Raw genomic sequence first — 57,671 nt, 5'->3', positions numbered from 1 at the left:
TAATTGAGAGCACAGCGAGCTTTTAGGGAGAATTCGCATAGTTTGAGATAAAGTGCACAACCTGAATTCATATAAATATGAAATTCAGGTTATTTAGTTGTACCTTTTTAAAGCTGTTTAATCGATAGTGAGCTCTTCACATTGCGCGAAGAGTTTTCTGTAAATAAGAAATTAAATTTTCAATCTAAAATGAAAAATATAAATGAATTTTAATATAATGTAATAATGATTTAGTATGCATTATTACATATGATCTTATATTTCTCAGTAAATAATTTTCCATTTAATAAAATAAAAATCCAATATTACCAAGATTAAAATAAATATTTTTATAATCTCATAATTTTGACAAACTTTATAAAAGCGATACACTTAAGGTGAAATTTATAAAGTATGCAAGTTATAAAACTATTAAAGGAGAGATTTTTATGTTTAAGAAATTATTAGCAGTTGGAGCATTAGTAGCAGGTATTACATTAACGGGAGGAATAGGGGTTGCATCGGCAAGCGTATATATTCCGTGGAACAATTGTTATAGTTCGGGTGTATCTCATAACAATGGCCTATATACTCAATATATTGCTAAAGATCATGGTACTTTTGCTAATGTATATGATTGGGGTGGAATTAGATGGTATCTTAAAGGTTATAAATATTTAGATTATTGTGGGAAATATATCGCTTTATATGAAGGTAATAATTTATAAAAATTTACCTAAAAACTTCAATAATCTGGGCCAAATATTATAAACATTTGGCTCATTATATTATATTCGATATTTCTTCCAGAGAGGAATTTAGTTTAATAAATCCTTGCGAAAACTATATACCAAAGTTACCCCAGTTACGAAGAAATTAAATACAATAGTATTAATCACATAGCTTAATGTTTTTCACATAGGTATTAGGCGACCTCCAGGATATTTTTTCACATATTAAATAATTCTCACTTTTTAATTTATAATCCACATAAAAAGATAGGGGGAAACTTAAAAAGAATGAAACAAAGGCTATCACCCCAAAACATTTAATAAAACTATCGTGATGTTTTGGCCAGCGATTTTTTATATTAAGGAAAATAACAGAAACTATAAAATATGAAAGGAAAGGAAAAGCAAAAAATAGCATAAAAACAGGGCCTGAGAATATTATTTTATCTTCCATTTTAACTAAGGAAATTAAATTTTCTCCGCTAGAAAAAAAAGTAAATAACGTTAGAATAATAAAAGAAAAAGCTCCTATAATATGCAAAATCTTTTTTTTATTTACCATAATTCCCCCAGTTATGAAGAAATTGATTGAAATTAGCTTCTGGCGTTCTTGGTTTTCTTTCTATTTCTTTTTTGATTAAATTAATTATAGTTTCACTAATTTTGAAATTTTTATCTATAGAATCAAGTATAGATGTCGTTGCAATACCTACTAAAAGCACAATACCAGCCACAACAATTACGCTAGCACCAGTAGCAAATGTAGTTGCTGCAAAAGTCCCAATAACCCAAGAAGCAAAAGCTGCCACTGCCGCCTTAGCCAGATCTACTGAAAGATTGCCTAAGAAATCAGCCAGTGTGTATTCATCCTTAAAGATGTATTCAACAGCCCGATAAGCTGAGGAGAATAAGATATTGAATTTAATTCCTTTAACTATGCCACTATTTATTCCCTGTTGCCCTATCCCCATAGAGATCATCTTCATGTTAGAAGCACTGTATCTTGAAGCGTTGATGATTTTTCTAAGCCCCGCATGACCTGAGATTTTAATATATCTTTGCCCATTTTTACCAATATACTCTGTGGCTTTAATCCCTAATTTTTTAAATTCTCCAACTACATTTATAAAGTCAAAAGCATCACGTATATTACCTGCATAGGGTGATATAGGATCGGTAATCGAAAACACTTCCTTTATAAATGGGCTTTTTGGTTTTGGCGAATCAATCTCCTCTAAAACATCTTTCGCTTCCTCTAAGGATAGCAACGCGATATACGTTGTATTCTCGTTTAACTGTTTCTCAAGACCAATAGCATCAAAGAACTGATGCTGAGGTTTCAAATGATTAATCCCAGCGTTACCTCTTAGAAAATCCCCCATATAGCCTTCCCAAGAGGGGCTGTGTCTTTTATATGTCATCGTGAAATTTCCTTTAATGTTCTTAAAATCAAAAGTCGCCACATCGGTATTTAACGGACGGAGTTTCCGATTTGAGTATAACATCGTTGTGTAAAAAAAAGCCATATCGGTTACATAATAGCAAAAAGTTAGATAAGCGCAACGCATCAGCCATTATATTCCTACTAAAATAATCCCTGATAAAATGGCGCCATAGACTTAAGCTTTTTAAATATTCAGGTTTCCATAATGCTTAAAACTGAGTAATAGAACAAAGCCCCACACCCAAATCTGATTTAACCTGAAAAAACGGGAATGAATATAAGTGTGAAAATGATAAAAACAAAGATACTTTAAATTCTGTTATCCCAACCATCCTCAATAAACGAAACTATTAACTAAAACGGGTAAACAAAAGCTTCTATGCTTTAGGAAAAAAACTCAGTATTAAAACTATTCACCTTTTTATTTGTCCTTTTTCCAAGGAGAAATGTCTGTTTTTTTAAATTTAATCATCATAGTTTTATCTTCATAAATCAGTGAGTAAATAGTCTGATGATATAAAGATAGCCTTTTATGTTCTTTCAGATAATCCTTCCTTTTTTGGGATTTAAATCTTGCTAAATTAATAGTTTTACTATTTTTTCAGAGTTTTCTTTGTAAAATAACAGCGAGAAAATACTTTAATATTAACTGGAATACATTCATGGTCTTCAAGTATTACTAATTCATAAAACGACCATCGTTAGACATATCAAAGATTACCTAAAATATGAAAAATAAGCCTGATAAATAATGTCAGTAATAGTTTTTAAACCTATCAAACCATACAGCTTATTAACTATTTAACTGAATAATACTTACTCTTATAAAAAAATTTCAGGATAAAGTATCTGAGACAAACGGCAATTTTATTCATCTCAATTCCGTGGGAGTATTGAGTCTTTCTGATTTATGTAATAAGATGTTCATAGCAGCAATAGATCAATTTATTAAATATAATTTTATCAGAGTGTTAGTGTTCACTAGCGTTTAGGATTACTAACTGTTTACAAATTCTAAAACCTACATGTCCAAGTTACTTGGATATACGTTTTAAATATATTTTAAGGGTATTGAAATAGTGCCAGATATTTCGAATTCCTGCTGCTCTTTTTAGTTTTGGTAATTTACTTAATCAATAATTTTGGAAAGTGAATGACGTAGGCAGTTTAGCTAATCCATTTTAAATAGGGTTAATATGATATGCTACCTTATACGATTTACTCTCCAAATAGTGGGATCACACTGTGTTCCTGGCTTAGTAATAACTGGAACGAATGTAAAAAAAAGCTTAATAATCATGGTGCCTTACTTTTTCGTGGATTCAACATTGAAGATGTTATTGCATTCAGAGAGGCAGTATTAAGTGCAACTCCTGAAATATTGGATTATGAAGAACCATCAACACCACGTACTAAAGTCAATGATCGGGTGTTCACTTCTACAGAGTACCCTGCTGATCAGCGAATACCTTTGCATAATGAAATGTCTTACCGACGTACTTGGCCAAAATATTTATGGTTGTGGTCACAAAAAGCTGCTGATTCTGGTGGTCAGACAACATTGGCAGATTATCGAAAAGTGCTCCAACGCCTCTCGAATAAAACCCGTGAAGAATTTAAAAGTAAAGGTGTTTTATATGAACGACGTTATAACACTGGGTTTGACTTAACTTGGCAGCAAGTATTTCAAACTGAGGAACGGAGAATAGTTGAAGAAAAACTCAGATCTGAAAGTGTTGACTTTGAGTGGCTAGATGAAGAGCAGTTAATCACACGACAGGTTGTACAAGGTGTTATGACTCATCCTTACACTGGGGAAGAAAGCTGGTTTAATCAAGCGAATCTGTTCCATCCCTCCAGTTTGCCTGAAGAAGTTCAGCTTGCTTTGGAAGCTGCACTCGGTGTGGGGATATTTCCACGAATGGCGAAATATGGCGACGGTACTCTGATCAACGAATCCACATTAATTGAGATTCGAGCCGCTATTGATGCGGAGACAGTGTACCCAGATTGGAAGAACGGTGATGTGGCGGTTGTTGACAACCTTGCAGTTGCCCACGGTAGGGAACCGTTTAGTGGAGCACGTAAAGTTTATGTGATCATGGCTTCACCAATGCATTGCAATTTTTCCCTGCTAAATGAGGACATGAGATGCAAACATGGAACACTTTGACAGAATCAAGAACTTGTGCAGATCTTTTTGCTAATTCAGTAGCCACTTCAGATTCATTATATGCTGTACGCCATGACAACATTGCGCTTACTTATAAAGAATTGGCAGGGAAGGCTGGTGCCATTGCTCAATTACTCATTTCACAAGGAGTGGTAAATGGTGATGTTGTGGCTATTTTTATGGAAAGATCTGCTACAAGTCTTGTAGCTGCATTGGCTATCTGGGCAGTTGGCGCTGCATATATTCAGTTAGAGGTCAGCGAACCCGATAGTAGAATTAATGAATTAATAGAGCGTTCAGGCGGGGTTAAAGTATTAACTGATGATTTGAACTGCCGACGTATTGAACACCACTCTTACATTAATCTTGATAGACAAATATTAGAGCTACAGGAATACATTCCGGTATCAGGTCGCAAAGCCGGTGATTTGGCTTATTTGGTATCAACTTCCGGCTCAACAGGAATTCCCAAACTTGTCGCAATTGAACACAGCAGTATCATGAATTACGTCTCGGCATTTGTTGAGCGCGTATCACCAATACCCTCCAGTTTGGCGAGTACAACAACTTTTGCTTCGGATCTTGGTAATACGTCTATTTTCGTCGCTCTGCTAACAGGTCGTACCCTTGAGCTTATCAATCGAGAAATGATGCTGGACTCAATCGCGCTTGCTAAGCATATCAGTAAATTTTCAATTGAAATGTTGAAATGCACGCCTTCGCAATTAGAGATGTTATCCAGAGAAGGTAACCTTTCGGAATTATTACCTGAAAAAGTACTTATTATTGGTGGGGAAGAACTAACTTCGGCACTTGCTAAAACTTTATTTGCAGCAAACCCCAATCTGAGAATATTTAATCACTATGGCCCTTCGGAAACGACTATTGGTGTATTAATGCATCAGCTAAATGGAACACGCCTAGGCAATGACTCAATTCCAATCGGTAAGCCCTTAAATGGTGTTGAAATAGCTGTATTGGACGACGCCAGGCGACCAGTTTCCCCCGGGGAAGTGGGGCAATTATATATAGGAGGGCGTGCGCTGGCCAGAGGCTATCATGGGGATCAAGATCTGACAGAAACTCACTTTGTTGATATCTTTGGACGTAGGTTTTATGCCAGTGGTGATTTGGTTAAACAAAACGAGCAAGGCAACTATTTATTTATCGGGCGCGTGGATCGCCAGCTCAAAATCCGTGGATATCGAATCCAGCCTAAAGAGATTGAGAATGCCTTGCTTGCTGAACCTGGGATTAAGCAGGTTGTTGTTACCAGTGTAAAATCTGAGTTTCACCAGATTGATGAACTGGTTGCTTATGTTGTGGGTACTGCGAGAGAGAATGAACTACTTTCAAACTTAGCTACCCGATTACCGGCCAGTCATATTCCATCCAGAATCTACAACATTGATGAAATCCTTGTTAATGCTAATGGAAAGCTTGATATAGCGCGTTTGCAGGCTTCTGTTAATACTGTTGAATCGATTTCTTCTGATGTTACCGTTCCTTGTAATGACATAGAAAAGCTTATCTTAGATATTTGGCGTGAAGTGCTTAAGCGTGATGATATTGATATGCAGGCTAAATTCCTGGAGTCGGGAGGTGACTCATTCAAGTCGTTAGTGGTTTTTGGGCGATTACGTCGTCATTTTCCAAATCTCACTGTTGCCCAACTATTTAAATATCCATCCATTGAGTCCTTAGCCAAAGTGCTCGGTGGCGAGAGTACAGCTCCCAATAAAACTAAGGTGGTACAGTTGTGACGACACTATATTCAGATGATGCGGTCGCCATAATTGGCGTCTCTTTTCGGTTACCACAATGCTCAAATTGGCGTGAATTGATTGATATTTTGGCTGACGGTCGGGACTGCATTCGCCCAATACCTGAAAGTCGGGTGGCTAATACGGGGCAAATTCTTACAGGCAATGAGAAAGAGGGGGGATGGCTTGATGAAATTACCGGGTTCGATCACCGTTATTTTGGTATTGCACTAAGTGAAGCCGAATATATCGATCCCAGACAACGTATAGGGCTTCAACTGGCTACAGAAGCGATTGTCAATGCGGGATACACTCTGAAAGAGTTATCTGATGCGCGTACAGCAGTACTTGTTGCTGCGCACGGCGGGCCGCATCCAGATCTTTTTCAGTCGTTATCGGTACAGGGAAAAGCCAATCCGTTCGCTTTCATCGGCAGCTTGCATGCTTTTTCGGCGGGTCGCATTGCGTATCTGCTTGATCTGCGTGGCCCAGTTTATGCCATAGATACGGGATGTTCATCATTTTTGGTCGCACTTCACGAAGCACGGAACAAGATTCTGACAGGGGAGGCTGATTTTGCTCTGGTAGGAGGCTGTGAACTTGTTTTAGGTACCTTGCCTCAGAGTAGTAAGAGCTCAAGTGGGTTAGGGGTTGAGTCAATGACAGATCGATGCCGTCCTTTCGATGCAATGGCTGATGGTGCTGGATTTGGGGAAGGAGGCGGTTTTGTTCTGCTTAAACGGTTGAGTCGTGCACATCAAGATCATGATGTTATCCATGCTGTCATACGAGGGAGTGCGATTAATCATGACGGTGGCCGTAGCAATGGTATCACTGCACCTAGCAGCATCGCACAAACCGAGGTGATTACGGCAGCATGGCATCAAGCAGGGGTCACAGCTACTGATATTGGTTACATAGAAGCTCATGGTACGGGCACTAAAATTGGTGATCCGATAGAAGTACAAGGTTTAGTCGATACATTTGCCGCTTATGACGTGCAACAGGAGTCTTGTGTCATCTCTTCTGTAAAAAGTAATTTTGGACATTTAAGTGGTATGGCTGGGTTGGCGGGGCTTGTTCGTATTATAGCTCAATTCCGCACTGGTCAGATTTTCCCTACGGCTCACTTCCAACAGTTGAATCCATTGTGTAGATCTACAGAAGAGCTGCCGATACGTGTCTCTTCTTCTTGTGAGCCGTGGCCACGTCAAGGTCAGCGTCCTTACTGCGCGGGAATCAGTGGGTTTGGGCTAAGTGGTACTAATGTGCATTTAGTCGTTGAAGAGGCCCCCTCAACTTTAAGGCACAAAAAATACGAGATAAATGAGAGATTGGTGCTGATATCGGCACAGACGACACAAGATCTCAGCACTTACCTAAGTGCTATAACTAATGCGTTATCTTCAACCGAAGCATCAATTGACGAGATTGCCGATATATTAATGTTGGGACGGGAGCATTTCCCATATCGTTGGAGCTGTGTGGCTTCATCTGTTTCGCATTTAGTGCAGCAACTCACGAACCACGGTTCAATCTCGCTATCTTCATCTTCACCATCATCTTCGTTATCTGTTGGTCTTATTTTTGATGAATGCTTTCCAATAGATATTCAACTATTGATGAAACGAGGAGAAACATTTCCAGCTTTTCATCGTGTAATAAAACAAGCAGAGAACTTATGTTCAGGGAAAACTTGGACGCTTCGGCAGCGCTGGATTATTTGGTTGTTGGGACATCACGCGGTATTGACAGCGTTTGGGGTGACAATTGACTTATTACTGGCCTACGGTGTGGGGAAATTGGCCGCACAGGTCGTCGATGGTGGTCTTGAATTTGTTGATGCATTGCGTCTTGCTGATGAACCGGTCACTGATTCAACATTTGATCACCAGCGTTTGCAAACCTTGTTGCAAGAACAGGCTGAACTATGCTTGGTGAGATTCAGTCGTTGTGGTGAGCTTGCAACAGCCATTAACACGTTGGGTTATCAGTCATACGATAGTGAAAGATCTCTGTTGACATTGCTTGGAGATTGGTTTGTCAATGGCGCCAATCTAGATTGGCAGCAAGGGTGTGAACGCAAGATAAATCGTCGTCTTGAACTGCCATTTGCTCCTTTTGTTGCCACCTATTGCTGGCCAGAGACTATTGAGAACCCTGCTATGGTTTCTGATGTTGTACCGCGCACTTCGATATCAAATTCAGGAGAAAATGTTGAAGAGATATTGTTGACTCAGGTCAGAGAAGTGCTGAAAGAGCCGAAATTAACACTTGATGATGATTTTTTTGCGGCTGGAGGTAATTCACTTAATGGTGAGCAACTTGTGGTTCGGCTGAACGAGGTATTAGGTACGGATCTGAAATTGATAGATTTGTTGGATTGCCTGGATCTGAATGAGTTTTATCAATTGGTGAAAGACAGTGTTCAATTATCCTCCGTATCTACAACACCGGAGATAGAAACAAGGAATAATAAACATGTACTTTCTGGTCAGCAATTAGCAATTTGGGCGGCAACGGAAATTGCTGGTGAGTCTGGCGCTTATAATGTTCCCGCTGCTCTGCTTATCAATGCGGAGGCGGATGTTGCCTGGCTGGAAAAAACGCTAACTGAACTTGTCTTACAACAGTTGATGCTGCGTTGTAGTCTGGAATACAACGAACAAGGCGTTAACCCGGTAATCCATCCTCCGATGCAGGTCAAACTGGTTCATAGTGAAGTCGATTTAACAAAATACACTATTGCAACGGGCATACCCGTTCTGACTCAGCGTCTACAGCAGATGGTTGAAACGCCGCTCTCACCTTATGGTATTCCTCCCACACGATTCGAACTGTTGCAAGTGAATTTTAGCGATGGAGTACGTCAAACACTATTGCTGAATTTTCATCACCTGTTTTTTGATGGCTGGTCATGGCGATTGGTATTGGCAGCTCTTAGTGGTGGCAAGATATCTCCGCCTGTGAACGACTATTTAAATTACGCGATGGAGCAATATACCTTACTTGAAAGTGAACAGGGTCGAAAACTGGAGGCTTTCTGGTATGGATATTTGGCAAACATCCCAATTCTGCTGCTGCCTTGTGATGGTGAGGGCGGGACAGCATCTAACCTCCAGGGTGCTAATTTACCTGTGATGATATCGAAGGATGTTACCGAGAGGTTGAGGCAGATGGCGATGAATTCTCGCGTAACGGTACAAATGATAATGTTGACAACTTGGGTGGCATTACAATGGCAGATAAGTGCGCAGCATGATATTTGTGTTGCTATGCCGGTGGCTAACCGGCAACTGAAAGATGAAAACACCATTGGTTGTTATGTTAATACCGTGATTGTGCGTGCACGGCTTGATCCACACCAGCCATTTCACGTAGTGCTGAATGCGGTTAGGCAGGCATCACTCAGCGCGATTTCACATAGTGCATTTCCTTCTGATCGAATCCAGAAACTGATGGCAAATACCTCCTATCATCTCACCATGTTTGATTTTCAGAATGATGTTGATCCTATTAGGGTATTAGGGGGAAATGGAGCCGTTGTCGAATTGCTGGATGTCGATCCTAATGGCGCAAAATATCCGCTCAATCTTACCTGTATTGAATATGGTGATGAGCTTCAAGCGCGATTGGAATATTCCGCTGCCCTTTTCTCACAAGACACGGTTTCTCGCTGGTTGAATATTTATATAGAGGCACTGACACGGCTGATGACATTAGGCGAAGAAACCACTCTTTTCGCCTTGTTTGATGGTCAAGACGATGTTCTTAGCGATATTCCAGATTTTCAGTTCTAGATGTGGATAAAAAAATGACAACTATGAAGCTGATTGATCGTGAATACTGGCTGATGCGGGTTGGTGATTTAACTAAGGCCGCTGCCACAACCGCAGATATTTTTCCTCACCATGAGGGATCTCTGGTAAGTGCGCAATGTCCGCTTTTCCCCACCGTTACTGACCGGCTAAAACAAGTAGCGGGCAACTCTGAATTGCTGACATGGGCAATTTTGGCGGCAGTGACTAGTATCGTGTTGCGCCGTATTGGGGGCGTATCCTCTGTTGTGTTGCATATTAACACCGAACAAGGCAAGCGTTTGCCTGTCTTATTGACGGTACCTCCTGCCGTGACTTTTCGTGAATGGTTAAGCCATGTTCGCATGGCCGCTGTTGAGGCTATTAATCATGGATCGATAGACAAGGCGCTGTTGATGCCGTTTTTGGAGCATTTCATGCCTATTGTCGTTAATTGCGCTCAGACGGAAACTGGGATAGCTATCGAGCTTATTGATGGTGTAGTGAGTGTGAGTGGAATTGTTGCTGCGACTCAGACGCTTCATCACTTAGCGGCAGGTATCGCGACACTGTTAAACAAGGGGCTTTTCGATCTCGACATCTGTCTAAATAATATGGCTATCGTCGATGACGCGATGCAAACAAAATTGCTAGCCAGATTCAATTCCCAACCTGATTATAGCTCAGGAAAATCATTTTATCGGCTAGTGTTGGAGCAAGCGGAAAGTAACCCCCATGCGATAGCTCTCCGTGATAAAACAGAATCGCTTACCTATCGGGAACTATTTCAGTTGGCGTTATCGGTAGCATTGAAGTTAAAAAATGCTGGCATTAGTGCCGATGATATTGTGGCGCTTTCAGCACCACGCAGCGCTCGATTTATTGCTGTTGCTACCGGTATTTTCTTCTCGGGTGGTGCTTACTTACCTATTGATCCAACTTTACCGAAAGCCCGGCAACAGCACATGCTAAAACATGCGAAGGCATTGATTGCAGATCATGTTGTGGATATGCCGCAGATAGTTTGGTTCTCATTCAGTGAACTTAGTTTTCAAAGCCCGGTTTTAGTGGATGGTGATGAGATAAAGTTACTTAATCAGCAGGTAACTGAGCCATCACCAAGCGAATTAGCTTATGTAATCTTTACTTCAGGCTCGACAGGTCTTCCTAAAGGTGTAGGAATTGAACATCGTTCTTTCCTTAATTTACTGGTATTTCAGGTCCAAAACTGTGAATTGAAACTAGGGGTGACATTGCCGCAAACAGCACCCATTTCGTTTGATATCTCAGTTTGGCAAATGTTTACTGGATTGACCGTAGGTGCGACGGTTTCCATTGTCTCTGATGATGTTGTAAAAGATCCTCAAGAGTTAATTCAATACATTATTGAGCAGAAATTTGAATATATTGAACTAGTTCCTTCGCTCATTGCAGTTATCCTGGATATCCTTGAACAATCGATTTCATTGAAGATGCGGGTTCAGCGGCAGTTACGTGGGATGATCTCAACTGGAGAAGTGTTAAGTACGGATCTAGCACGTCGCTGGCATCAGTGTATGCCAATGGTGACACTGCTAAATGCTTATGGTCCCGCTGAGTGTACCGATGATGTGACTCAAGGAAAGGTCGAAGAGCAATCTGATGGGCTATATTGTCCAGTGGGTACGCCTTTGCCAAACGTGACAATTTATGTATTAGATAAAGATTTTCAACTTGTTCCTCCAATGGTCGGTGGTGAAATTTTCGTTGGTGGGCCGAATGTCGGGCGAGGATACATCGGCAGTAATCGCTTCACGGCGGCGGCTTTTTTGCCGGACCCATTTCTGCCTGTCCCGGGTGCCCGTATGTATCGGACGGGTGATCGTGGTCGTTGGCGAGAGGATGGCATATTGGAGTGCCTTGGCCGGGCCGACAACCAGGTGAAGATTCGTGGTCGCCGCGTCGAACTTGGAGAAATTGAAGCGGTGCTGGCAAACCATCCGGATGTAGCGATGTGTGCGGTTGAACTTGTTGATATGAGTGGCTTTGAGCAATTAAGTGCTTTCGTGACGCAGACGAGTGATACCGTTGTGGATGCCAGATCATTGAGTAAATTTTTGGCTGAGCAATTGCCGGATTATATGGTGCCGAGCAAGTTTTATTTTCTTGATGCACTGTTATGTAATGCTAATGGTAAAGTCGATCGTAAGCAATTAAAGGCACTGGCAAAACAACAACCTGAATCTGCTTCTTATGTTGCACCACGCAGCAAGTTGGAACAACAGCTTTGTGATTTATGGTGTAAATACCTCAAGCTAGCCAAAGTGGGCATCACGGATGATTTTTTCGCTTTGGGTGGGGATTCCATTATTGGTATCCGTCTGATACATGAGGCGGGCTCTTTGGGGATCAATTTGCGTCCTCGTCATGTGCTTGAACATCCAACTATCGCTTCACTTGCAAAACTGGCGAGTACCAAAGGTGAAATGGCAGCAAATTCAACTCCGCGTATAGAAAAAGCACCATTGACATCAATCCAACAATGGTTTTTCGAGCAGCGATTTTCTGAACAGCACCATTGGAATCAGTCACATGTGATCAGTACAACGGAGCCGTTAAATGCAGAAGCATTATCCTTGGCGATACAGTCATTAGTTGAGCACCATGAACAATTGCGAGTTTGTTTTCCCAAAGAGAAGGGAAAGCATTATCAAGCCTTGCGCTCGCCTTATGACAACTTACTTTGGTTCGCTGAATCAGATTGTTCGGAAGAAACCATCGCCAATGAGGCTCATGCATCATTATCAGTCGAGGAAGGACCGTTACTACGAATTGTAATGTTGGATGATTTTCGAGTTTTGCTGACATTACATCACTTAATTGTGGATCAAGTTTCCTGGCAAATCTTGCTGGAAGATCTTGAAACTGCGTATCAGGCTATTATTCAAAAAGAAATGCCGAGGTTTCCGAGGAAAAGCACGCAATATCTCTATTGGTCTCAGCAACAAGCAGCAATATCTCCCCAAATACTTCCTCCGATCCAGTTAACTGCACCAATTGATGTGGTACAGGTGAATAGTCATGTAAGTAACCTTTATGGCAAACGTTCGGTTGCTGAGGTCAAGTTATCTGAGTCAGAAACACAATATATTCAGGAAATTTCGGCATTAGTGCCTAACGGAGGAATACCTGCGGTTCTTTTGACGGGACTTGCAAATACCATTGCTGTTGAACAGGGTAACGGTCAACTCTTGATTGAGTTGGAAGGTTATGGCAGGCAAGAGGAAAACAAGTCTATTGACGTAATGCGAACTGTGGGGTGGTTTACAACAATAGGCCCCTTTGTGCTACCGGTCAATGCTATGGTTACGGTAGTCGAAGTTGCGACTGCAATGGTTGAAGCTAGTCCCTATATCAAGACCCATTTACAACAAACTTATGTTATGGAGCAGAATCCAAATATTGGATTCAACTACTTAGGGCGCTTCAATACGAAGCAGCAGAATGATGGCTTTTTCAGTGTAGAAGAAGATATTGGAATGCGGCGGGCAGCAACGGGGCACCGTCCACTGGAATGGGAAATCAATGCGGCCATCGTTGATGGGAAACTGATTATTACCCTTGAGTACATCCCCTCCCGTCATAATGAAGCTGCAATTAATGTGTTGTTAGCCAAGTGGAAGAGTGCACTAACCAAAGTCAGATATGCACCGAATGAATTAAGTGATCTGGCCCCTTTGACACCAGCTCAGCATGCCTTTTTTGAGCGTGATAATCCAAATGAAAATCATTGTAATCATGGTGTGTTGTTTACACTGAGTCGCACTTTGTCATTGGAGACTGTTGAACAGGCAGCAGCAGCGCTATTGGCCCGATTCCCTATTTTGGGAGCCAGCTTTATGGTTACTACATTGGGGAGGTGGCAAGGAATTAACCCGCAAGCCCGTATCGCAATTGAACAATTTGAATTGCAGCAGATAGCCCTAAATAGCTTATCGCAGAAAATTACTGAGTTAGCGAATATAGGTCATAAGTCGTTAGATCTGCTGAATGGGCCAATCTGCCGCATACAACTTTATCGAACTGCTCATAATTTGCCGGACAAGTTGTTGATTATAGTTCACCACTTGGTAGTCGATCCTTATTCCTGGGATTTACTTACAGAGGATTTAGCGGCGTTGCTTGGCGGAGCTGAAGCCCATGAATTAGATATTCCGACAACTTCGTATCTCGCTTGGGCCAGGCGTTTACACCGATTGGTGCAGGATGATCCAGCGTTGTTTGGTGTTCATTATTGGCTTTCACAACCTTATGAACAGGCACAGCAGTTAGTAAGTACGGATGCTATTGGCATTGAGGCGAATAGGGTTGAGCAAACAACAGTATTTGATGAAGTACAGACTCAGCAGTTTTTAAAACCATCTGAGCACAGTCAACTTCCCGTACTTGCCCGATTACTGACTCTGCTTGCGCGGTCTTTAGAAAGCCATTTTCTTTCCAGTGCCAACAATATCCTTGTTGAGTTGGGAGGACATGGTCGAGAAGACCTATTCGACGAAGTTGATTTAGGACGCACTATCGGCTGGTTTACATGTGGTTTTCCGTTCCTGTTGCCCTTTTCGATGGGACGCAGTTTTGATGAACATGCAACTGATGTGGCGCGGTTGTTACGTGAGGTACCTGTTCGAGGGTTTGGCTTTGAAGCACTTCGCTATCTTTCTGTTAATCCTAAAATCACCGAAAAATTAAAGGCAATTCCTCGACCACAATTAAGACTGGATTTTGAAGGAGAGCTTTTATTTCTGAATACACCTGATGAGGAGAAAGTTAATCCGATCTTTATTGATATCACCACAGAGGGAACGGGTTACTGGAAGCCTCAGGTAACACCGATGGATTATTTGCTTTGCTTTAACATCAGTGTGAATGATGGGCAGATGGAAATTCGTGCTCAATTTGCAGGTGATGTCATGCCAAAAGAGCAAATAAAAACGGTCCTATCTGAATTTAATGAACGGATAACTCATAAAAATTAATATGAAAATACAAACGAATATGCAAGGTATGAATTCTCCTAACCCATTAACAGGTTTTAAGTTGCTTTGGCAGAGCGCCCGGACAATGAAAAAAGCCATTATTGGCACCTTTCTGGCATTAGTTGTCACACTGGTTTGTGATTTAGCGGGGCCATTTGTGATCCGTCATTACATTGATAAAGCGACCGCAGGTACTTTTGTTTATGAACTTGTCCTCTTGGCTTTAGGATACGCAATCATCTCTTTTGCCGGTGTTATCGCTGGTCTGGTTACCAGTTATTGCAGTACCAGTGCAGGTTGGGGTATTGCCGATGCGCTTAGGCGTCAGCTATTTCATCATGTTGTGCACAATCGGTCTATCCTGCAAATTGAAAGTGAAGCTCAGGGTAAGCTCCTTGAAAAGATTGAGGGGAATGCGGACATTATTGGAAAAACTATTGCGGAATCCGGATTCCGAATTATAGGCAATATCGCATTAGCATTAGGCACTTTGGTGATTTTGTTTTCTATTATCCCAGAAGTAGGTATCGCAATTACCGTGTTAGTTCTCGTTGTGGCTTATGTTCTGGTGAAACTTACTAACCTTGCAGTAGTGCGATGGAAAAAAGCCCGTGAAGAGAAAGCCCACATATTTGGTTTTATCGGCGATGCTCTTGCTGCGAAAGATGATTTGCATTCATTGGGAAGACGCCGTTGGCCTGCTTTGCAACTACAGAAGATGCTTTCTGGCTTATTAAAAATGGAACGTAAAGCCTATGTCAGCGGACGCATATTTTGGCCGATTACCCAGCTATTTTTTGCCTTGAGTTTTGGCCTGGGTTTTGGATTTGGGCTGCAATTACTCGGTCATAACAGTATCAGTATTGGTACGTTAACCATGATTTATCTTTATGTTGACCGACTCAGAGAGCCAATGGAAGAGATGTCTTCGGAGGTAGATCAGGTACAACAATTGATGGCGACCTTATCACTGGTAGTCAAGATGTTGCGAGATGAGGAGAAAGTCAATCACAACAGTGTAGAGAATCAGCTACCTGAAGGCCCCCTGTCAGTTCAATTTGATCAGGTTGACTTTCGCTATGAAAGTCAGGGTAAGCAAGTCTTACATAACGTGAGCTTCAGTGTGGACGCTGGAAGCAAAGTAGGCATTGTTGGGCGCACGGGGGCAGGTAAAAGCACATTACTCAATCTCATGTGTGGGTTGGCTCAGCCTGATAGCGGACGGGTTACTCTTGCTGGTGTTGAGGTCACTTCCATTCATCCTGATGAATTTGCCAATCGTGTGGCAGTGTTAAGCCAAAAAGCGTATCTCTTTTCAGCAACACTACGCGAAAATTTAACTCTGTTCGATAACAGCATTTCAGATGATGCAATTTGGTGCGCGCTCGAAGAGTTAGAGATCCATAAATGGGCGAAGACATTACCAGAGGGGCTGGATACTTTGGTGGGTATCGGGGGACGTTCATTGTCGGAAGGAGAAGTCCAAATGATTGCCGGGGTAAGAACCATGCTTCAAGACGCACAATTAATCATTATCGATGAAGGCACCTCGCTATTAGATCCTCGCACTGAGCAGAGTTGGATGAGATTACTGGAAAAAATTAGCGCTAATCGTACTGTGATCATCGTTGCCCATCGCCTGCATACATTATCCACTGCTGACCAAATCATTATCATGAATGAAGGCCGTGTCGAGGAAGTCCTTCATGGCGCAGGGATCAAAACGTTAACAAAACATAGGGAACTTATATCATGACGGGGTTAACCCACTTTTTCCCATCAAAAATGTTGCCTTCTTTACTGAGTTTAGTGCGCAGATTTTCCTTTCTTTACTTCATCAGCATGGTTATATGGACGCTGATCCACGGCTTACCTTTGGTCGTTGGTTTTGCCATCAGCCGGCTTCTTGATAGTGCTGTTGTCGATCCCGCAGGTTCAGCGGTTTGGTGGCTATTGGTATTGGCGGTAGGCTCGATGGTATTACGCTCAGTGATACTGATTTTTGGCTTACAGATTGATTTTACCCTTATTTTTAAGGTCAGCGCATATCTTAAACAACGCATTCTGGAGGGAATAAATTGCAGTCACTCTGGCGCGGATCTGCATCTTTCTCAAGGGGATATGCTCAACCGTATTCGTAATGACAGTGATGAAGTAGCCTCTTTTCTCGGCTGGACTGCGGATTTCTTCTACCGGGCGGTACTATTGTTGATAGCACTTGTCGTGTTGCTGAGTACTGACATTGTGACGACATTGGCGCTTTTACCGATGGTTGGTGGTTTGTGGCTGGGTATAGCGCTCAAACATAAGGTCGGAGCATTACAGGAAGAGAAACGTCAATATCAAGGCCAAATTGCGGGTCGTATCACCGACATATTGGCAGGAATCCGTGACCTTCGCCTTGGTGGAAAGTTGGATCTGCATATTGAGCGACTTTCGGCAAGTTTTGAACGTCGTCGGGCGGTGCAGGCAAGGCATCAAATGTTCACTGATCTGCTGTCGGGGCTATTTCGTAACATCGTGATGCTAGGTACCTCTATTGTCTTGATTATTGTCAGTACCCGAATTGTCAGTGGTGATTTCACTATTGGTAAATTGGCTCTGTTTTTGACTTATATCGGTTGGGTCAGTGAGCAGATCTTCTTTTTTGGTCGCGCATTGGCTAACTATAAAAATGCCGATGTCTGCTACGAGCGAATTCAGCCACTGTTACAGACAGAGCAGCCTGTCAGAGAAGCCCCTATTGCTGATGACATACTGAAATCACTGACGGTGAGGGGCCTTTGTTGCAATAGCGATACGCAACCTATTTCGTTTACAGCTACACCCAATCAACTCATTGTCGTTAATGGAGAAGTGGGCTCCGGTAAAAGTCGTATGCTTCGCGGTCTGCTAGCGCTGGAACGACACTTATCAGGAAGTGTGCTTTGGAATAACAAAGAAGTTTGTGGAGACGTTGATTGGTGGCAAAGCCCTAAAGTTACTTATGCCCGTCAGGGTGCTGGCTTTATTGGCGGTACTGTTCGAGATAACTTGGCACTGGGTAACGACGCTATCAGTGATGAAACTATGGAGTGGGCGTTAACGGCAGTATATCTGAAACCGGGTTCATCTGATCTTCCTGAAGGGCTTGATACTGTGCTGGGTTCCGGTAGTGTCAAACAGTTATCAGGAGGCCAGCGCCAACGTTTGGCATTGGCCCGTATGCTATGTCATTCAGCCGAAGTTTATGTCGTCGATGATTGCGATTCATCTCTGGATACTGATACAGCCCGGGCCATATGGTCAGCACTACCTAAAAAGTGGCCGGGGATCTGGATTGTAGCCTCGCAAAATATTGACCTGCTTGCTCAGGCGGATCAAGTGGTGACTATCAAACGGCGGAGCGAAACATCATGAATTACAGGGTGGTATGTAACAAAGAGGATAAGCACTCCATTTGGCCAGAAGGTCGGACATTACCGGTAGGGTGGCAAAATGTGGGTTTTTCGGGATCAGAACAAGAATGCCTGGATTGGATAGCTACATATTGGAGTGATCCCAAATTGAAAGTTTCCGGAGAGACGTTGGAATGAAACGTGTTCAACTGACGCCAGGATTATGGAATTACTGCGATCAAGAGCAAACGACAATGACTGTTGTGATTGCGCCTTTTGGCGGCGGCAGTGCTTATTCTATGACCGACTGGGTTCAGCAACTGCTGGCAGATAGTTATCGGGTACTGGTGCTTCAGTATCCGGGACGAGGTTCTCGAAGTATTGAACCACTCCCTTTATGTATAAGAGATTTAGCGGCTACAGCGGCAAAAGATGTATTGCTGCATACACAGGGTCCTCTTCTTCTTATTGGTCATAGTATGGGAGCATTGTTATGTCATGAATTGGCATTACTTTTAGAACAAGCTAACCGAACCGTTGAATATTTGGTCTTATCAGCAGCACGTCCACCACATTTGAATGGCATGGTGCCAGAAGAGATACTCTGTATGAGCCGGGAAGCCTGGATTGAAGAGCTAAAAACCAATATAGAAAATGAAGATAAGAAACTGCTTCATGAGAATGTGATTGATTTCATGTTGCCTGTATTGCGTGCTGATTATTTGTTGGTGGCTGAGCACAAACAAGCCAGTGGCAAGGTACATTGCCCTATTTTAGCCATCGGCGGTGATCGTGATCCGTGGGTGAGCCCATATCATTTACAAGAGTGGCAATCGCTGACACATGATTCTTTCCAATTAGTCATGTTCCCTGGAGATCACTTCTATTATCGAGATCAGCTTTACGACATTTATTTGTGTATCCATCAAGCTTGCTTAAAATAAGGAAGTCTGCACTAATGAGTGATGAAAATACCCAAACACAAATGAAGTATTCATCCAGTTTTGAAGGTTTGATGGATGAATATTTGGTTGTAATAAATGATGAAGAGCAATATGCCTGTGTTCATTCTGAATGGCCTGTTGCTACCGGATGGCGAGCGATCGGTTTTAGTGGGACGCAAGAAGCATGTAAAAAATGGATTGAAGAAGTTTGGACCGATATGCGCCCGGCTTCTCTGCGTAATGTCCCACAATCCTTTGATAATCAACCCCTGATAGTGATTTATGATGAAGGCGCAGCCCTTCCCAAAGATATTGTCACTGAATTGAATGGGGTTGCACCACTTGTACTTGTTATCAATTCAAACGAACACACAAGAGAGCGCATATCCTACTTCTCACGATTTTGTCACGTAGTTGATGGTTCTGATATTGAAAGGGCGGTATCAGAACTCGCTTTCCTTAATCCTGCTGGGATTGTGACATTTAGTGAGCGTGCCTTACGTCTTACAGCTACGCTGGCAAAACACTTGAATTTGCCTTTTCACGATCTCGAAACGGTATATCGACTTACTGACAAAAATAAGCAGCGAGTGGCTTTACAAGAGGCTGGAATTGAGTCGATAAGATTCTACCTCATTAACACTGTGTCAGATTGGGAGCAAGCTGTTGAACAGGTTTGTCTTCCCGCAGTGTTAAAACCATCCTATGGTGGTGGCAGCATCGATACTTATCTTATTGAAGATCCGCAAACAGGAAAGAGACTGGTAGAAAAACTGCTTTCAAATAAACAGATTGGATTTGATGGTGGTCGTTCACTGGTATTAGAGGAATTCCTCCAGGGGCGGCCATCGTTGCCTTTTGGCGATTATGTCTCGGTTGAAAGCTTGGTGGTTAACGGAGAGATTAAGCATATAAATGTGACCGGCAAGATGCCACTTAGTTCCCCTTTTCGTGAATATGGTCATATCTGGCCATCAGTCTTAAGTGATATTGAACAAAACCAAATCTATGCATTAACGTCAAGTGCCATCAAAGTGTTAGGAGTTAATCGGGGGATCACCCATACCGAACTGAAGTTGACTGAGCAGGGACCCAGGATCATTGAAGTAAATGGTCGAGTGGGTGGGGGTATCAACGAGATGGCCAAAATCAGCCTCAATATTAGCCTGCTTGAAATGGCTGCACGATTAGCGCTGGGAAAAATGATTGATTTCCCTGTGTTCAATCCTGAGCGCGTCTATTTCAATATCTGCCATATTGCGCCAACACGTCCATGTGAAATTCTCCGAATTAATGGGGAAGATGAACTTCTCTCTCTTGATGGTGTATCGTCATATCGCCCATATGTGTGGGCAGGAACTACTTTGCCGGGTGGTTCACAAACCAATGAAATTAACATGGTGTTAGGCAAAGTGGATAACCATAAGGCATTTCTGGATATTTATCAGCGTATGGGGCAGTGCTTGCGTTTTCATGTTCGATTTATGGACAGTGAAGAAGTTCAAATTCTTAATGCGCATGAATTGGGGGCGATATGAGTCTTATTTCAAATGTAGCTAAAGTGCCGGATAACATAAATCTCACTGATCCCCTGACTCATTTACGTCCTGATATAGATAACATTTGGCGGCAATTACGTAATGAGTCACCTGTCGCTTGGCATCCATCGGTCAATGGTCAATCAGGATTTTGGGTTGTCAGCACCCATGAGTTAACTATGCGGGTTTACCGTGATAGTCAAACCTTTACCTCTGTTCGTGGAAATGTCATGGCTACACTGTTACATGATGGAGACACAGCGGGTGGTCGCATGCTTGCAGTGTCTGATGGAGACAGACACCGTCAAATCCGCAAAGAGTTGTTAAAGTCTTTCAGCCCTAAGAACCTGATGTCGGTACAGAAAAGAATCAAAAATGCGATGCATGAGCTTGTACATAATGCGGTAGCATCCGGGCAATGTGACTTTGCCACTGATGTAGCTCCACATATTCCGTTAGCGGCTATATGTGATATTTTGAAAATTCCAGAATCTGATCGAGCAAAACTATTTGTCAATGCAAGTGCAGCACTGGCTTCGAACTCTTTGTCGGTTGATAAAGTAGATACCCGACTCGCCAGAAATGAAGTGTTGATGTATTTCTATAAATGTATTCAGACTCGCAAAATCGAGCCATTGGAAGATGATCTTGTAAGTAACCTGATAGCAATGACTCAAAACTCCTTGGCATTAACAGAAGAAGAAATAGTCTTCAATTGCTATAGCGTGTTACTGGGTGGCGATGAAACAACTCGGTTGGCATTGATAGGCATCATAAAAGCATTTGCCGAATATCCAGAATGCTGGGCTCAATTGCGACGTGGTGAAGCAGAAATTAGTAAGGCAGTAGAGGAGTTGTTACGATGGACCACGCCGGCTTTACATGGTGGTCGGACCGCAACGGTAGGTGTTGAATTAGGCGGTCAGCAGATTAGGGCTGGTGATGTTGTCATTGTTTGGAATCGGTCTGCTAACTTCGATGAAGCTGTCTTTACTAAACCTAATCAGCTTGATCTGAATCGGAGTGATAATCGGCATATTTCTTTTTCATATGGGGCTCATTTTTGCCTTGGTGCCGCTCTTGCCAGAATAGAAATTACTGCACTGCTGGAGGCGCTTGTGGAGCTTGTTGATGAGATCTCTTTGAGTGGAGAACCCAGCCCTATCTATTCGACTTTTCTATCTGGTTACCATCGCTTGCCAGTCAAATTGACTGCTGCACATTATTCATAGGAATAAATAATGAAAGAACGCATAGTGTTGCATGAACGAATAGTGTTGCATGAACGAATAGTGTTGCATGAACAATTTGATGCTATGGTTGAGAATGCTCCTCACAAGATCGCCATTAGTGCACATCATGTAGAAATGACATACCAAAATGTGCAAGACCGTGCTACCCAACTTGCCTATCGACTAATGGAGTCGGGTATCGGGGCTGAAGATGTGGTTGGAATCTATATTGAGCGCTCTTCTGACATGATCATAGCGATGTTGGCTGCGCTTAAAGTTGGTGCTGCTTATTTAGCACTACCACCCGATTATCCGACTGAGAGACTTCGTTATATGATAACGGACTCGCGTGCAAGGTTGGTGTTGACTCGAACCATGATGAAAGATTCAACGGTCATTGAAAATGTTGCCACTGTTTATATCGATGAAATCCAGTCTGTAGTGCCAAAAATCCTGCCACAAGTTACCAGTCAACAGCTAGCTTATGTTATCTATACTTCGGGAAGTACAGGACGTCCCAAAGGAGTGGGAGTGACTCATCATAGTGTTGCCAACCTCGTTAGCCAGAAGCAGCAGTACGTTCATTTCGGACCTAATGAAAAAATATTGCAATTAGCACCGGCGGCTTTTGATGCTTCTGCCTTTGAAATATGGGGAGCATTGACTAATGGAGCGGTATTGGTATTGGCTTCTCCTTCATATCAAGCCATTGATGAGCTGCCGAAATGCCTTGTTGAACATGGTATTACGATATTGCTACTGACACCTGCCTTATTCCACGTATTGGTAGATTATCGCGAAGAGGCTCTGGATAGCGTACCTCAATTGCTTGTTGGTGGCGATGCAATGTCAGTCACTCATGCGTTTAAGTATTTGTCCAGAAAGCAGAAACCAGACAAATACTTTTTATTTAATAACGTATATGGTCCGACTGAAGGAACGACTTTGGTGAGTAGTTACTCTATGTCATCATTAAGTATTGATGCGATAAAATCTCCCTTAGGTAAACCCATCGTCAATGCGGAAATGTACTTATTGGATGAAATGTTGAGACCGGTCAGGCCAGGTGAGCGTGGTGAAATCCATATTGGGGGACAGTCTGTCGCACGGGGGTATTTATATCAACCTGGGCTAACCAGCCTGCGTTTTTTACCTGATCCTTTCTCCACCCAACCAGGAGCCAGAATGTTTGCTACTGGTGATGAAGGAGTATTGTCGAATGATGGACTGATTGAGTTTGTAGGCAGGCTTGATGATCAGGTCAAAGTGCGGGGGCATCGAGTTGAGCTGGCAGAAGTAGAGCATGCAATAAAAAGCTGCCAGGATGTGAGCGCTGTTTGTGTTGTGCTGAACATTGACAGTGATCGCCATGTTGAACAACTGGTCGCCCATTATACAACTCACACTGATCATACAACTCATAAAAGCACTGATGTTGAGCAAGCTATCATCACTCGTGTTCAAACATTGTTACCCAGCTATATGTGGCCTAGTCAGTTTATCCAGCATGAACAGCTACCTTTAACAAGCAGTGGTAAAGTGGATCGTCGATTTTTGATGGGTTGGAAAGAGGCTGAGAGATTAGAAGAGGTGGTATCCAGTGAACTCTCCGTGACAGAAGCGCTGGTGGCAGAGATCTGGCAACAAATTCTAGGGCCATTTGACGTTGTGCCTGATGCTGATTTTTTTGCGTTGGGAGGCGATTCATTATTGGCTATTCAGGTTATTGCGGAAGCTGAAAAACGAGGACTCAATCTGACACTTTCTACCTTATTTCGTACTTCGACACTTAGGGAAATGTGTAAAGATTTGGTGCTCCCAGAACAAACAGATAATGGACTGACGGAAGATGAAGCACTGCTCGCAAAGATTTGGCAACAAGTATTGGGCCCGTTTGACGCAGTGCCTGAAGCCGATTTTTTTTCCCTAGGGGGCGATTCAATTCTGGCGATCCAGGTGATTGCAGAGGCTGAGAAACAGGGCTTGATGATTGAGCTGGGTACGTTATTTCGCAATCCGACATTGTGTGGGGTTTGCCGCGGTTTGGCACAAACAGAAGAAGCTCTCAGTCAGCAGAATGAGAACTCATTGATAAATGAAACGGATAAGCAAAGGTTGCCTGTTAATATCGAAACTGCTTATCCGGCGACGAGATTGCAGCTAGGGATGCTGTTTGAGGGATTATACAGTGGTAAAGCAATCTACCTTGATGTTATTGCTCGGGATGTCAACTTGCCACTGGATGAAAAAATATTTCACGACACGCTTCAGGCAATCGCCAAAAGGCACCCAGTTCTCAGAACAAGATTTGATTTGGCCTCTTTTAGTGAAGTGATGCAATTGGTTGAATCACTACCATCATTGCCACTTATAGTGGAAAACTACACAAATCTTGATGATGAACAGTTGGCTGCACGTCACGAAAAGGTAATGGTTGAGTTAAGCCGACCATTTGATCCTGAAGAGGCTCCTTTAATGAGGGTACATGCGGCGACATTGAATGAAGGGCAATTTCGGTTAGCTTATGCCTTTCATCATGCGATCCTTGATGGTTGGAGTGAGTCTGTTTTTATCCTTGAGCTTTTGAGATTGTATCAATCCAATTTAGCTGGCGAGTCTGTTTTATTGGAGCAACCAGCACCATTGTCAGAGTTTGTCAAACTTGAGCGTGAAGCGCTAAGTAACGACAAGGCGAAACAGTTTTTTAGTCAATATTTAGCTAAAGGAAAAACGGATAGATATCAAGATACTGATTATAGGAAAGCAGTATCGGTCTTGCCGGAACGAACAGTGAAGCAATTGCTAAAAAATGTATCAGATTGGGGCATTCCGTTAAAAAGTATGTTTTTTGCTAGTTTCTATCTGACAACAGCCCATCAGTTACAAGATATTGGTTTTGTCGCAGGGATGTCTGTTAACGGTAGGCCTGAGAGGGAAGGCGCGGATTTGACTCTTGGACTGTTCCTTAATCATATTCCGATAAAGTTGAATCTTGACTTTGCCAATAACTGGCAGGTGCTGGCAAGACAGGCTTTCGATGCTGAAAAAGAAATATTGCCTTTTAGACGTTTTCCATATTCAGAAATACAAACTCTGTTAGGGGGGCCACCCTTCGAGGCTACGTTTAGCTACGTTCATTTTCATTCTCGCAATGAGTTATTAGAACGAGGGTTGGTGAATACTAATGAAGATGTGCGTGACCATACCAGCTTACCGATTAGGGTTGAGTTGATAAATGATTTGAAAGGAGAAGGTATTTTAATAAATGTGACAGCAGATGAAAGACGCTATGGCACGGGATTCGCTTTAGCGTTGGCCGAACGGCTTAGTGAAAAGATAGAAGACATGGCTTTTTTATCCGGGCAGATTATTTAATTATCGTTGGATAGTTAATTTTTTGGTACTTGATTCCACAGTTTTTAGTTGCTGTAAACGCAGAAGTCTAATCTACGAGTGACTTACATTAGCCTCATTCAGAAAACGTTTAGAGGAGAACTTAAACAGATGGAAGAATTAATAACACAACAGGATGATTATCAGATTTTTGAGCAGTATGAATCAGAAGTACGTTCCTATTGCCGAAATTTTCATAAAGTATTCCATAGAGCCTCCGGTTCCTATTTATATGACCAAAATGGCTCGCCATATCTTGATTTTCTCAGTTGTGCAGGGGCGTTGAATTATGGGCATAATCATCACGCACTAAAACAGGCTATATTTCAGTACATCAATGAAGATGGTATTCAAGGTGCATTGGATTTGCACACTAAAGCGAAAAAAGATTTTATCACCGCTTTTCAAGAAAACATTCTGGTACCCAGAGGGTTGACCTATAAACTACAGTTTACTTCACCGACTGGTACCAGTGTTGTTGAATCGGCGATTAAGCTTGCACGTAAAGTAACCCAACGCTGTCGAGTTGTTGCTTTTACCAATGGTTTTCACGGCATGACAGGAACCTCATTAAGTTTGACAGGTAATAAGGATAATCGTCAGACTGTGATGGATGCTTATGTGGAGCGTTTGCCATTTGATCTGTATTTCTCTGGATTGGACTCGTTGGAACTGTTTCGCAAGTTGTTGGAAGACAGAAGTTCGGGCTATGAGCTTCCTGCGGCAGTTATTGTTGAAACTGTGCAGGGCGAAGGAGGTATCAATGTTGCTTCAAAAGAATGGTTATGCAAGTTGCGGGCACTGACGCTGGAGAAAGAGATATTGCTGATCATTGACGATGTACAGGCAGGTTGTGGTCGTACTGGGTATTTCTTTAGCTTTGAATATGCGGATATCCAACCAGATATGGTTTGTTTATCTAAGTCGTTGAGTGGATATGGTTATCCTTTATCTTTGCTGTTGATGGAAGGTCACTTGGATATTTGGTCTCCAGGTGAAGATAATGGAACTTTTAGAGGAAATACCTTAGCGATGGTAACTGCGACTGCTGCTATCCATAATTTTTGGTCTGATAGCCGACTAAGTGAAAAAATTATGGATGATGAAGTTTATATAGCAACACACTTAGGACAAATTCAGAACGTTTTCCCGTATTTGATCAAGAGAATAAAAGGGAGAGGCATGATGTATGGACTGGAGTTTTTTGATCCTGGAGTTGCTCGTAAGGTTGCCCGGATAAGCTTTGAAAACAATCTGATAATCGAGCGATGTGGGAGTGAGGATCAGGTGCTCAAACTTCTTCCTCCACTGACTATTGAACGCAAAGATTTGGATGCCGGTATTCAGACTCTCATGAATGCTATTAAGGAAGTATCGAAAGTAAAAACCGGGAGCGTTTGGAATGTTAAAAATATTATAGCGTAATTAACCTTATATGGACACCCACTTGAATTGAGTCGGTGTCCATATAAGTTACTTAGGCGATGTCCTGATAATTTAATATATCTCCCGTAAAATTTGGTATTTTTTCAGTTGAAATTGATATTTTTCATATGAATAAGGTTTATCATGACCAAATCTATACCTTACAGCCCATCCACTTTACTTGATATAGGTGGCAATAAACATCAATTAGTCAAATCTCTCTTACGTGCAAATTTTTTACTATGTCACGATTTCAACCAGTGTTCATATTGGCCCAATAATGCCAATTTCATCCAACGGAATAGATTACGATTAATTTGCAGTTTTTTATGATATCTGTATCTTAATACCAATAAGTTATGTGTAGGTAGTTACTCCTTATAGACAAACTTTATTGTCTCTGCACATTTAAAACCAGAGAGAGTACAAGAGATACCAATGAGATTAAAATCAAAGCCTATTGTTTTAATCGATTTTAATCTAGCTAAACGTTATTGTTCTTTTTTCGTAATGAAGTTAATCCTATTAAACGTTTTAATATAATTTTATATTTTTGTGATTGGGTTAACTTGGTTCGACGAGCGAGGTGTGATTTTGCGAAACTCTGTGCTAATAATCAATATGTGAGATAAGTTACACATTGGATTGGAGATAAAGATGGCAATAACACATTTGCGTCAACAGGATGGGGCTGTGGTTGTCACAATCCCTAGTGACGTTGCAGCCGTAACAGGGTGGTCAATAGGCATAGAACTGTATGTAAAAGCGTCAGGTGATGGAGTAATCATCAAACCAGCAGCCGACGATTTAAATTCTCATCCTGTTGGTAAAGAGGTGATTTAACGTATATCTGGATGGCTCAAGTACCGATACCAGAAAAATTACCGGTGTTGCGCTTTGCTATCAGATTCGTTCACTTGATTTGAATGAACGTAAAACTACCTATTCGGCACAACCTGAACCTAATATCGTTGATGAAGTCTTAGTTAAAGTAATAGATATTTTAGATCCTCGATTAAATTGATTGTCAAATTTGGAGGTTATTCCACAGGAGAGCGTAAAATCTATAGTCCCCCCCGTTTTTGCAACACTGATTTTGATTAATGATATGCTTGATTTTTTTCTAGATTTTAAAACCACACTTGTTGACAAAATACTGGTTTTTCATTTGGCATTTAATTTTTTGTTTTCCTACTTCGTTGCTAAAAATGAAATTGTGTTTTATGAAACGTAAAATTTGCCGAAAGGAAAACTGAAGCCTGTTATTGTCCGTAAAATATTTTCAATAACGCCTATGCCATAAGTATCTAAAAAACTCCTTTATAAGTATTATCAGTTTAAAATTCACTATTTAAATTGGTTGAATAGGAGGCATTTTACAACGACCACATGATGGTTTGAAAAGTAAAATGCCTTATTTTGCTCTTATTAAAAAAATAAGAATTTAAAAATATTCTGTCAGGCGAAGTTAGGAATTTCACATTTGAGATATTCTTTTATCTTTGATTGCAGATTTATCACCTTTAATTAAAGTAGATAACATATGCATATTTTGCTGACTTATTTGTTGCCCAATATGCTGTACCACATAGGCGGCATCCTGATCGATCCCGAGAAAACGTCCGGAACCCCATGTATATAACCACGGCAAACCAATAAATGTGACATCTGGATCAATGGTAATACCGCGGTTATGTTTTGGATAACCATTGGCTTGAAAAATATCTAAATCAATCCATGAATAATCTGGTTTAAAACCAATACACCAAATCACTGACGAGATATTTTCTTTTACTAAGTCAATGTGTGTGATTTCCTGTTCAGGCTGCCAAACAGGTTGATATGCCGATGCAGGTTCGTCGGTTGCAATATTGTTTTTCTCTAAATATTCATCAATTGAGGCATTAATGCGATTATAAGTGGTATCGGCAAGGTCCAGGTTTTCCGATAAATCTGGTCTAAACCAAAATTGACCCTCTTTAAAGTCATTAAAATGTCCGAACAGTTGCATACCTTCTAAGGCAAATTTACGCAGGTCAATGTCACGCCCGCCGTCACGCCCTGTGACATAGTGGTTGGTGCTATTACGCACTTCTTCACTATAGCGATGATTTTCAACGGTAGTTTCGTAATACCCCATATCAAACAGCCATTTCACCACATCTTTACCGCGATAGAAGCGAGCGCAACGTGGTGCATTGCCTGTCGATAAATAGACTTTTTTGCCTGCCAGATGTAAATCTTCGGCAATCTGTGCACCGGATTGTCCTGATCCAACGACCAATACAGCACCTTCTGGCAGTTGGTCTGCATTTAAATATTCTTCCGAATGCATCACTTTCACATGTTTAGGCAAGGCAGCGCTTAATTTTGGGTAAATCGGGGTGTGATATCCTCCTGCTGCAACGACAAGCTGTTTGGCTGTGGTTATACCGTGATTGGTTTTAATGACAAACTCATGTGCCGCCACTTTTTTCACATGTTCTACCTGAATATTTAAAATGGCAGGAGGATTAGTCTTTTCAATAAATTCGTCAAGATATGCCACAATTTCAGGCTTTTTCATAAAGCCGTCAGGATCTTTCCCTTGATAAGGATGTTCAGGCAATAGACATTGCCAGTTTGGTGTCACCAAAGTGAAATTATCCCAACGTTTATGGCGCCAGCTATGGGTCAACTCGGATTCTTTTTCCAATACTACATGGTTAATGCCTGCTTTTTGCAAATAGTGACTGATACATAAACCTGCCTGACCACCACCAACAATGACCACATCGTAATTTGGCTGTAACATTTGATTTTGGATACTTAACATGGGATATCCCTCTCATTGATTCTTCATTTCAATAACTTCAATTTGATCTTCTGGATTTAGCCCGAAGAATTTGGCTTGGCGTTTGATAATCGCCAGATTGTCCACGGCCGAGCTACAGAAAAAGCCATAACGCGCCCGTACCCTTTCCGATGCGGCATGCAGACCATTTTCAACTTGATGTAAGAACTCCGTACTTGGGTAACGTTGACCAATGGACAGGTATTCATAAATCACTGTTGAGGGTGAGTAATATTGAATCAGCTCCCCATTCGGCCATTTCACAGTAAAATTCACACTGGGCATAACATCGACTCCTGCTGACTTTTAGGTTTAATCTGTATGGATTGAGCCTGTAACTTTTTTAAAGCATCGGCATAACAAAAACCGGTGAATATTTGGCGGTTAAAATCCCAAAATATGCCGTGCCGCTTTTGTTGTTGCACGGCAACCACGCCACAGGCATTGGTTTCACCAATCACCGCGCAGGCAATGCCCTGACGGTGAAACAGTTCGATTATTGCTTCACATTCATTTGCATCGGCCGTCAGTAAAAAACCAAAACTGGGGAAGATTTGTAGCCATTTAAACCAGTCCACATCATCAGGTTTAGGAATGGCATCTAAGTTGATCTGTGCCCCCGATGCTGTCGCTTCGAGTAGCATCAACAAACTGCCTAGAATACCGGCATTGCTAATATCACGGGCGGCATGAGCCAGATTTGTCTCCGCCAATTGCGGCAACAAGGCAATTTGTGACTGTAAAATGCGGTCAGGCACACGCTCAAAGCATTTCCAATAAGTGGTATTGGGGTGGAATCGCCCTTTTAGATTTAAAGCGATCAGAATTTTTTGTTGTGGTTTGACATGCAACACCGAGAGTAGTTTTCGCGCTATGCCTTGAATCGCAACGGATAAAGTGGGCTGATAAACTACGCCAATGTTGGTATGCCCTCCGACCAATAACACACCATAAGCGTTGCAAGCATCCTGTATACCTTGCATTAACAACTGGGCATGTTCGCTACTGGTATGCCAAAAACTGTTCACCACTGATAACGCCCGACCCCCCATTGCGGCAATATCACTAATATTCGCCATGACCGCTGACCATCCCGCAAAATAAGGATGATTGGTCACAAAACTGGGTAACATGCCTTCACAGGCGTGCAATATATATTGACCATTCAGCGGCACTGCTGCCGTGTCATCTCCGGGATAGGCATATAAGCTATCCAATGAATCCACATGGCAAGTTGTGTTAATTGAAGCATGGTGAGCAATCGCCTGTTTGGACTGCATAGCAGGCGTATGTTTTAACATTTCGAGTAATTGATTGAGTTCCATCATTGCGTCTCCTTCTGCATATAGGCTTGCATCGGGACATGCGGTAACGGATAGTTTTCAATCTGTGCCTGCATCAGCACATGTGGAATGTTGGCAACGGTCAATTGTCGCAAACTATCCCAACACAACCTTTGGAAATAGTGCTCATTTTGACTTTGCACGGTGGCTAAAAAAGTACGGCATCCTAGGTTTTTAGCGGTCGATACCGCGGTATTAATTAACGCTTTACCAATGATATGGCGACGTCGATATAAAGGTTCGACGCATAAACGCCCGCCATACCATGTCTGTTCGCCATCAGGGAAAATCCGTACTGCGCCAATCACTCGATCATGCTCACCAAACATTTTCTCAATGGCAACAATGCCTAATGCTTTAACATCGTATTCGTCACGATCTTCTTGTAAGATTTTCTGTTCATCGCGAAAGGTCATTTCACGCAAACGATAATATTGGCGACGCTCCCAATCTTCCGACACAATTTTGATGGCAATGTCATCGCTAACAAATTGTTTCAACCCTTTATTTTGCTCAAGCAGCCAAGGATAGTGAGGTTTCATATCACATTCTCCTTATTCATATGCTTTCAGCGAAGAGCAAGCGCCACATTTAGCACAGCCTGCTTGGGTATTTTCGGAGTTCAAACCATGTTGTTTGAGTTGCCGTCCAATTTTCGGATAGAGCGACTGCATAAAAGCTTGATCAGGTTTAGGGTGATGCTCTAATGGTGTGCCTTGAATCGGTACAAACGGTACCACAAATGGATACACCCCCATTTCAGTCAGTTTGGCGCTCATCTCCACGATTTCTAGTTCGGTATCGCCCAAACCGGCCAAAATGTAGGTACTGACCTGTCCTCGGCCGTACACCGCAACGGCTGCCTCAAATGCCGCAAAATATTTTGCCAACGAGACTTCGGCTTTGCCTGGCATAATTTTCTGCCGTACACGTTCACTTACCGCCTCAAGGTGCATGCCGATCGACACCGCGCCTGCATCTTTTAAACGTTGAAACCAGGCAAAATCATCAGGTGGTTCGCACTGTACCTGTATCGGCAAATCTACTTGCGCCTTAATCGCTTTAACTGAGTCATATAAAATTTTGGCGCCGCGATCTCCCGTGTTTGGCGTACCTGTGGTGATCACCATTTGCTTAACGCCATCCAGTTCAACGGCGGCTTTCGCTACCTCAGCCAATTGTTCCGGGCGTTTACGGGGCAAGGTTCGCCCCTCTTTTAGAGACTGATCAATCGAGCAAAATTGGCAGGCAGTTGCCTTGTCTTTCATACGAATGCAATGCTGTAACACTGTTGTCGCCAACACATCACGGCTATGTAAGGTCGCAATTTGTTCGTAGGCAATGCCTTCGGCGGTTTTTAAATCATAAAAACGGGGTCGTGCAGGTGCAGTTAAGGTCGCTACAGGAATCCGGTTTTTAAAGACAATCACTTTGTCAGAGTGCGGTTCAGGCTTTGCGGTGTAGGGAGAGTCTTGTGCCGCAAGGTTCAGCACAGGAATCATCATGGTCTGTCCGTCAAGGCTCAGGGCCTTATGATCGCTTGGCCCTGCGCCGCCTTTACGGGACAAGCCAAAATCGCCTTCCCAGTTCAGACCATTACATTGCAAGTCGGTTAATAATTGCAAATTGGTTAATAGTTGTGTTGCAGACATCTTTAACCCCCTATCGATCGGGTTTACATCAATACGGTTTCGGCATGTTCTTCATTAAATTTTGAGAGCTTTTCGAGATGACTTTGAGTTGATGTTTCAACTTTCAGTTCATGTAATACGTGTGTTGGACGACGATCAATCAATAAGCTGAGCAATTCAGGACGGCTGTAATGTCCAATCGAATCCATCATGCGTTTGCGTTTATCAATCAGGCTAAAGTCCAGATCGGCAATGCAATAACCTTCACCTTGTGTGATCGGTTCAGCCAGGAGTTTGCCTTCGGGAGAAACGATGGCGGCAAAACATCCTCCTGAAATTGGGCCGATATTACAGCCGGTATCCTGCATAATTTGCTGTTGTTGCTCGGGATGCAGCCATGCGGTGGCATTGACCACAAAGCAGCCAGACTCTAAAGCATGGTGTTGAATGGTTACGCGGATTTGATCGGCAAAGACTTGCCCTACCAACGAACCGGGAAACATGGCCGCATGAATTTGTTCGCCATCAGCCATCAAGGCAAAACGCGCCAATGGGTTGTAATGTTCCCAACATGCCAGCGAGCCAATACGCCCCACCGCAGAATTAATGGCGCGTAAACCACTGCCGTCGCCTTGTCCCCACACCATTCGTTCATGGTAAGTTGGGGTAATTTTGCGGCGATGCTGAATGATTGAACCGTCGGCATTAAATAACAGTTGCGCGTTATAAATCGTACTGCCCGCGCGTTCATTAATGCCAATCGACACCACCATGTTGGCTTCAAGGCAGGCTTGACCAATCGCTAAAGTTGCTTCGGAAGGGACAACCACCGATTCATTCAACAGCTTTAAATGTTCTTTACCCATAGCAAATGGCGGTTGTACAAAGGAGAAATAAGGGTAATAAGGCACGACGGTTTCAGGAAAGACTGCAAATTGCACTCCTTGTTTTCCAAGCTCTAAAATAATGTCACAGATTTTTTTTACCGTTGCGGTTTGACTATAAAGCACTGGACTACATTGCACAGCGGCAGCTTTAATTATTCGGTTCATAACCTTATCCCCTTATAGTTTATGTTTACTTAGGCAGTCCAGGTATCAATGATTAAGGCATTGTCGCGACGCATCAGCAGTCTTAAATCCATCACATCCAATGGATTAATTGGCCGAATTCCCGGAATAAGCGCTTTTTCGGTTTGCCCATATAATGCTTGCAACGCAAAACGGCAGGCATAGACTTCGCCGCCTTCTGCCATAAAGGCTTTCAACTGATTATTGACGGCCAGATGACCCGGAAAAGCTTCTGCCCCTAAAGTTGGAAAACCGCGTTGTACACCCAATTGCACGCCTGGGCCGTAAAGCAAGATTTTGGTTTCAAAGCCTTTACGCAACAGACGTTTTGCCTGTAACACATTGACCAAGCCAATTGATCCTTCAAATGCAACGGTATGGAAAGTCACCAATGCCTTTTCACCTGGCTGGGCTTTGACGTCCTCAAACACTTTTTCTTCATAATCGACAAGAAAATCGCCGTCTTTATATTGTTCGATATCAATGTTTGGCATAACCAACTCCTAGTTCAATGTTATTTGGGAATGAACCAACATGTAGTCTAGTCTGATTGTATTAATGCGAGAGCTGTGCCAAGTTATATTTTGGAGCGGAAGTTAATTCTTATCATATTGAAAAATATCATTTAATTTTTATAAAAATATTTTTCATGGAGATAATTTGAACTACTAGGGAATTAGGATTTTTCGTAGTATTATGAAATTTCATAGCTTAAATTATGAAACTTCATATACCCTATGGATTTTAGGAGGCAACTTGAAAGATGACGGGTATAGTATGAATACGACTGACTTTATCTCAGACTGGGTAGTTTATGAAGACTCGACTCGCCCGTTGGTATTTGAACACACGTCACAGGCATTAATTGTATTGGACCCACATCAAAACCAGTTTATTGATGTGAATATTAGCGCCACCCGATTATTACAATATGAACGTCATGAAATTATTCAAAAAACGGTGACTTCCATTTTTGGTCATTTCAGACAACTGCCGTATCTTGTGGCATTTACCGAGGGCGCTTTGGCGAAAGGGTGGGCTTGGAACAATGAGCTGTATATCTTTGATAAAAAAGGTGAAAAAATCCAATTGGATATTACTTCTGTTTCATTGCCCTATAAAAATAAAACCTTGCTGATATGGTCGCTGGTGGATGTCAAAGATTTAGAATTGCGCCAATTCAATAAAAATACCGATAAAGCTATTTGTACAGGTTTAAAAGAATCGCAAGCCTTACAAGAGCTACTTATTGACTCCGACACAGGCAAGCATTTATTGCTGAGTTCAGTCGGTGACGGTATTTACAGTATTAACAAACAAGGCTTGTGTACTTTTATTAACCCTGTCGGGGCTAAAATGTTGGGGCTGCAACCTGAAGATGTATTGAGTGACAATATCCATAAGATTCATCACCATACCCATGAAAATGGCGACCCTTATCCTGAAGAAGAGTGCCCGATTTATGCAGCGGTGCATGATGGTATTGTGCATGAGGGGGTTCAAGAAATTTTTTGGCGTCGTGACGGCAGTTGCTTTCCGGTGGAATTTACCAGTACTCCGGTGATTCGTGATGGTGAAATTATTGGCGCGGTAGTGGTGTTTCGCGATATTACCGATCGGCTGAATACCGAAAAGCAATTAACCCATGCCCTTGAAGAGCTACAAGATTTAAAAAGCCGACTCGAACAGCAAAATGAATATCTGCAAGAGGAAATTTTACATGAAAATCAATATGATGAAATTATTGGCAGTAGTGCATCCATTTTACAGATTATTGAAAAAATCAAGGTGGTCGCCCCAACTGATGCCAATGTGATGATTTATGGTGAATCAGGTACAGGCAAAGAGCTGATTGCTCGTGCTATTCACCAATCCAGTCACCGTCAACAGCAACCACTTATTCGAGTCAATTGTGCCGCCATTCCTTCGGAACTGTTTGAAAGTGAATTTTTCGGACATGTCAAAGGCGCATTTACTGGGGCTGTGCGTGACCGTGCCGGACGTTTTGAATTGGCAGATCAGGGTACACTGTTTTTAGACGAAATTGGCGAAATTCCTATCGAGCTACAAAGTAAACTGCTGCGTGTATTGCAGGAAGGAACCTTTGAGCGGGTTGGCGAAGAAAAAACGCGACATGTGAATGTGCGGATTATTGCTGCTACTAACCGCAATTTAAAAGAAGAAGTTAAACACAAGCGCTTTCGTGAAGACCTCTATTTCCGTTTAAATGTATTCCCGATTTATTCACCCGCTTTACGTGATCGTAAAGAAGATATTCCACTTTTGGTTACGCATTTTACTAAGTTGATTTGTGACAAGCGTAAAATTAATTATCTACCATTTTCACAAAGGCATATTTTAGAACTACAGCAATATGACTGGCCTGGCAATATTCGTGAATTGCAAAATGTCATTGAACGCGCGCTAATTATAGCGAAACAAGGCACTGTTTCCTTTAGATATTTGCTAGAACAAGATCAACAACAAAATGAAACTACGCATCAGAATATTCACAATAAACTTCAACAAATTGAAATCGTGCTGACTATGCAGCAACTGAAAGATTTGGAAATTAAAAATTTCTCTCTTGCTGTGAAACAATGCAAAGGGAAAATTTTTGGTGATGATGGCGCAGCAAAATTGTTGGGAATGAACCCAACGACATTGATCTCACGCTTAAAGAAATTGGGAATTGATTATTAAAAAGCTTATCTTAGTTTGGAAAATGCGTTTTATATGTATTAGCACCTTATTTACTCCAGTGGCAAAGACCCGCCAAAATTTGCGGGTTTTGCCTTGTTTTGTCTATATAAGATTTTGTCTGTATGGGGGAAAGTGTTCCTGCAAAATAATTACTGGAAGAGTTTCTTGCTGGGAACCCTAAATTCTTATTCTGTTTTTAAAGTACTGAACAGCTTGGGAGAATCCACCAGTACACCATCGGCGCCAAGCTCTTTAGCTTGTTTGAAATCTTCCTCAGTTTTAATGCCAAAGAGAATGATGTTAGCGCCACCATTAGCACGGAAACACGCCATTGCTTCCTTATCCCATGACAGTACTGATTTGGAACGTGCTTCACCAAGAGTATATTTCTCAACAACTTCTACGTTACGGCGCATTTCCAAACCATACCAGCGAGCGGTGTCGGTATTTGCAGGGATATCACAGTGGTGAGCCATTGTGATATTTGCCAGCATGGTGCGGGTTTTATCTCGGCTTTCAAAACGCTGAATTGTTGTTGGTAATGCGTTAAGGTAAGTTTCGTTAGTGGAATAGAAACGGGTACGGGCAAGTGCTTTTTGTTTGGTTAGTACTTTTTCTAGTGCTTTGGCTTGTTGTGCTGGATCTGCATCCGGTGATTTCAGATCAATATAGAAGAAAGTATCTGGGTATTTTTTTAAGACTTGTCCTAATGTTGGAATACCTAACCCTTTATTACGGAATGGATGATGACCATCAGAGCCAAATTTGTAACCGGCATCAAATTTAGCCAGCTGACTTGCTTTATAAGCAGAAACGAGTCCACTTTCATTGGTCAAGCTATTTAGGTCTGATGGACGATAAAGTACTGGAATACCATCCTTTGAAAGCTGGACAGTAATCCAAATAGCATCTGCTTTATTCTCCAAGGACTTAGAAATTGCGTACTCGGTATTTTCAGGTGCATCGCCTGTACCGGCACGATGAGCGATAATTTGTGGTGTTGTTGCGAAAGTGCTGGCAGAGCAGCAAAGTAGGATTGCAGCGGTAATTCCGTGTCGCATCGTTTTCTCCATAATATCCAATTATAGTTAAGTTAAAATAATTAATTTCATTAATGATTTCTAAATTAAATTAGTTTTGAATGTAACACGGTTTTTTGAATTTTAAGTGAGAATTTGAATTTTTTTACATTTGTTATGCGCTCGTTGCAAATATTGCTTTACTGAGCTGGCAGAAACTTGGAGTTGATCAGCTATTTCGCGATAACGCAGTCCCTGTAGCTGTGCCAGCAAAAAAGCGCTTTTTACTTGAATTGGCAATTTATCAAGAGTAATCTCAAGTTTTTCAAGCTGTTCAAATGTGGCGATTCTGCTTTCAGCGGAAGGCATAGTCATTTCTGGTGTCGAGTTTATATATTCCAAATAGCTCTCTTCGGTCTTTCTTCGACGGTAATAGTTAGCAACCAGGCAGCGAGCTACGGTCGCCAGAAAAGACCGTGGTTGGCGGATATCTGACAAATTTGAACTTGATAAAACGTTCAGGAAAGTGTCCTGCGTGAGATCTTCCGCATGGCAGGGGCAAGGGACTTTATGGCGTAGCCAGTTGTATAACCAGTCATGATGTTCAAAGTAAAATTGTTGCGCAGAACTATTAATTTTAGGCATGTCTTTGGTGTTGGTATTATGATTTCCAACAATCTTTATAAATGAAAATGATTATTATTTTCATATGATCATCGTCTGTCAAGCTGTTGGCCTTAAGTGAATTCCCTCATATATAGAGGGAACTTTTTAGTGGGATATTAGAACTTTTGCGAGACGCTGAATTTAATGTTACGTCCAATCCCGGAAACTGATTCACCGAGGTATGGGCGATAATCACGATTAAACAAGTTATTTACTGTGACACGCGCTTCGAGACCTTGCCAGAAATTGGGTTGCCAACTGGCAAATAAGCCATGCAGTGCATAACCTTTGCTTTTGGGTAGTGCCCAGTAGCCTGCTTTTGGATCACTATCTGTAGGTGAGCGGTCTTGTTTACGGATAAAATCACCAGTCCATCCCATCGCCATTTGCCACTGAGGGATTTTTACCCCTAGCATGGCGTGAGCAGAAGTTGGTGGAATTTCAGCAATCCAAGTTTTACTTCCCCACCACGGATTGACTGGAGATGCGTCTCTTTGCCCACGCATTGTTGAGAAAGAGAGTTTGCCGAATAAGTAGCTACTATTATAGAAGGTTTCGATTTCTAGCCCTTGGATGGTATATCCAGGAAAATTACCATAAACGGATATCGGTTTCTTACAAGCTGATATAGGAGCACCATTAGCTTGTGCTTCGCACAATACACTGCCATGACGAACAAATATTTCATTCTTTCCTCGGTTACGGAATAGTGTTGTTCGGATTTGTAAATTATCTTGATCGGTCAACAAATTGTTGAAATCCAGAATTGCACCGAATCTTAAGCCGGTTATTCTTTCTACATCCAGATTACGGCTGGTGGCAGAAATGGTTGTACCTGCTCGTTGTAATTCATATTGTTCATCTACCACTGGAGCACGCCAGGTACGGCTGAAATCAGAAAATAGCGACAGATTTTGTGTTGCTTTCCATATGACGCCTAAATGAGGAGACCAGCCAGTATAGGTAACACTGCTGTAATCGTGGCCTATTTCTGGAGATTGGTTATTATAGAGAGATGCAATATTTTTCTTACCGGTATTTTTGATATGGTCATAACGAATACCCGGTGTTACGGTTACGCTGCCAATAGTCATTGCGTCTTGTAAATAAAAACTGTGGGTTGTTTGTTCTCCTGATGGCATATAGTTTGGTTGGAAATAACCATAATTATAATCAGGGTCTTTATCTTTGGTTTTGTCGTTCATAAGGGTGTTGCGTTGGTTTTTATGCCAACGAGTTCCAACGAGTAATGAGTGTTCTATTGCTCCAGTGGTAAAGACACTCTCATTGTTTATATCTGCCAGATTATCCACATAGTTAATCCAGCTTTCATTTCCCAGAGAAGCAAAATATGAATTTGTTAAATCCTTTGGGCGTTTGTCATGTTGTTCTGTTTTGGAATAAGCATAAGTTGCTGTCAGATTAAGTAATGGATTATCTTCCGGTGCAAGGTTCCATTTAGTGGTGTAGTTTTGATCTGTTTGATCGCGATAAACCAGCTTCCGACGCCAAGCTTCATCCCAACCATATTTATTAATATCGTATTCGGAAGGTATATTTATTTTATCGCGTTTTGCTGCCCACGGCTGCCAGCCATCAGAATCAGAACGCATAGCGGAAAGTGTCAATGTATTGGCATCGTTCAGGTAAAAATTCGTTTTCAGTAAATAGGATGATTGATCACTTTTAGAGAAAACAAAGCGGGTGCCATCCGGTCGTTTAATATTGCCGCCATCTCGTTTGCTCATATATAACAGGCCGTCAGCGAAACCTTCTATTGTTCGGCCATAGACTGCGCTGCTATAAATATTTTGGCGATCATTGGTGTGATAACTGTATTTCAGCAATCCGCCAAAATCTTCTCCCGGCCGTAATAAATCACTGGCATCTTTGGTGACAACTTTAACTGTTCCGCCAAATCCGCCATTACCATCAAGTAGATTATGTGGGCCTTTATCGACATCGACTCGCTTAATTAATTCGGGTTCAATAAAGATAGAGCCTTGGCGATATTTCTCGAAGCCTTTCGGTGCGTCATCTAAGGTGACTTTAACGTCTTCGGTATCGCCCATTCCCCAGATATTCAGAGTTTGGCCGCCTGGACGAGGCGATCCTGACATGGAAACGCCGGGAAGTTGATCGAGCAGTTCGGCAATATTATCTGCTTGGGTACGTTCAATATCCTCTTTTTTCAATACCGAGCTTCCAGCATTGACGCTGTTATTCAATCCGCCAATAACAGAAAGTGTAGAAAGTGTGATGACTTTCTCTGATTTTTCCGGTTTTTCTTTTGCTTTCTGCTCTTCATTTTCCTGTGCCGCCAGATAACCTGGCAGGCCAGTACTCAGCATAATTATGCTCGATAAAGCATAATGAAGAGTGCGATTAATTGGCTGGGTAGTCGCTGTAGCTGAGGTTTTTTGTGGTTTCCCGCTATTTTTCATTGTTATAAGCATCCTTGAAATGTCGTTAAGTAGAAAAGTTGCACTTACAGGATAGGTCACTTAACGCAAGGAATCGGGCAGTGAAAAGTTAATAACGGTATTAATTATTTTATTGATTAAGATATTTTCAAATTGAGCTAAAAGTGTCTTTTAACCGTCGTTCTGATGGTGTTACTAGCCGATATTGTTACTAGATTGCTCTTGAGTCTATTTTTATGTATGTTTATACAGTCATTGTTGATAGGCTAAAGCAGAATGCGAAAGATTATTCATATTGATATGGATTGTTTCTACGCAGCGATTGAAATGCGTGATGATTCGTCACTTTGTCATATTCCTATTGCTGTGGGCGGCAGTGCAGACAAGAGGGGTGTTATTAGTACAGCTAATTATCCTGCCCGTCGTTTTGGGGTACGTAGTGCAATGTCTACCGCAATGGCGCTGAAACTCTGTCCTCAACTTAAAGTTCTTCCGGGGCGTATGGCGCTGTATAGGGAGGTTTCCCGGCATATCCATCAGATATTGTCTCGTTATACTGAGTGGATAGAGCCTCTGTCATTGGATGAAGCTTATCTGGATGTCACTGATAGCCATCATTGTTATGGATCTGCCACGCTTATCGCACAGGAGATCCGTAAAGCCATTTTTGATGAATTACAATTGACGGCATCAGCCGGTATTGCACCGGTGAAATTTTTGGCAAAAATCGCTTCTGATATTAATAAACCGAATGGGCAGTATGTCATTCCTCCTGATCGAGTGGCTGATTTTATTAAGGTTTTACCTTTGCGAAAAATTCCGGGGGTTGGCAAAGTCATGGTGCAACGGCTGGCTAATATGGGGCTGGAAACCTGTTCTGATGTACAAAAATATGACGTCATTGTTTTGGTGAAACAGTTGGGGAAATTTGGTCAGGTACTTTGGGATCGTTGTCACGGTATTGATGAACGGTTGGTGAATCCAGATCGTTTGCGAAAATCAATTGGTGTGGAGCTGACACTTGCGAGAGATATTCATCAATGGGAACAGTGCACTGAACTGATAGAAAGTTTATATCTGGAATTAGAAAAACGGTTGAGTAACGTTAAACCTGATCTGCGGATTGCCCGTCAGGGGGTTAAACTGAAATTTGATGATTTTCAACTAACCACTCAGGAGCATGTTCATCCATTATTGGATAAGCAGGATTTACTGCAATTGGCCCAGAAAACATGGACATCTCGCCGGGAAGGGCGTGGCGTTCGTTTGGTTGGTTTGCACGTGACGTTGCAGGACCCAGAAATTGAGCGGCAACTCTTGCTTGAATGGTAATTCCCCTGCCATCACATCGAAGCAGGGGAGAGCTGATTAAGCCTTTTCAGGAATGGCTTTCAGAATTGCAGTGAGCAGTTGCCAATATTGCCCGACGCTTTTGATATGCACTTGTTCGTCAGGAGAGTGAGCGCCCGTAATGGTTGGCCCGATAGATACCATATCCATATCAGGATAAGGTTTCTTGAATAGACCACATTCCAACCCAGCGTGGATCACCATAATATTAGGTATTTTATCGAATAACTGTTGATAAGTTTCACGTACTAAGTGCATTACCGGAGAACTTGCATCTGGCTGCCAGCCGGGATAATCCCCTTTAGCGTAAATCTCAGCATTTGACAGTTTAGCCAGCGAAGAGAGCATACCTATGACATAGGACTTACCGCTGTCGATAAGCGAACGGATTAAGCAAATGAGATTTACCTTATCTTGTTCCATCGCCACAACACCCACGTTTAGCGAGGTTTCTACTACGCCTTTGATGACATCACTCATACGGATAACACCATTGGGAGTACTGTTTAGCAATGAGATAAAACGGTTTTGGCAATCATCAGTTAATGCCTGAATGTCTGTTTCGACCTCTTCCAGTAATACAGTCAGATTTTTCTCAACGATGGCATACTCATTTTTCAGTATATCCAAGTACTTATCTTTCAATTGGGTAAGCTGCGTTGCTTTATCGGCAGGGATAGCAACAATAACATGGCCTTCACGAGGAATGGCATTACGCAGCGTACCGCCCTGGAAATCGAGCAGTTTTAGCCCCAATTCCTGAGTATGGGCGGCAAGGAAGCGTGCCAGTAGTTTATTGGCATTACCTAGCCCTACATGAATATCACAACCGGAATGCCCGCCTTTTAGACCTTTGATGATCAGTTTTAGTGTTTTGTAGTGAGCCGGAACAGCTTCACGAGTTAATGCTAAAGTGGTGGTAAAATCGATACCTCCAGCACAACCCATGTAGATTTCCCCTTCTTCTTCTGAATCGGTATTGATCAAGATATCAGCTTGAAGCCAGCCCGGTTGCAGGCCAAAAGCGCCATCCATTCCGGCTTCCTCTGTCATGGTCAATAAAACTTCTAGCGGGCCATGTTTTACATTGTCATCAGCCAGTACAGCCAATGCTGATGCCAGGCCAATACCATTATCAGCCCCCAATGTTGTTCCCAGGGCAGTCACCCATTCACCATCGATATAAGGACGGATAGGATCTTTAGTGAAATCGTGCACTGTATCGTTGTTTTTTTGCGGCACCATATCAAGATGTGCTTGCAGAACAACCGCTTTACGATTTTCCAACCCTTTACTGGCGGGCTTTCTGATCAGAATATTGCCGACTTGATCACGTTCAACATGCAACCCTTTTTCTTGCGTCCATTGAACGATATGGGTTGCCAAGGCTTCTTCATGGTAAGAAGGGTGAGGAATAGAGCAGATTTTGGCAAAGATGTCCCATAGAGGTTGAGGGGATAATTGTGATAGCTCTGATTGTGATAGTTCTGACACGACTAATCTCCTATGACTGCATCTCAATTAAGTTTCTATATGATGAGCGCTTAACGCCATGATGTTATTGGGTTCAGAATACCACTTTACTTTTGTTAAGAATAATACGATTCATCGATTCCCTGTTTCCGCTAGTTTTTACCGACCTAAGTCACTATAATTCGCGCAACTTTTTTTGCGAGGTGCTTTTCTAAAGTATTCTTAAGTTGTCGGGATCGATTTTTATGAGCGAAAAATATGTCGTAACCTGGGATATGTTGCAAATACATGCCCGCAAATTGGCGCAACGTTTACTCCCAGTCGAACAGTGGAAAGGCATCATTGCCGTGAGTCGCGGTGGTCTTGTACCTGGAGCGCTTTTAGCGCGTGAATTGGGTATTCGTCATGTAGATACAGTCTGTATTTCCAGCTATGACCATAATAATCAACGTGAACTACATGTTCTGAAAAAAGCGGAAGGCGATGGTGAAGGTTTCATCGTTGTGGATGATTTGGTTGATACTGGAGGAACCGCTCAAGCCATCCGTGAAATGTATCCCAAAGCCCATTTTGTGACTATCTTTGCAAAACCGGCAGGCCGACCTCTGGTTGATGATTATATTGTTGATATTCCTCAAGATACTTGGATAGAACAACCCTGGGATATGGGTGTGGCGTTCGTTCCGCCAATTTGTGAAGGTAAATAACGTCAGCATTTGTTATGGCAAACCAGAACCTTTCAGAATCACTTTTTAAGCCAAGACAAAAACATCAGGAAACTTCCACGCTGGTAAAACACCGCCATCCTCGGTTAATTGCAGGTAATTACAGTACGTTGGATGGTAATAGTCATGGTAGCTGGTATCGTATGATTAACCGGCTGATGTGGATTTGGCGAGGAATTGATCCGTTTGAAATAGAAGAAGTGTTGTGCCGGATTGCCATGACAAACGCGCAGCGCAGTGATGATAATTTACTGGATACTGTGATTGGTTATCGTAAAGGTAACTGGGTTTTTGAGTGGTCACATCAGGCGATGTTGTGGCAACAGAAAGCGTTGCAGGCAGAGCAGATCCCGGAAGCCGGCAATTTCTGGTTGAAAGCGGCTAATTTGTATAGCATCGCCGGTTATCCCCATCTTAAGGGTGATGAGTTGTCTCAGCAGGCCGTTATTTTAGCCAATAAAGCTTATGAAAATGCGGCTCGTTGTTCTGACTATCAGTTGAGGAAAATCGAGTTCAAACTCAAGGAAGGTGGTTGTGTGACCGGTTTCCTTCATCTGCCTCAGCAACTGCAAAGACCTTCTCCAACTATTTTGGTTTGTGGCAGTTTGGATAATTTGCAAAGCGATTATTATCGGCTATTCCGCGATTATCTGGCGCCGCTTGGATTTGCGATGTTAACTGTGGATATGCCCTCGATTGGTTACTCTTCACGTCTTAAGCTGACACAGGATACCTGTATTCTCCATCAACAAATAATCCATCAATTGGATGAAATTCCCTGGATTGACCACACCAGAATTGGCCTCTTTGGTTTTCGCTTTGGCGCCAATATTGCCGTCCGGTTGGCCTATCTGGAATCTAAACGTATCAAGGGCGTTGCGACTCTTGGCGCTATTGTTCATGAGTGGCTCAATAGCGTTGAACGTCAACAAAATTCACCTTCGATGCACCTTGATATGTTTGCTAGCAGATTGGGTATTTATAATGTGGATGAAAATGCGTTTCGCCTCGAACTCGGTTGTTACTCCCTTAAAAAACAAGGTTTGCTAGGTCGGCGTTGTTCCGTTCCTATGCTAGCGGGTTACTGGCAGAATGATATTTTCAGCCCGAAAGAAGAGTCTAAGTTGATAGCAATGTCATCAATGGATAGTAAATTACTGGCTATTCCGACAACGCCTGTTTATAACAGTTTCAATAAGGCGTTACGGGAGATTAGTCAATGGTTGAAAAATAAAATCTGTTAGTGAAATTCCCATTACTTGTTGATTGTTAACTGCTTTATTTTATAAAGATTTCATGTGTTTTCGGATGAAGTCTACTGCATAGATTTGTTCTAAGCTCCTATTTTTTCGATTTAGTATTATGCCTGTTGGCATAACGCTTCTCTCCTGTTAAAACTGAGCACTGTTTTTTTAATTTAAATTTAATGGCAAAAATATGATGAATAGCAGCCAAACATTGGTTGTGAAACTGGGGACGAGCGTACTGACAGGCGGCTCTCGTCGCCTGAATCGAGCGCATATTGTAGAACTGGTAAGGCAATGTGCTCAACAGCATGAAAAAGGTCATCGCATTATTATTGTGACTTCCGGTGCTATTGCGGCAGGGAGGGAACATTTGGGCTATCCGGATCTCCCGGCAACGATTGCGTCCAAGCAATTGCTGGCGGCGGTCGGGCAGAGCCGGTTGATTCAGTTATGGGAGCAGCTTTTTTCTATTTATGGTATTCATGTTGGGCAAATGTTACTGACCCGAGCGGATTTAGAAGATCGCGAACGTTTTTTAAATGCCAGAGATACCTTACAGGCTTTGCTCGATAATCGCATTGTGCCCGTAATTAATGAGAATGATGCGGTTGCGACGGCGGAAATTAAAGTGGGTGATAATGATAATTTATCTGCGCTGGCGGCAATTCTGGGGGGAGCGGATAAGTTGCTATTACTGACGGATATTGAAGGGCTATATACCGCTGATCCGCGTAGTAATCCAGACGCAAAACTTATCCCGGAAGTTTATGACATCAGCGATGAATTACGTATGGTTGCCGGTGATAGCATTTCGGGTTTAGGGACGGGAGGAATGGCAACTAAACTTCAGGCGGCGGGGATTGCAGGTCGCGCGGGTATTGATGTCATTATCGCCGCTGGTAATAAACCTGATGTCATCTCTGATGTCATTGAAGGTAATCCGGTAGGTACTCGCTTTCATGGGTTGGAAAGCCCGATGGAAAATCGCAAGCGTTGGATTTTTGGCGCGCCTCCGGCGGGTGAAATTATTGTAGATCATGGCGCTGAAACAGCAATCTGCGAAAAAGGCAGCTCTTTATTACCGAAAGGGATTAAAAATATTAAAGGTGATTTCTCCCGTGGAGAAGTTATCTGCATTCGTAGCCTGTCTGGTAAGGATTTGGCGCATGGTGTTTGCCGTTATAACAGTGATGCTCTACGTTTAATTGCAGGCCGCCATTCACAGCAGATAAGCCAAATCCTCGGTTATGAATATGGTGCGGTTGCGGTTCATCGTGACGACATGATTGTGAGTTAAGGATTCATAATGTTAGAACAAATGGGAAAGGCTGCCAGGGAAGCTGCATGGCAACTGGCACAGCTAAGTACAAAACAGAAAAATCAGGCATTAGTCCGCATTGCAGATTTACTAGAGCAGGAAAGCGCAATCATTCTTGCAGCTAATCAGCTTGATATGATTCAGGCCCGTGAACAGGGCATGAGCGAAGCATTGTTGGATCGTCTGTTATTGACGCCGGAGCGTTTGACAGCGATAGCTCACGATGTTCGTCAGGTATGCGGTTTATCTGACCCGGTAGGGGAACTCATTGATGGCAGTTTGCTTGACAGTGGCTTGAGGTTGGAGCGCCGCCGTGTACCGCTGGGTGTGGTTGGGGTGATTTATGAAGCACGTCCTAATGTCACCATCGATGTTGCATCTCTGTGTTTGAAAACTGGTAATGCGGTTATTTTGCGTGGTGGTAAAGAGACTCATAACACCAATCAAGCGACAGTGAAAGTCATTCAGCAGGCACTTGAACAGAGTGGATTACCTACCGCAGCCGTGCAGGCGATAGATAAACCGGACCGTGAGTTAGTCATTCAGCTACTGAAAATGGATCGCTATGTGGATATGTTGATTCCACGTGGTGGCGCAGGGTTGCATAAGTTGTGCCGCGAGCAATCGACTATTCCAGTTATTACGGGTGGAATAGGTGTTTGTCATACTTTTGTCGATGAAAGTGCCGATTTTGATAAGGCATTAACTGTAATCACTAACGCTAAAGTGCAACGTCCGAGTGCCTGTAATGCTTTGGAAACCTTGCTGGTACATCATAAGATTGCGGCTGATTTTCTGCCTGCATTGAGCAAGAACATGAAAGCGCAGGGAGTGACTCTGCATGCGAGTAAATCAGCAATGGCGTTTTTGAAAGATGGACCGGCTAAGGTCGTGGATGTTACAGCAGCAGATTACCGTGATGAGTGGTTATCTCTGGATATGAATGTGGAAATTGTCAGTGATATGGAGCAGGCAATTGATCATATTCGTACCTATGGGACGTCCCATTCTGATGCTATTTTGACTCAATCTTTGCACAATGCTGACTATTTTGTTCGTCAGGTTGATTCTGCCGCGGTTTATGTGAATGCTAGCACTCGTTTTACTGATGGCGGCCAGTTTGGTTTGGGAGCGGAAGTTGCCGTTAGTACGCAGAAACTGCATTCCCGCGGCCCAATGGGATTAGATGCGCTGACTACGTATAAATGGATTGGTTATGGGGATGATTTAATCCGTAAGTAATGTGTTTACTGTTACCCCAGAAGCGTATCTGGTTATATTGAAGTTTCGATAAGATCATGCTTTGGGGTAGCTTTTACCGTATATATTAACTTTTGATTTTACGTTAGTGTAAAGTTCTGGTTACTATAGGCGTTAATATATTTTTAACGATGAAATTTACCAAGGATATCAGGCAGTGAACCAAATATTGTTTATTGTAGGTGCGCGTGGGGCAGGAAAAACGACGGTTGGAAAATTATTAGCCAATGAATTATCGTACACATTTATTGACACTGATCACTATATCCAACAAACCAGCAACATGACCATTGCGGATATTGTTAACCAGCAAGGGTGGCAACAATTTCGGCAATTAGAAAGCCAAGCTTTACAACAAGTTAGTCAAAGCAATCGTGTTATTTCTACCGGTGGAGGGATCATTCTTTCCGCTGCAAATCGCCAATATATGCGACAAAATGGCACGGTGATTTATCTTCAAGCTTCAGCGAGCATTTTGGCTGAACGATTAATGCAGCAACCAGAAAGTACCCAACGCCCTAGTTTGACGGGAAAATCTATTGTTGAAGAAATGGAAGAAGTGCTTGCCGCCAGAGAAAATCTCTACTGTGAATGTGCGAACCATATTATTAATGCGCAACTTTCACCGGAAAAAATTGCAACTTATGTGAAAGAAATTATGCTCTCTGGAATAGCTTCCTGACACTATTTTAGTATTTTTTATAGAGAAATAAGACTATTACAGTGTCGAATAATAAATAGTATCTTCTATTTATTTTTTCAAATGGGTTGAGATACGAATATGTTGTTTAAATTTCTAAGGCTTGTTTTTCGTTTAATGTTTCGTTTAACAGTAGAAGGAGATATTAAACAATTTAACCACCCTAAATGCCTTATCACGCCTAATCATGTCTCTTTTCTTGATGGTGTTTTGCTGACGCTTTTCTTGCCGGTTAAGCCAGTATTTGCTGTCTATTCCAATATTGCAAATCGTGGTTTTATGAAACTGGTAAGTCGCTATGTTGAAATAGTCCCTTTGGACCCAATAAATCCAATGGCTGTCAGGGTGTTGGTTAAGGAAATAGAAAAAGGGCGGCCAATAGTTGTTTTTCCCGAGGGGAGAATTACTGTCACCGGTTCTTTGATGAAAATCTATGATGGGGCGGCTTTTATTGCGGCGATATCCGAAGCTGCGGTGGTTCCTGTTCGTTTTGAAGGATTAGAAAGAACCCTATTCAGCCGATTAAAAGGTATTTTCAAACTTCACCTTTTTCCGAAGGTGACAATGAAAATCCTGCCTGCGACACAATTGCCGATACCGAATGTGTCTGGTTCGGAGCAACGACGTCGTTTAGCCGGTGAGCGTTTGCATGAAATAATGATGAGTGCACGAATGGCGACCCGACCGCAAGAAACAATATTTGAATCTTTACTGGTTGCACGAAAACAATTTGGTCGTTTTAAACCCTGTATTGAAGATGTTTCTTTTAAAGAAGACAGTTATAACAGTCTGCTTAAAAAAGTACTGGGCGCCAGCCGTATTTTGCAGCGTTTTACCTGTCAGGGGGAACGGGTTGGTTTTCTTTTACCCAATGCCACTATTATGGTCGCGGCGATATTCGGGGCATCTTTGAGGGGAAGAATACCGGCTTTACTAAACTATACAACCGACAGTTATGGATTGAAGAATGCGGTAGCGATTGCCAGTATTAAAACGATTGTGACTTCCCGACAATTTCTGGAAAAGGAGCGATTAACTCATTTATCTGAGCAGCTTACCGAGGTTAATTGGGTTTATCTTGAGGATTTGGCAGGTACAGTGACTTTTCAGGATAAATTATGGATCTTGTGGCACCTCTTTTTCCCCAAGCAAGCGATGGTGGCGCAAAAACCCGATGATGATGCTTTGGTGCTATTTACGTCCGGCTCAGAAACTGTGTCAAAAGGTGTCGTTCACAGTCACGCTAGTTTGTTAGCCAATGTGGAACAGATAAAAACCATTACTGATTTCAACCCACTTGACCGTTTTATGTCTTCTCTACCGCTATTTCATGCATTTGGGTTGACGGTTGGTTTGTTCACTCCGCTGTTGTCTGGTAGCCGGATATTCCTCTACCCAAACCCATTGCATTATCGGGTAGTGCCAGAACTGGTATATGAGCGTAACTGTACCGTATTATTGGGTACATCCACTTTCTTGGAGAATTATGCCTATTTCGCTCATTCATATGATTTTGCGCGTCTTCGTTGTGTTATAGCCGGTGTTGAGAAGCTCACTGAAAATACGAAACAGATTTGGCAAGACAAATTCGGTATTCGCATTTTAGAAGGATATGACATGACCGAATGTGCGCCTGTCATTGCATTGAATGTGCCGATGATGGCTAAGGTCGGTACTGTTGGGCGGATTTTGCCGGCAATGGAATCCCGTTTGATTCCGGTAGCAGGAATTAAGGCGGGGGGGCGTTTGCAACTGCGTGGCCCGAATATGATGAAAGGGTATCTGAGAATTGACGATCCAAATCATTTAGAACCACCAGCGGCAAAAGATGAGCATGGGAATATTCAGTTTGATTGGTTCGATACCGGAGACATTGTTTCAATTGATGAACAGGGATTTTGTACTATTCTCGGTCAGGGGAAACATTTTGCTAAACAGGAAAAAATCGTGTCATTGGAAAGTGAAGCTGAACAGGAATAATCATCGTGAATCCATCCGTCGTTGTTCAACCGTTATTAACCCGTGGCATGAAAGCCGTATTGGTGTCACAATTTTTTTCAGCTTTTGCCGATAACGCGCTGTTGTTTGCGATTCTGGCACAGTTGAAAGCCCAGTTTTATCCTGACTGGAGCCAGCCGATATTACAGATAGTGTTTGTTTTGGCATATATCCTATTGGCGCCTTTTGTGGGGCAAATTGCCGATCGTTTCCCGAAAGATCGTGTGATGTTGTTTGCTAATAGCGTCAAGTTGTTGGGCGCATTTACTATTTGCCTGGGATATGATCCATTTTTAGGTTATGCCTTGGTGGGCGTGGGGGCTGCATCATATTCACCGGCTAAATACGGAATCTTGGTTGAACTGACCGATGGTGATCGTTTAGTAAAGGCTAATGGCTTGATGGAGGCTTCAACGATAATTGCTATTCTTACGGGCTCTGTTGCTGGCGGTTTTTTATCTGATTGGAACCTGGCTGTCGCACTGCTTGTTTGTGCGCTGATGTATGGTATCGCTGTTGTTGCTAATTTCTTTATCCCCCGATTATCGGCTGTACGTCAGGATAAAGGCTGGAATCTGAAAAAGATGCTGACAGACTTTGCTTCATCTTGTTGTATTCTTTGGCATAACAAAGGAGCTAGGTTTTCTTTAATTGGCACCAGTTTGTTCTGGGGGACGGGTATAACACTGAGATTCCTCTTGGTCTTATGGGTACCTGTTGTGCTGGGAATTTCTGACAATAGCACGCCGACAATACTTAATGTGATGGTTGCTGTCGGCATTATTATTGGCGCAGGTGTTGCTGCCCGTTTCATCACCCTTAAAACAGTCCATCGTTGTCTGCCTGCTGGTGTTTTAATCGGCGTGATGGTGATCATTTTTGCTGTTCAGCAAAGTATTTGGGCTTCCTACGTCTTATTAATCATTCTCGGTATTTTTGGCGGTTTGTTTATTGTTCCACTGAATGCATTATTGCAGGAAAGCGGCAGACAAACGATTGGGGCCGGTTATGCCATCGCAGTACAGAACTTGGGTGAGAATATCGCCATGTTATTGATGCTTGGCCTGTACTCATTGGTTATTAAAATAGGCGTCCCGGTTGTTACAACAGGGATAGGTTTTGGTACTCTGTTGGCGTTGACAATCACGAGTTTGTGGATTTGGAACCGGTTTCAAAGAAATTGATCTTTTATCGGATGAAGAGAGTGTTATGAGTGAAAAAATTCTGACTCAGCTTAGTATTGAACTGGGAGAGAAGCTGAGGCAGCAAAAACTGTGGGTGACCTGCGCTGAATCTTGCACCGGTGGCTGGTTGGCGAAAACAATTTCAGATATTGCCGGTAGCTCTGCTTATTTTGACCGAAGCTTTGTGACATACAGTAATAACGCTAAGCATCAGATGCTTGGCGTGTCAGAAGCTGTTTTACAGCAATATGGGGCTGTTAGTGAACAGGTGGTGAGAGAAATGGCCGCAGGAGCGCTGAAAGCCGCACAGGCAGATCTGGCGGTTTCGGTCAGTGGCATTGCCGGGCCTGATGGCGGCAGCGAAGAAAAACCTGTTGGTACTGTGTGGTTTGGATTTGCATATCTAACGGTAAATGGGGTAGAAGTTGTGTCCCGCCGTTGTTGTTTTAACGGTGATCGAAATGAAGTACGCCTTCAAGCTGTCATTTATTCTCTGAAAACACTGTTATCAGAGATTATATACTATATGGATTTCAAGATGGATCGCGACGGCAAGGGAGCGAATCCCCGGGAGCATCGGTAACTATGTGACCGGGATGAGTGAGCGCCGCCAACAAAGAGGCGACTTGAAAGATGACGGGTATAAAAAATTAACTTGATGCTGTATGATTATACAGTATAATTGCAAGCAACGTTTGGTATCAGAAATTATTCATCGGCAGTGAGAGAGCCCTTTCATTGCTTACGAGGGAGTAAAAATGGCTATTGATGAAAATAAACAAAAAGCACTAGCGGCGGCACTAGGCCAAATTGAAAAACAGTTTGGCAAAGGTTCCATCATGCGTTTGGGCGAAGACCGTTCAATGGACGTTGAAACTATCTCCACGGGTTCATTGTCACTGGATATTGCATTAGGTGCTGGTGGCCTGCCGATGGGGCGTATTGTTGAAATTTATGGTCCGGAATCTTCTGGTAAGACAACGCTGACATTACAGGTTATCGCCGCGGCACAACGTGAAGGTAAAACCTGTGCGTTTATTGATGCTGAACACGCTCTTGATCCTATCTATGCTAAGAAATTGGGCGTTGATATTGATAATCTGTTGTGTTCTCAACCCGATACCGGAGAACAGGCTCTTGAGATCTGCGATGCGTTGACACGTTCCGGCGCTGTTGATGTCATTATCGTAGACTCTGTAGCTGCCTTAACGCCAAAAGCCGAAATAGAAGGGGAAATTGGTGATTCTCATATGGGGCTGGCAGCTCGAATGATGAGTCAGGCAATGCGTAAACTGGCCGGTAACTTGAAAAGCTCCAATACGTTGTTGATTTTTATCAACCAGATCCGTATGAAAATTGGCGTCATGTTCGGTAACCCTGAAACCACAACCGGTGGTAACGCGCTGAAATTCTATGCTTCTGTTCGTCTGGATATTCGCCGCATTGGTTCTGTGAAAAATGGCGAAGAGGTTGTTGGTAGCGAAACCCGTGTTAAGGTAGTCAAAAACAAAGTGGCAGCGCCATTTAAGCAAGCAGAATTCCAGATTATGTATGGCGAAGGCATTAACACTTATGGTGAATTAATCGATTTAGGCGTGAAGCATAAACTGGTGGAAAAAGCGGGTGCATGGTACAGCTATAATGGCGATAAAATTGGTCAGGGCAAAGCGAATGCTACCATTTACCTGAAAGAGCATCCTGAAATTGCTGCTGAACTGGATAAAAAATTACGTGAAATGCTGTTGCATAATGCCGGCGAATTCAGTAGTGCTGCTTCTGATTACGAAGGCGATGAAAACGAAGAGATGAATAACGAAGAATTCTAATCTGACTAATTATATCGGTAGTCTGTAATTCTCGGATTAAAGCTGTAAAAGTTTTGTCATCAAACTTATACCGCGTTAATAATGACGCGGTTTCTTCTCTCAGAAAGCAAGTATTATCCATATTATGCGATCATGCTTTCAGAAAATACCCAGACGATTTACAATGCTGCCAGCGAATGGATATATCTGGGATTTTATACCCTATGGATTTCAAGATGCATCGCGACGGCAAGGGAGTGAATCCCCGGGAGCATAGATAACTATGTGACTGGGGTGAGCGAGTGCAGCCAACAAAGAGGCAACTTGAAAGATGACGGGTATACTTCTAATAGAAGAACTTTTATCTTATCCCCACTTTGTTTATTCGTGAGTTGAAAGTAGGTGATGGAATATCCCACCTAACCAATTCATAAATCTGTTTTTTCCAGCTTGATTTCGGGACAATTATGAGCAAAAGCACCGCTGAGATCCGTCAAGCGTTTCTCGACTTTTTTCATACTAAAGGGCATCAAATCGTACCAAGTAGTTCTTTGGTGCCAAATAATGACCCAACACTGCTATTTACCAACGCAGGGATGAACCAGTTTAAGGATCTATTTCTTGGACAGGATAAAAGATCTTATTCCCGAGCAACAACTGCTCAGCGTTGTGTTCGTGCCGGTGGTAAACATAACGATTTAGAAAATGTAGGTTACACCGCACGCCATCATACTTTTTTTGAGATGCTCGGTAATTTCAGTTTTGGTGACTATTTCAAACATGATGCTATTAATTATGCTTGGGAACTTCTGACGGGCAAAGATTGGTTCAATTTGCCTAAAGAAAAATTATGGGTGACTGTCTATCAGACAGATGATGAAGCCTATGATATTTGGAAGAACGAAGTCGGCATACCAACAGAAAGAATTATCCGCATTGGTGATAACAAAGGCGCGCCTTATGCATCGGATAACTTCTGGCAAATGGGTGATACCGGTCCTTGCGGCCCTTGCACTGAAATTTTTTATGATCATGGTGAACATATCTGGGGTGGACTGCCAGGAAGCCCGGAGGAAGATGGTGACAGATATATTGAAATCTGGAATATCGTCTTTATGCAGTTCAATCGTCATGCTGATGGTACGATGGAGCCGTTGCCAAAACCATCAGTAGATACAGGGATGGGGCTGGAGCGCGTCGCCGCTGTATTGCAGCACGTCAATTCTAACTATGAGATCGATCTGTTCCGTGATTTGATTACTGCTGTTGCTAATGTCACTGGCGCTACAGATGATCTGAGTAATAAATCTCTGCGGGTTATTGCTGATCACATTCGTTCATGTGCATTTTTGATTTGTGATGGTGTTGTTCCTTCTAATGAAAACCGTGGTTATGTTCTGCGTCGTATTATCCGCCGAGCTATCCGTCACGGTAACATGTTGGGGGCTAAAGATACCTTCTTCTACAAACTGGTTGCGCCATTGATAGACGTGATGGGTGCTGCGGGAGAAGAGCTTAAACGCCAGCAAACCATTGTTGAACAGATCTTGAAAACAGAAGAAGAGCAGTTTGCTCGTACTCTGGAACGTGGTCTGCAATTGTTAGACGATGAACTGGCAAAACTGTCCGGTGATATTCTGGATGGCGAAACGGCTTTCCGTCTGTATGATACCTATGGTTTCCCTGTGGATTTAACCGCTGATGTTTGCCGTGAGCGTAATATTAGCGTTGATGAAGCGGGATTTGCCCTGGCAATGGAAAATCAGCGTCGTCGTGCTCGTGAATCAAGTGGTTTCGGCACCGATTATAATGAATTGATCAAAGTTGATGAACGCAGTGATTTCTCTGGTTACGATCATAACGAACAGCAGGCAATAGTAACTGCTATCTTCCGTGATGGTGAATCAGTCGATCAAATTCAAGCGGGTGAAGAAGCGATTGTTATATTGGATAAGACCGCTTTTTATGCTGAATCTGGTGGACAAGTTGGTGACTCAGGCATTCTGAGTAATGCCGATTGTGCTTTTTGTGTTATTGATACACAAAAATATGGTCAGGCTATTGGTCATATTGGTAAGCTTGAAAAAGGTACCTTAAGTGTAAACCGTAACATCAATGCGGTTATTGATATTGAACGTCGTGATGCAATTCGTTTGAATCACTCAGCAACCCATCTGTTACATGCTGCGTTACGTCAAGTTTTGGGTGAGCACGTATCACAGAAAGGCTCTCTGGTTAACGATAAATACCTTCGCTTTGATTTTTCTCACTTTGAAGCGATGAAACCAGAACAGATCCGTCAGGTTGAGGATTTGGTTAATGCCGAAGTTCGTCAAAATTCACCGGTTGTTACTGAATTGATGGATCTGGAAACAGCAAAAGCCAAAGGTGCAATGGCACTGTTTGGTGAAAAATATGAAGAACAAGTTCGCGTACTGTCAATGGGGGATTTTTCCACTGAATTATGTGGAGGGACTCATGCAAATCGCACCGGTGATATTGGCTTGTTCCGTATTATTGCTGAATCTGGAACGGCTGCGGGTATCCGTAGGATCGAAGCGATTACAGGTAAAAAAGCGGTAGAATCTGTACATCAACAGGTTGATTTACTTCAAGATATTGCTCAATTAGTGAAAAGTGATATCCATAGCCTGAGTGAAAAAGTACGGGTGACGCTGGATAGAACCAAAGCGTTGGAAAAAGAGCTTCAACAGCTTAAAGATCAGCAGGCTGCACAAGAGAGCTCTTCTTTAGCAAGCAAAGCGAAAGAAGTGAAGGGTGTGAAGTTGCTGGTTAGTCAGTTAAGTAATACAGAACCTAAGATGTTGAGAACGATGGTTGATGATCTAAAAAATCAACTAGGTTCAGCGATTATTGTGCTTTCCACTACAAGTGATGATAAAGTCAGCTTAATTGTTGGTGTCACAAAGGATCTGACTGCTAAAATAAGAGCAGGTGAGTTAATTTCTTCTGTAGCTCAGCAAATCGGTGGTAAAGGCGGTGGTCGTCCTGATATGGCCCAGGCAGGTGGTTCTGATGTTGAAGCATTGCCTTCTGCTTTGGATAGCGTGGAAGAGTGGGTAGCATCGCGGCTATAAGCGGTATTACCTGAGTTTACGGGGCATCATAGCGTTGTTTTTGTGGTGTCTTGAAATCTTGTTGTGAAATTGTTAAAAGGTTAAGCGCATATTTATTTATTTTGGCTAAACTATATAGGTAGGAAATGCGCTTAAAATTGCTTATACTTTAAGCATATACCATTGTTTTACGTTTTCACGGTGTTTGATGGATAATAGCGGGGAAACCGAAAGACCCGACTCTTTTAAATTTTCAAGGAGCAAAGAATGCTTATTCTGACTCGTCGAGTTGGTGAAACGCTCATGATAGGCGATGAGGTAACAGTTACAGTACTGGGGGTTAAAGGTAACCAAGTTCGTATTGGTGTAAATGCCCCTAAAGAAGTTTCTGTTCACCGTGAAGAAATTTATCAGCGGATTCAGGCCGAAAAGTCTCAGCCAACAACTTACTGACTCTAAGTTGGCGTCCTATCTCTGTCAGAACCGGGCGCCATTTTTGAGGGATTTCACCTCTGTTGGTATTTTTAGGTTTTGCTAATTTCTTAAACTCTTGTCTATTTTCCCATCTTTTTTGTTTTTCTATCGTAAGAACAGCATGTTCCTATCATGCTATTGTGGCGAATAACGATTTGTATGTACTTCAATTGAGGTTGTGATAATTTACTGCTGATAAAGCACACTTTTTGACGGCAAACTAAACATCTTGTGTGTGAAGTGTTCAAATAAACACAGGTTTAGAAAAATTGTTTGACTTATAAGTCTGGGAAAGTAATATGTGCGCCACGCAGTGACGAGGAGCTTAAATAAAAGTTCTGAGTCGCGATTCGAAAGAAAGCGTACGGTGAGATGGCCGAGAGGCTGAAGGCGCTCCCCTGCTAAGGGAGTATGCGGTTAAGAGCTGCATCGAGGGTTCGAATCCCTCTCTCACCGCCATTTAAACCACGCATCCATAGCTCAGCTGGATAGAGTACTCGGCTACGAACCGAGCGGTCGGAGGTTCGAATCCTTCTGGATGCGCCATATTTAGCCTTAAGA

The 57,671-nt window shown here is 42.5% G+C and carries 39 protein-coding genes, 2 tRNA genes and 1 pseudogene; 29 read left to right on the top strand and 13 right to left on the bottom strand.

All coding sequences use genetic code 11. The annotated features are described in order from the left end of the window. The first annotated feature begins 428 nt into the window (after positions 1-428). Positions 429-707 carry an LCI fold-containing protein gene (locus BA1DRAFT_RS05445; protein ID WP_036776860.1) on the top strand — a complete coding sequence of 93 codons (279 nt, stop codon included), beginning with the start codon at positions 429-431 and terminating at the stop codon, positions 705-707. A gap of 163 nt (positions 708-870) precedes the next feature. On the opposite strand, the gene BA1DRAFT_RS05440 is transcribed toward BA1DRAFT_RS05445, so the two are convergent. Both BA1DRAFT_RS05440 and BA1DRAFT_RS22540 read right to left on the bottom strand, forming a co-directional pair. After that, the gene (locus tag BA1DRAFT_RS05440) at positions 871-1,272 is read right to left on the bottom strand and encodes a DUF1240 domain-containing protein (protein WP_036776859.1); all 402 of its coding nucleotides are present in this window, start codon (positions 1,270-1,272) and stop codon (positions 871-873) included. Then, entirely contained in the window at positions 1,262-2,131 is an 870-nt protein-coding gene (locus tag BA1DRAFT_RS22540) for a hypothetical protein (RefSeq protein ID WP_200868762.1), read from the bottom strand. The genes BA1DRAFT_RS05440 and BA1DRAFT_RS22540 overlap by 11 nt, the downstream gene beginning before the upstream one ends. Before the next feature lie 1,224 nt (positions 2,132-3,355). Here BA1DRAFT_RS22540 and BA1DRAFT_RS05430 point away from each other — a divergent pair. The 13 genes from BA1DRAFT_RS05430 to BA1DRAFT_RS05370 all read left to right on the top strand — a co-directional run bounded on the left by BA1DRAFT_RS05430 (position 3,356) and on the right by BA1DRAFT_RS05370 (position 27,654). Beyond that, entirely contained in the window at positions 3,356-4,327 is a 972-nt protein-coding gene (locus BA1DRAFT_RS05430) for a TauD/TfdA family dioxygenase (RefSeq protein WP_051560678.1), read from the top strand. After that, the gene (locus BA1DRAFT_RS05425; protein ID WP_036776857.1) at positions 4,306-6,090 is read left to right on the top strand and encodes a non-ribosomal peptide synthetase; all 1,785 of its coding nucleotides are present in this window, start codon (positions 4,306-4,308) and stop codon (positions 6,088-6,090) included. Before BA1DRAFT_RS05430 ends, BA1DRAFT_RS05425 begins: the two co-directional genes overlap by 22 nt. Then, on the top strand, positions 6,087-9,890 hold the full coding sequence (locus BA1DRAFT_RS05420) for a beta-ketoacyl synthase N-terminal-like domain-containing protein (protein ID WP_051560677.1): 3,804 nt from the start codon (positions 6,087-6,089) through the stop codon (positions 9,888-9,890). The genes BA1DRAFT_RS05425 and BA1DRAFT_RS05420 overlap by 4 nt, the downstream gene beginning before the upstream one ends. Before the next feature lie 14 nt (positions 9,891-9,904). Continuing rightward, complete coding sequence (locus BA1DRAFT_RS21210) at positions 9,905-14,902, top strand: non-ribosomal peptide synthetase (RefSeq protein WP_051560676.1); 4,998 nt, start codon at positions 9,905-9,907, stop codon at positions 14,900-14,902. Position 14,903: 1 nt separating this feature from the next. After that, positions 14,904-16,658, top strand: a complete 1,755-nt coding sequence (locus BA1DRAFT_RS05410) for an ABC transporter ATP-binding protein (RefSeq protein WP_036776855.1) — start codon at positions 14,904-14,906, stop codon at positions 16,656-16,658. Continuing rightward, complete coding sequence (locus tag BA1DRAFT_RS05405; protein WP_051560675.1) at positions 16,655-18,301, top strand: ATP-binding cassette domain-containing protein; 1,647 nt, start codon at positions 16,655-16,657, stop codon at positions 18,299-18,301. Before BA1DRAFT_RS05410 ends, BA1DRAFT_RS05405 begins: the two co-directional genes overlap by 4 nt. Next, positions 18,298-18,477: an MbtH family NRPS accessory protein gene (locus BA1DRAFT_RS05400; RefSeq protein ID WP_036776854.1), complete on the top strand. Its 180-nt coding sequence runs from the start codon at positions 18,298-18,300 to the stop codon at positions 18,475-18,477. The genes BA1DRAFT_RS05405 and BA1DRAFT_RS05400 overlap by 4 nt, the downstream gene beginning before the upstream one ends. Beyond that, positions 18,474-19,223, top strand: coding sequence for a thioesterase II family protein (locus tag BA1DRAFT_RS05395; protein WP_051560674.1), 750 nt, complete (start codon positions 18,474-18,476; stop codon positions 19,221-19,223). The genes BA1DRAFT_RS05400 and BA1DRAFT_RS05395 overlap by 4 nt, the downstream gene beginning before the upstream one ends. Before the next feature lie 14 nt (positions 19,224-19,237). After that, a complete protein-coding gene (locus BA1DRAFT_RS05390; RefSeq protein ID WP_051560673.1) occupies positions 19,238-20,761 on the top strand; it encodes an MbtH family NRPS accessory protein in 1,524 nt (507 codons plus the stop codon). Beyond that, positions 20,758-21,993 (top strand): cytochrome P450, encoded by a 1,236-nt coding sequence (locus BA1DRAFT_RS05385; RefSeq protein ID WP_051560672.1) that lies wholly within the window; start codon positions 20,758-20,760, stop codon positions 21,991-21,993. Before BA1DRAFT_RS05390 ends, BA1DRAFT_RS05385 begins: the two co-directional genes overlap by 4 nt. 9 nt (positions 21,994-22,002) lie before the next feature. Continuing rightward, a complete protein-coding gene (locus tag BA1DRAFT_RS21205) occupies positions 22,003-25,368 on the top strand; it encodes a non-ribosomal peptide synthetase (protein WP_051560671.1) in 3,366 nt (1,121 codons plus the stop codon). Between the two features lie 129 nt (positions 25,369-25,497). Beyond that, positions 25,498-26,811 carry a diaminobutyrate--2-oxoglutarate transaminase gene (gene ectB / locus BA1DRAFT_RS05375; RefSeq protein WP_036776852.1) on the top strand — a complete coding sequence of 438 codons (1,314 nt, stop codon included), beginning with the start codon at positions 25,498-25,500 and terminating at the stop codon, positions 26,809-26,811. 657 nt (positions 26,812-27,468) lie between these two features. Next, positions 27,469-27,654, top strand: coding sequence for an AbrB/MazE/SpoVT family DNA-binding domain-containing protein (locus BA1DRAFT_RS05370; protein ID WP_072164767.1), 186 nt, complete (start codon positions 27,469-27,471; stop codon positions 27,652-27,654). A gap of 634 nt (positions 27,655-28,288) precedes the next feature. Here the strand turns inward: BA1DRAFT_RS05370 and BA1DRAFT_RS05365 are convergent. The 7 genes from BA1DRAFT_RS05365 to BA1DRAFT_RS05335 are packed head-to-tail and all read right to left on the bottom strand — an operon-like array spanning position 28,289 to position 34,182. Further along, on the bottom strand, positions 28,289-29,626 hold the full coding sequence (locus BA1DRAFT_RS05365) for an MSMEG_0569 family flavin-dependent oxidoreductase (RefSeq protein WP_036776850.1): 1,338 nt from the start codon (positions 29,624-29,626) through the stop codon (positions 28,289-28,291). Between the two features lie 12 nt (positions 29,627-29,638). Continuing rightward, positions 29,639-29,929 carry an MSMEG_0570 family nitrogen starvation response protein gene (locus BA1DRAFT_RS05360; protein ID WP_036776849.1) on the bottom strand — a complete coding sequence of 97 codons (291 nt, stop codon included), beginning with the start codon at positions 29,927-29,929 and terminating at the stop codon, positions 29,639-29,641. Further along, a complete protein-coding gene (locus BA1DRAFT_RS05355) occupies positions 29,917-30,972 on the bottom strand; it encodes a sll0787 family AIR synthase-like protein (protein ID WP_036776848.1) in 1,056 nt (351 codons plus the stop codon). The genes BA1DRAFT_RS05360 and BA1DRAFT_RS05355 overlap by 13 nt, the downstream gene beginning before the upstream one ends. Beyond that, positions 30,969-31,529: an MSMEG_0567/Sll0786 family nitrogen starvation N-acetyltransferase gene (locus BA1DRAFT_RS05350; RefSeq protein ID WP_036776846.1), complete on the bottom strand. Its 561-nt coding sequence runs from the start codon at positions 31,527-31,529 to the stop codon at positions 30,969-30,971. The genes BA1DRAFT_RS05355 and BA1DRAFT_RS05350 overlap by 4 nt, the downstream gene beginning before the upstream one ends. Before the next feature lie 12 nt (positions 31,530-31,541). Further along, entirely contained in the window at positions 31,542-32,639 is a 1,098-nt protein-coding gene (locus BA1DRAFT_RS05345; protein ID WP_036776844.1) for an MSMEG_0568 family radical SAM protein, read from the bottom strand. A 23-nt stretch (positions 32,640-32,662) separates the two neighbouring features. After that, entirely contained in the window at positions 32,663-33,670 is a 1,008-nt protein-coding gene (locus BA1DRAFT_RS05340) for a Nit6803 family nitrilase (protein ID WP_036776842.1), read from the bottom strand. Between the two features lie 29 nt (positions 33,671-33,699). Further along, positions 33,700-34,182, bottom strand: a complete 483-nt coding sequence (locus BA1DRAFT_RS05335) for an MSMEG_0572/Sll0783 family nitrogen starvation response protein (RefSeq protein WP_036776840.1) — start codon at positions 34,180-34,182, stop codon at positions 33,700-33,702. A 283-nt stretch (positions 34,183-34,465) separates the two neighbouring features. Here BA1DRAFT_RS05335 and BA1DRAFT_RS05330 point away from each other — a divergent pair, with 283 nt between their 5' ends. After that, positions 34,466-36,391, top strand: coding sequence for a sigma 54-interacting transcriptional regulator (locus BA1DRAFT_RS05330; RefSeq protein ID WP_036776929.1), 1,926 nt, complete (start codon positions 34,466-34,468; stop codon positions 36,389-36,391). Positions 36,392-36,576: 185 nt separating this feature from the next. Here the strand turns inward: BA1DRAFT_RS05330 and BA1DRAFT_RS05325 are convergent, their stop codons facing one another. The 3 genes from BA1DRAFT_RS05325 to BA1DRAFT_RS05315 all read right to left on the bottom strand — a co-directional run bounded on the left by BA1DRAFT_RS05325 (position 36,577) and on the right by BA1DRAFT_RS05315 (position 40,520). Beyond that, a complete protein-coding gene (locus tag BA1DRAFT_RS05325) occupies positions 36,577-37,452 on the bottom strand; it encodes a glycerophosphodiester phosphodiesterase family protein (protein ID WP_036776838.1) in 876 nt (291 codons plus the stop codon). 102 nt (positions 37,453-37,554) lie between these two features. Next, on the bottom strand, positions 37,555-38,055 hold the full coding sequence (locus tag BA1DRAFT_RS05320) for a sigma-70 family RNA polymerase sigma factor (protein WP_036776836.1): 501 nt from the start codon (positions 38,053-38,055) through the stop codon (positions 37,555-37,557). A gap of 137 nt (positions 38,056-38,192) precedes the next feature. Beyond that, positions 38,193-40,520: a TonB-dependent hemoglobin/transferrin/lactoferrin family receptor gene (locus tag BA1DRAFT_RS05315; protein WP_051560670.1), complete on the bottom strand. Its 2,328-nt coding sequence runs from the start codon at positions 40,518-40,520 to the stop codon at positions 38,193-38,195. A gap of 255 nt (positions 40,521-40,775) precedes the next feature. Here BA1DRAFT_RS05315 and dinB point away from each other — a divergent pair, with 255 nt between their 5' ends. Further along, on the top strand, positions 40,776-41,831 hold the full coding sequence (gene dinB / locus BA1DRAFT_RS05310; RefSeq protein ID WP_036776834.1) for a DNA polymerase IV: 1,056 nt from the start codon (positions 40,776-40,778) through the stop codon (positions 41,829-41,831). Positions 41,832-41,867: 36 nt separating this feature from the next. On the opposite strand, the gene pepD is transcribed toward dinB, so the two are convergent. Then, positions 41,868-43,343, bottom strand: a complete 1,476-nt coding sequence (pepD, locus tag BA1DRAFT_RS05305; protein ID WP_036776833.1) for a beta-Ala-His dipeptidase — start codon at positions 43,341-43,343, stop codon at positions 41,868-41,870. A gap of 224 nt (positions 43,344-43,567) precedes the next feature. Here pepD and gpt point away from each other — a divergent pair, with 224 nt between their 5' ends. From gpt to BA1DRAFT_RS05240, 13 genes and pseudogenes are all read left to right on the top strand, one after another. After that, on the top strand, positions 43,568-44,029 hold the full coding sequence (gene gpt, locus BA1DRAFT_RS05300; RefSeq protein WP_036776832.1) for a xanthine phosphoribosyltransferase: 462 nt from the start codon (positions 43,568-43,570) through the stop codon (positions 44,027-44,029). Between the two features lie 14 nt (positions 44,030-44,043). Further along, the gene (gene frsA / locus BA1DRAFT_RS05295; protein ID WP_036776831.1) at positions 44,044-45,291 is read left to right on the top strand and encodes an esterase FrsA; all 1,248 of its coding nucleotides are present in this window, start codon (positions 44,044-44,046) and stop codon (positions 45,289-45,291) included. A gap of 196 nt (positions 45,292-45,487) precedes the next feature. Continuing rightward, positions 45,488-46,591 carry a glutamate 5-kinase gene (gene proB / locus BA1DRAFT_RS05290; protein WP_036776928.1) on the top strand — a complete coding sequence of 368 codons (1,104 nt, stop codon included), beginning with the start codon at positions 45,488-45,490 and terminating at the stop codon, positions 46,589-46,591. Positions 46,592-46,600: 9 nt separating this feature from the next. Beyond that, the gene (gene proA, locus BA1DRAFT_RS05285; protein WP_036776829.1) at positions 46,601-47,854 is read left to right on the top strand and encodes a glutamate-5-semialdehyde dehydrogenase; all 1,254 of its coding nucleotides are present in this window, start codon (positions 46,601-46,603) and stop codon (positions 47,852-47,854) included. A gap of 175 nt (positions 47,855-48,029) precedes the next feature. Continuing rightward, positions 48,030-48,554, top strand: a complete 525-nt coding sequence (aroL, locus tag BA1DRAFT_RS05280; RefSeq protein ID WP_036776827.1) for a shikimate kinase AroL — start codon at positions 48,030-48,032, stop codon at positions 48,552-48,554. A 99-nt stretch (positions 48,555-48,653) separates the two neighbouring features. After that, positions 48,654-50,531 (top strand): annotated as a pseudogene (aas, locus tag BA1DRAFT_RS05275) (bifunctional acyl-ACP--phospholipid O-acyltransferase/long-chain-fatty-acid--ACP ligase); the annotation flags it as partial. 68 nt (positions 50,532-50,599) lie between these two features. After that, the gene (lplT, locus tag BA1DRAFT_RS05270) at positions 50,600-51,754 is read left to right on the top strand and encodes a lysophospholipid transporter LplT (protein WP_267483539.1); all 1,155 of its coding nucleotides are present in this window, start codon (positions 50,600-50,602) and stop codon (positions 51,752-51,754) included. Between the two features lie 25 nt (positions 51,755-51,779). Next, entirely contained in the window at positions 51,780-52,337 is a 558-nt protein-coding gene (pncC, locus tag BA1DRAFT_RS05265) for a nicotinamide-nucleotide amidase (RefSeq protein WP_082303638.1), read from the top strand. A gap of 175 nt (positions 52,338-52,512) precedes the next feature. Next, a complete protein-coding gene (gene recA / locus BA1DRAFT_RS05260) occupies positions 52,513-53,580 on the top strand; it encodes a recombinase RecA (RefSeq protein WP_036776822.1) in 1,068 nt (355 codons plus the stop codon). A gap of 446 nt (positions 53,581-54,026) precedes the next feature. Then, on the top strand, positions 54,027-56,657 hold the full coding sequence (alaS, locus tag BA1DRAFT_RS05255) for an alanine--tRNA ligase (protein WP_036776821.1): 2,631 nt from the start codon (positions 54,027-54,029) through the stop codon (positions 56,655-56,657). Between the two features lie 246 nt (positions 56,658-56,903). Then, complete coding sequence (csrA, locus tag BA1DRAFT_RS05250; RefSeq protein WP_002209449.1) at positions 56,904-57,089, top strand: carbon storage regulator CsrA; 186 nt, start codon at positions 56,904-56,906, stop codon at positions 57,087-57,089. A gap of 387 nt (positions 57,090-57,476) precedes the next feature. Further along, positions 57,477-57,569, top strand: a tRNA-Ser gene (locus BA1DRAFT_RS05245). 10 nt (positions 57,570-57,579) lie between these two features. After that, positions 57,580-57,656 (top strand) — tRNA-Arg (locus BA1DRAFT_RS05240). Positions 57,657-57,671 lie beyond the last annotated feature (15 nt).

The sequence above is a fragment of the Photorhabdus aegyptia genome (assembly GCF_000612035.1).
Taxonomy (GTDB): domain Bacteria; phylum Pseudomonadota; class Gammaproteobacteria; order Enterobacterales; family Enterobacteriaceae; genus Photorhabdus; species Photorhabdus akhurstii.
This window is presented reverse-complemented; position numbering and strand designations above follow the sequence as displayed.

What these genes read in the sequence shown, in the direction of transcription:
- recA (WP_036776822.1), top strand. Translation starts at nt 52,513, where the DNA reads ATGGCTATTGATGAAAATAAACAAAAAGCACTAGCGGCGGCACTAGGC.
- ectB (WP_036776852.1), top strand. Translation starts at nt 25,498, where the DNA reads ATGGAAGAATTAATAACACAACAGGATGATTATCAGATTTTTGAGCAG.
- BA1DRAFT_RS05350 (WP_036776846.1), bottom strand. Translation starts at nt 31,529, where the DNA reads ATGAAACCTCACTATCCTTGGCTGCTTGAGCAAAATAAAGGGTTGAAA.
- csrA (WP_002209449.1), top strand. Translation starts at nt 56,904, where the DNA reads ATGCTTATTCTGACTCGTCGAGTTGGTGAAACGCTCATGATAGGCGAT.
- BA1DRAFT_RS05430 (WP_051560678.1), top strand. Translation starts at nt 3,356, where the DNA reads ATGCTACCTTATACGATTTACTCTCCAAATAGTGGGATCACACTGTGT.
- BA1DRAFT_RS22540 (WP_200868762.1), bottom strand. Translation starts at nt 2,131, where the DNA reads ATGACATATAAAAGACACAGCCCCTCTTGGGAAGGCTATATGGGGGAT.
- frsA (WP_036776831.1), top strand. Translation starts at nt 44,044, where the DNA reads ATGGCAAACCAGAACCTTTCAGAATCACTTTTTAAGCCAAGACAAAAA.
- pncC (WP_082303638.1), top strand. Translation starts at nt 51,780, where the DNA reads ATGAGTGAAAAAATTCTGACTCAGCTTAGTATTGAACTGGGAGAGAAG.
- BA1DRAFT_RS05370 (WP_072164767.1), top strand. Translation starts at nt 27,469, where the DNA reads ATGGCAATAACACATTTGCGTCAACAGGATGGGGCTGTGGTTGTCACA.
- BA1DRAFT_RS05355 (WP_036776848.1), bottom strand. Translation starts at nt 30,972, where the DNA reads ATGATGGAACTCAATCAATTACTCGAAATGTTAAAACATACGCCTGCT.
- gpt (WP_036776832.1), top strand. Translation starts at nt 43,568, where the DNA reads ATGAGCGAAAAATATGTCGTAACCTGGGATATGTTGCAAATACATGCC.
- proB (WP_036776928.1), top strand. Translation starts at nt 45,488, where the DNA reads ATGAATAGCAGCCAAACATTGGTTGTGAAACTGGGGACGAGCGTACTG.
- dinB (WP_036776834.1), top strand. Translation starts at nt 40,776, where the DNA reads ATGCGAAAGATTATTCATATTGATATGGATTGTTTCTACGCAGCGATT.
- BA1DRAFT_RS05395 (WP_051560674.1), top strand. Translation starts at nt 18,474, where the DNA reads ATGAAACGTGTTCAACTGACGCCAGGATTATGGAATTACTGCGATCAA.
- BA1DRAFT_RS05360 (WP_036776849.1), bottom strand. Translation starts at nt 29,929, where the DNA reads ATGCCCAGTGTGAATTTTACTGTGAAATGGCCGAATGGGGAGCTGATT.
- BA1DRAFT_RS05340 (WP_036776842.1), bottom strand. Translation starts at nt 33,670, where the DNA reads ATGAACCGAATAATTAAAGCTGCCGCTGTGCAATGTAGTCCAGTGCTT.
- BA1DRAFT_RS05425 (WP_036776857.1), top strand. Translation starts at nt 4,306, where the DNA reads ATGCAAACATGGAACACTTTGACAGAATCAAGAACTTGTGCAGATCTT.
- BA1DRAFT_RS05400 (WP_036776854.1), top strand. Translation starts at nt 18,298, where the DNA reads ATGAATTACAGGGTGGTATGTAACAAAGAGGATAAGCACTCCATTTGG.
- BA1DRAFT_RS05325 (WP_036776838.1), bottom strand. Translation starts at nt 37,452, where the DNA reads ATGCGACACGGAATTACCGCTGCAATCCTACTTTGCTGCTCTGCCAGC.
- proA (WP_036776829.1), top strand. Translation starts at nt 46,601, where the DNA reads ATGTTAGAACAAATGGGAAAGGCTGCCAGGGAAGCTGCATGGCAACTG.
- BA1DRAFT_RS05390 (WP_051560673.1), top strand. Translation starts at nt 19,238, where the DNA reads ATGAGTGATGAAAATACCCAAACACAAATGAAGTATTCATCCAGTTTT.
- lplT (WP_267483539.1), top strand. Translation starts at nt 50,600, where the DNA reads ATGAAAGCCGTATTGGTGTCACAATTTTTTTCAGCTTTTGCCGATAAC.
- BA1DRAFT_RS05365 (WP_036776850.1), bottom strand. Translation starts at nt 29,626, where the DNA reads ATGTTAAGTATCCAAAATCAAATGTTACAGCCAAATTACGATGTGGTC.
- BA1DRAFT_RS21210 (WP_051560676.1), top strand. Translation starts at nt 9,905, where the DNA reads ATGACAACTATGAAGCTGATTGATCGTGAATACTGGCTGATGCGGGTT.
- BA1DRAFT_RS05335 (WP_036776840.1), bottom strand. Translation starts at nt 34,182, where the DNA reads ATGCCAAACATTGATATCGAACAATATAAAGACGGCGATTTTCTTGTC.
- BA1DRAFT_RS05445 (WP_036776860.1), top strand. Translation starts at nt 429, where the DNA reads ATGTTTAAGAAATTATTAGCAGTTGGAGCATTAGTAGCAGGTATTACA.
- BA1DRAFT_RS05385 (WP_051560672.1), top strand. Translation starts at nt 20,758, where the DNA reads ATGAGTCTTATTTCAAATGTAGCTAAAGTGCCGGATAACATAAATCTC.
- BA1DRAFT_RS05315 (WP_051560670.1), bottom strand. Translation starts at nt 40,520, where the DNA reads ATGAAAAATAGCGGGAAACCACAAAAAACCTCAGCTACAGCGACTACC.
- BA1DRAFT_RS05405 (WP_051560675.1), top strand. Translation starts at nt 16,655, where the DNA reads ATGACGGGGTTAACCCACTTTTTCCCATCAAAAATGTTGCCTTCTTTA.
- BA1DRAFT_RS21205 (WP_051560671.1), top strand. Translation starts at nt 22,003, where the DNA reads ATGAAAGAACGCATAGTGTTGCATGAACGAATAGTGTTGCATGAACGA.
- BA1DRAFT_RS05345 (WP_036776844.1), bottom strand. Translation starts at nt 32,639, where the DNA reads ATGTCTGCAACACAACTATTAACCAATTTGCAATTATTAACCGACTTG.
- BA1DRAFT_RS05410 (WP_036776855.1), top strand. Translation starts at nt 14,904, where the DNA reads ATGAAAATACAAACGAATATGCAAGGTATGAATTCTCCTAACCCATTA.
- BA1DRAFT_RS05330 (WP_036776929.1), top strand. Translation starts at nt 34,466, where the DNA reads ATGAATACGACTGACTTTATCTCAGACTGGGTAGTTTATGAAGACTCG.
- BA1DRAFT_RS05440 (WP_036776859.1), bottom strand. Translation starts at nt 1,272, where the DNA reads ATGGTAAATAAAAAAAAGATTTTGCATATTATAGGAGCTTTTTCTTTT.
- BA1DRAFT_RS05320 (WP_036776836.1), bottom strand. Translation starts at nt 38,055, where the DNA reads ATGCCTAAAATTAATAGTTCTGCGCAACAATTTTACTTTGAACATCAT.
- alaS (WP_036776821.1), top strand. Translation starts at nt 54,027, where the DNA reads ATGAGCAAAAGCACCGCTGAGATCCGTCAAGCGTTTCTCGACTTTTTT.